This window comes from Aeromonas sp. R1-1 (assembly GCF_040908495.1).
GTDB lineage: Bacteria > Pseudomonadota > Gammaproteobacteria > Enterobacterales > Aeromonadaceae > Aeromonas > Aeromonas veronii.
The window spans coordinates 1-50428 of the sequence record NZ_JBFODV010000065.1; the positions used below are offsets into that span (position 1 = coordinate 1).

The 50428-nt window shown below is 58.4% G+C and carries 48 protein-coding genes and 1 riboswitch; of the genes, 15 read left to right on the plus strand and 33 right to left on the minus strand.

Annotation, left to right across the window (positions count from 1 at the left end; all coding sequences use genetic code 11):
* Positions 1-325 (plus strand): AIR synthase-related protein (locus AB5Y92_RS03685; protein WP_368225597.1); only part of this gene is annotated, 325 nt, incomplete at its 5' end.
* Complete coding sequence (gene purN, locus AB5Y92_RS03690) at positions 322-960, plus strand: phosphoribosylglycinamide formyltransferase (protein WP_199415875.1); 639 nt, start codon at positions 322-324, stop codon at positions 958-960. The genes AB5Y92_RS03685 and purN, both read left to right, overlap by 4 nt.
* Before the next feature lie 117 nt (positions 961-1077).
* Here purN and AB5Y92_RS03695 read toward each other — a convergent pair whose 3' ends face one another.
* The 5 genes from AB5Y92_RS03695 to AB5Y92_RS03715 form a co-directional block, all read right to left on the minus strand.
* Complete coding sequence (locus AB5Y92_RS03695; protein WP_368225600.1) at positions 1078-1839, minus strand: Nif3-like dinuclear metal center hexameric protein; 762 nt, start codon at positions 1837-1839, stop codon at positions 1078-1080.
* 141 nt (positions 1840-1980) lie between these two features.
* The gene (locus AB5Y92_RS03700) at positions 1981-3324 is read right to left on the minus strand and encodes a sigma-54-dependent transcriptional regulator (protein WP_368225602.1); all 1344 of its coding nucleotides are present in this window, start codon (positions 3322-3324) and stop codon (positions 1981-1983) included.
* A complete protein-coding gene (locus AB5Y92_RS03705; RefSeq protein WP_005334126.1) occupies positions 3321-4355 on the minus strand; it encodes a PAS domain-containing sensor histidine kinase in 1035 nt (344 codons plus the stop codon). The genes AB5Y92_RS03700 and AB5Y92_RS03705 overlap by 4 nt, the downstream gene beginning before the upstream one ends.
* A 106-nt stretch (positions 4356-4461) precedes the next feature.
* Entirely contained in the window at positions 4462-5883 is a 1422-nt protein-coding gene (locus AB5Y92_RS03710) for a sigma-54 dependent transcriptional regulator (RefSeq protein ID WP_005350678.1), read from the minus strand.
* Between the two features lie 268 nt (positions 5884-6151).
* A complete protein-coding gene (locus AB5Y92_RS03715; protein WP_164537142.1) occupies positions 6152-7030 on the minus strand; it encodes a DUF2726 domain-containing protein in 879 nt (292 codons plus the stop codon).
* 196 nt (positions 7031-7226) lie between these two features.
* Here AB5Y92_RS03715 and AB5Y92_RS03720 point away from each other — a divergent pair, with 196 nt between their 5' ends.
* The 3 genes from AB5Y92_RS03720 to ppx all read left to right on the plus strand — a co-directional run bounded on the left by AB5Y92_RS03720 (position 7227) and on the right by ppx (position 11366).
* On the plus strand, positions 7227-7742 hold the full coding sequence (locus tag AB5Y92_RS03720; RefSeq protein WP_115521054.1) for a glycine cleavage system protein R: 516 nt from the start codon (positions 7227-7229) through the stop codon (positions 7740-7742).
* A 74-nt stretch (positions 7743-7816) separates the two neighbouring features.
* Entirely contained in the window at positions 7817-9886 is a 2070-nt protein-coding gene (gene ppk1 / locus AB5Y92_RS03725) for a polyphosphate kinase 1 (protein WP_164537143.1), read from the plus strand.
* Positions 9876-11366 carry an exopolyphosphatase gene (ppx, locus tag AB5Y92_RS03730; protein ID WP_368225605.1) on the plus strand — a complete coding sequence of 497 codons (1491 nt, stop codon included), beginning with the start codon at positions 9876-9878 and terminating at the stop codon, positions 11364-11366. Before ppk1 ends, ppx begins: the two co-directional genes overlap by 11 nt.
* Positions 11367-11426: 60 nt before the next feature.
* Here ppx and mgtE read toward each other — a convergent pair whose 3' ends face one another.
* The 14 genes from mgtE to AB5Y92_RS03800 form a co-directional block, all read right to left on the minus strand.
* Entirely contained in the window at positions 11427-12770 is a 1344-nt protein-coding gene (gene mgtE, locus AB5Y92_RS03735; RefSeq protein WP_058056049.1) for a magnesium transporter, read from the minus strand.
* A 122-nt stretch (positions 12771-12892) separates the two neighbouring features.
* Positions 12893-13062, minus strand: a riboswitch (M-box (ykoK) riboswitch).
* Positions 13063-13245: 183 nt separating this feature from the next.
* Entirely contained in the window at positions 13246-14451 is a 1206-nt protein-coding gene (flgL, locus tag AB5Y92_RS03740; protein WP_164537145.1) for a flagellar hook-associated protein FlgL, read from the minus strand.
* A 4-nt stretch (positions 14452-14455) separates the two neighbouring features.
* Positions 14456-16459 (minus strand): flagellar hook-associated protein FlgK, encoded by a 2004-nt coding sequence (gene flgK, locus AB5Y92_RS03745; protein WP_164537146.1) that lies wholly within the window; start codon positions 16457-16459, stop codon positions 14456-14458.
* 3 nt (positions 16460-16462) lie between these two features.
* Positions 16463-17536, minus strand: coding sequence for a flagellar assembly peptidoglycan hydrolase FlgJ (gene flgJ, locus AB5Y92_RS03750; protein ID WP_201986457.1), 1074 nt, complete (start codon positions 17534-17536; stop codon positions 16463-16465).
* 43 nt (positions 17537-17579) lie between these two features.
* Entirely contained in the window at positions 17580-18677 is a 1098-nt protein-coding gene (locus AB5Y92_RS03755) for a flagellar basal body P-ring protein FlgI (RefSeq protein ID WP_005350664.1), read from the minus strand.
* An 8-nt stretch (positions 18678-18685) separates the two neighbouring features.
* Entirely contained in the window at positions 18686-19357 is a 672-nt protein-coding gene (flgH, locus tag AB5Y92_RS03760) for a flagellar basal body L-ring protein FlgH (protein WP_005334152.1), read from the minus strand.
* 14 nt (positions 19358-19371) lie between these two features.
* A complete protein-coding gene (flgG, locus tag AB5Y92_RS03765) occupies positions 19372-20160 on the minus strand; it encodes a flagellar basal-body rod protein FlgG (RefSeq protein ID WP_005334158.1) in 789 nt (262 codons plus the stop codon).
* A 15-nt stretch (positions 20161-20175) separates the two neighbouring features.
* Positions 20176-20922: a flagellar basal-body rod protein FlgF gene (gene flgF, locus AB5Y92_RS03770; RefSeq protein ID WP_005334159.1), complete on the minus strand. Its 747-nt coding sequence runs from the start codon at positions 20920-20922 to the stop codon at positions 20176-20178.
* 143 nt (positions 20923-21065) lie between these two features.
* Positions 21066-22451 carry a flagellar hook protein FlgE gene (flgE, locus tag AB5Y92_RS03775; protein WP_164537148.1) on the minus strand — a complete coding sequence of 462 codons (1386 nt, stop codon included), beginning with the start codon at positions 22449-22451 and terminating at the stop codon, positions 21066-21068.
* Between the two features lie 10 nt (positions 22452-22461).
* Complete coding sequence (locus AB5Y92_RS03780; protein WP_164537149.1) at positions 22462-23202, minus strand: flagellar hook assembly protein FlgD; 741 nt, start codon at positions 23200-23202, stop codon at positions 22462-22464.
* Between the two features lie 15 nt (positions 23203-23217).
* Entirely contained in the window at positions 23218-23637 is a 420-nt protein-coding gene (gene flgC / locus AB5Y92_RS03785) for a flagellar basal body rod protein FlgC (RefSeq protein WP_005350658.1), read from the minus strand.
* Entirely contained in the window at positions 23637-24035 is a 399-nt protein-coding gene (gene flgB / locus AB5Y92_RS03790) for a flagellar basal body rod protein FlgB (protein WP_108614397.1), read from the minus strand. The genes flgC and flgB overlap by 1 nt, the downstream gene beginning before the upstream one ends.
* 295 nt (positions 24036-24330) lie before the next feature.
* Positions 24331-25155 carry a protein-glutamate O-methyltransferase CheR gene (locus tag AB5Y92_RS03795; protein ID WP_005350656.1) on the minus strand — a complete coding sequence of 275 codons (825 nt, stop codon included), beginning with the start codon at positions 25153-25155 and terminating at the stop codon, positions 24331-24333.
* A 17-nt stretch (positions 25156-25172) separates the two neighbouring features.
* A complete protein-coding gene (locus AB5Y92_RS03800) occupies positions 25173-26084 on the minus strand; it encodes a chemotaxis protein CheV (protein ID WP_005334174.1) in 912 nt (303 codons plus the stop codon).
* Between the two features lie 144 nt (positions 26085-26228).
* On the opposite strand from AB5Y92_RS03800, the gene flgA reads away from it, so the two are divergent.
* The 3 genes from flgA (at position 26229) to AB5Y92_RS03815 (ending at position 27737) form a co-directional block, all read left to right on the plus strand.
* On the plus strand, positions 26229-26912 hold the full coding sequence (gene flgA / locus AB5Y92_RS03805; RefSeq protein WP_005334175.1) for a flagellar basal body P-ring formation chaperone FlgA: 684 nt from the start codon (positions 26229-26231) through the stop codon (positions 26910-26912).
* A gap of 91 nt (positions 26913-27003) precedes the next feature.
* The gene (flgM, locus tag AB5Y92_RS03810) at positions 27004-27324 is read left to right on the plus strand and encodes a flagellar biosynthesis anti-sigma factor FlgM (RefSeq protein WP_005334177.1); all 321 of its coding nucleotides are present in this window, start codon (positions 27004-27006) and stop codon (positions 27322-27324) included.
* Positions 27321-27737 (plus strand): flagella synthesis protein FlgN, encoded by a 417-nt coding sequence (locus AB5Y92_RS03815; RefSeq protein WP_040066163.1) that lies wholly within the window; start codon positions 27321-27323, stop codon positions 27735-27737. Before flgM ends, AB5Y92_RS03815 begins: the two co-directional genes overlap by 4 nt.
* Before the next feature lie 36 nt (positions 27738-27773).
* Here the strand turns inward: AB5Y92_RS03815 and yfcE are convergent, their stop codons facing one another.
* Together yfcE and AB5Y92_RS03825 are read right to left on the minus strand one after the other, a co-directional pair.
* Positions 27774-28316: a phosphodiesterase gene (yfcE, locus tag AB5Y92_RS03820; RefSeq protein WP_368225609.1), complete on the minus strand. Its 543-nt coding sequence runs from the start codon at positions 28314-28316 to the stop codon at positions 27774-27776.
* 10 nt (positions 28317-28326) lie between these two features.
* On the minus strand, positions 28327-29964 hold the full coding sequence (locus AB5Y92_RS03825; RefSeq protein WP_368225611.1) for a peptide ABC transporter substrate-binding protein: 1638 nt from the start codon (positions 29962-29964) through the stop codon (positions 28327-28329).
* A 156-nt stretch (positions 29965-30120) separates the two neighbouring features.
* Here AB5Y92_RS03825 and AB5Y92_RS03830 point away from each other — a divergent pair, with 156 nt between their 5' ends.
* Entirely contained in the window at positions 30121-31020 is a 900-nt protein-coding gene (locus tag AB5Y92_RS03830) for a DMT family transporter (RefSeq protein ID WP_368225613.1), read from the plus strand.
* Between the two features lie 19 nt (positions 31021-31039).
* Here the strand turns inward: AB5Y92_RS03830 and rsuA are convergent, their stop codons facing one another.
* Complete coding sequence (rsuA, locus tag AB5Y92_RS03835) at positions 31040-31732, minus strand: 16S rRNA pseudouridine(516) synthase RsuA (protein ID WP_021231067.1); 693 nt, start codon at positions 31730-31732, stop codon at positions 31040-31042.
* 168 nt (positions 31733-31900) lie between these two features.
* Between rsuA and AB5Y92_RS03840 the strand changes: the two genes are divergently transcribed.
* Positions 31901-33100, plus strand: a complete 1200-nt coding sequence (locus AB5Y92_RS03840; RefSeq protein ID WP_368225616.1) for an HD-GYP domain-containing protein — start codon at positions 31901-31903, stop codon at positions 33098-33100.
* Positions 33101-33118: 18 nt separating this feature from the next.
* Here AB5Y92_RS03840 and AB5Y92_RS03845 read toward each other — a convergent pair whose 3' ends face one another.
* Together AB5Y92_RS03845 and fsa are read right to left on the minus strand one after the other, a co-directional pair.
* Positions 33119-33298, minus strand: a complete 180-nt coding sequence (locus tag AB5Y92_RS03845; protein WP_005359499.1) for a hypothetical protein — start codon at positions 33296-33298, stop codon at positions 33119-33121.
* A 131-nt stretch (positions 33299-33429) separates the two neighbouring features.
* Complete coding sequence (fsa, locus tag AB5Y92_RS03850; RefSeq protein ID WP_368225618.1) at positions 33430-34083, minus strand: fructose-6-phosphate aldolase; 654 nt, start codon at positions 34081-34083, stop codon at positions 33430-33432.
* A 128-nt stretch (positions 34084-34211) separates the two neighbouring features.
* Here fsa and AB5Y92_RS03855 point away from each other — a divergent pair, with 128 nt between their 5' ends.
* The 4 genes from AB5Y92_RS03855 (at position 34212) to AB5Y92_RS03870 (ending at position 40376) form a co-directional block, all read left to right on the plus strand.
* A complete protein-coding gene (locus AB5Y92_RS03855; RefSeq protein ID WP_368225620.1) occupies positions 34212-35108 on the plus strand; it encodes a glycyl-radical enzyme activating protein in 897 nt (298 codons plus the stop codon).
* A 4-nt stretch (positions 35109-35112) separates the two neighbouring features.
* Positions 35113-37557 carry a formate C-acetyltransferase/glycerol dehydratase family glycyl radical enzyme gene (locus AB5Y92_RS03860; protein WP_368225622.1) on the plus strand — a complete coding sequence of 815 codons (2445 nt, stop codon included), beginning with the start codon at positions 35113-35115 and terminating at the stop codon, positions 37555-37557.
* Positions 37558-37651: 94 nt separating this feature from the next.
* On the plus strand, positions 37652-38398 hold the full coding sequence (locus tag AB5Y92_RS03865; RefSeq protein ID WP_005350628.1) for a DNA-binding transcriptional regulator YciT: 747 nt from the start codon (positions 37652-37654) through the stop codon (positions 38396-38398).
* A 127-nt stretch (positions 38399-38525) separates the two neighbouring features.
* Entirely contained in the window at positions 38526-40376 is a 1851-nt protein-coding gene (locus AB5Y92_RS03870) for an extracellular solute-binding protein (protein WP_368225624.1), read from the plus strand.
* A 94-nt stretch (positions 40377-40470) separates the two neighbouring features.
* On the opposite strand, the gene AB5Y92_RS03875 is transcribed toward AB5Y92_RS03870, so the two are convergent.
* Together AB5Y92_RS03875 and AB5Y92_RS03880 are read right to left on the minus strand one after the other, a co-directional pair.
* Complete coding sequence (locus tag AB5Y92_RS03875) at positions 40471-40863, minus strand: DUF2750 domain-containing protein (RefSeq protein ID WP_005334204.1); 393 nt, start codon at positions 40861-40863, stop codon at positions 40471-40473.
* Positions 40864-41022: 159 nt separating this feature from the next.
* The gene (locus AB5Y92_RS03880; protein ID WP_368225626.1) at positions 41023-41571 is read right to left on the minus strand and encodes a hypothetical protein; all 549 of its coding nucleotides are present in this window, start codon (positions 41569-41571) and stop codon (positions 41023-41025) included.
* Between the two features lie 245 nt (positions 41572-41816).
* On the opposite strand from AB5Y92_RS03880, the gene AB5Y92_RS03885 reads away from it, so the two are divergent.
* Positions 41817-42065: a TIGR02647 family protein gene (locus AB5Y92_RS03885; RefSeq protein WP_005334209.1), complete on the plus strand. Its 249-nt coding sequence runs from the start codon at positions 41817-41819 to the stop codon at positions 42063-42065.
* On the opposite strand, the gene AB5Y92_RS03890 is transcribed toward AB5Y92_RS03885, so the two are convergent.
* The 7 genes from AB5Y92_RS03890 to AB5Y92_RS03920 all read right to left on the minus strand — a co-directional run.
* A complete protein-coding gene (locus tag AB5Y92_RS03890) occupies positions 42052-42357 on the minus strand; it encodes a hypothetical protein (RefSeq protein WP_368225628.1) in 306 nt (101 codons plus the stop codon). The two genes, AB5Y92_RS03885 and AB5Y92_RS03890, sit on opposite strands and share 14 nt — an antisense overlap.
* Positions 42358-42435: 78 nt before the next feature.
* A complete protein-coding gene (locus tag AB5Y92_RS03895; protein ID WP_005302803.1) occupies positions 42436-42645 on the minus strand; it encodes a cold-shock protein in 210 nt (69 codons plus the stop codon).
* Positions 42646-42852: 207 nt separating this feature from the next.
* A complete protein-coding gene (locus AB5Y92_RS03900) occupies positions 42853-43953 on the minus strand; it encodes a dihydrolipoamide acetyltransferase family protein (RefSeq protein ID WP_368225630.1) in 1101 nt (366 codons plus the stop codon).
* Positions 43950-44936, minus strand: a complete 987-nt coding sequence (locus AB5Y92_RS03905; protein ID WP_368225632.1) for an alpha-ketoacid dehydrogenase subunit beta — start codon at positions 44934-44936, stop codon at positions 43950-43952. The genes AB5Y92_RS03900 and AB5Y92_RS03905 overlap by 4 nt, the downstream gene beginning before the upstream one ends.
* Positions 44929-46017 (minus strand): pyruvate dehydrogenase (acetyl-transferring) E1 component subunit alpha, encoded by a 1089-nt coding sequence (gene pdhA / locus AB5Y92_RS03910; RefSeq protein WP_194496735.1) that lies wholly within the window; start codon positions 46015-46017, stop codon positions 44929-44931. The genes AB5Y92_RS03905 and pdhA overlap by 8 nt, the downstream gene beginning before the upstream one ends.
* A gap of 268 nt (positions 46018-46285) precedes the next feature.
* Positions 46286-47155 (minus strand): hypothetical protein, encoded by an 870-nt coding sequence (locus tag AB5Y92_RS03915; protein WP_368225634.1) that lies wholly within the window; start codon positions 47153-47155, stop codon positions 46286-46288.
* A partial coding sequence (locus AB5Y92_RS03920; RefSeq protein WP_368225636.1) for an amino acid adenylation domain-containing protein occupies positions 47152-50428 on the minus strand: 3277 nt, incomplete at its 5' end. The genes AB5Y92_RS03920 and AB5Y92_RS03915, both read right to left, overlap by 4 nt.

Here is a 50428-nt window from a genome sequence, read left to right on the forward strand (position 1 = left end):
GTGCGAGATCCACGCCCTCTCCCACATCACCGGCGGTGGCTTCTGGGAGAACATCCCCCGTGTCCTGCCCGCCAACACCCAAGCGGTGATCGATGAGCAGAGCTGGCAGTGGCCGGCGGTGTTCAGCTGGCTGCAGCAGGCTGGCAACGTCACCCGTCACGAGATGTATCGCACCTTCAACTGCGGCGTCGGCATGATCATCGCCCTGCCCGCCAACCAACTGGAGAAGGCGCTGACCCTGCTCAAGGCAGAAGGCGAGAACGCATGGCACATCGGTCATATCGCCAAGGCAGCAGACGGTGAGGAGCAGGTCGTCATTAAATGATGCGGATCCTCGTCCTAATCTCCGGCAGCGGCAGCAACCTGCAGGCGATCCTCGACCACTGCGCCAGCGGCAAGATTGCCGGTGAAGTGGTCGGCGTCATCAGCAACAAGGCCGATGCCTATGGTCTGGTTCGCGCCAAAGAAGCGGGGGTGGCGACCTCCATTCTGGCCCAGCAGCAGTTTGCCAGCCGGGAGGAGTATGACGCCGCCCTGCTGGCGCTGATGGCAGACTATCAGCCGGATCTGGTGGTGCTGGCCGGGTTTATGCGGATATTGAGCGGCGATCTGGTGCGCCATTTCGCCAGCAGGATGATCAATATCCACCCCTCCCTGCTGCCCAAGTATCAGGGCCTGCACACCCACCAGCGCGCCATAGATGCCGGTGACAGTGAACACGGCGCCAGCGTCCACTTCGTGACCGAAGAGCTGGACGGGGGCCCGGTGATCCTGCAGGCCCGCGTACCCATCTTTGAAGGGGACACTGCGGACGAGGTAGCAGCACGGGTGCAGGCGCAGGAGCACAGCATCTACCCGCTGGTGGTTCGCTGGTTCTGCGAAGGCAGGCTGCAGATGGTAGATGGCGCCGTGCACCTGGATGGCGCCCTGCTGGGCCCCGCTGGTTACGCCTGCGAGTAACCGCCAACAACTGCATGTCGGATACAACAAGGGAGGCTTAGGCCTCCCTTGTCATTTCTACCGACCACACGATGGCTTAGGTCAGGTCCGATGACGCCGCTACGCGGCCAAGCGACCCTAGACCGGATTGTCGATATCGATAAAGGTGACATCCAACCCATGCACGGTCGCCAGCCACTCCCCCAGCGCCTTGACGCCGTAACGCTCGGTGGCGTGATGGCCTGCGGCGTAGAAGTGCATCCCCATCTCGCGGGCGGTGTGAATGGTCTGCTCGGAGGCTTCGCCGGAGATAAAGGCATCGATGCCCTGCTCCGCCGCCAGATTGATGTAGCTCTGACCGCCGCCGGTGCACCAGGCCACGGAACGGATAAGCTCGGGGCCGGTATCGCCACAATAGAGTGGTTCGCGGCCAAGGCGCTCGGCAATCAGTTTGGCAAAGTCGGCGCCGCTCATCGGCTCTTCCAGCTTGCCCACCATGGCGACGCTCTTGCTGTTCCACGGCTCCAGACCGCGGCGTACCTTGATGTCGAGCAGCTTGGCGAGCTGGGCGTTGTTACCCACCTCGGGATGGACATCCAGCGGCAAATGGTAGGCAAACAGGTTGATATCGTGGGTCAGCAGGGTCTTGAGACGACGCTGCTTCATGCCGGTGATCTGGGCCGGTTCACCGCTCCAGAAGTAGCCGTGATGGACCAGAATGGCATCGGCCTCGGCAGCCACCGCCGCGTCGATGAGCGTCTGACTGGCGGTGACACCGGTCACCACCTTGCGAATGCGCTCGCGCCCCTCCACTTGCAAGCCGTTGGGGCAGTAATCCTTGATGGCGTGCGGTTCGAGCAGATGGTTCAGTACTGTTTCGAGTTTTCGATGAGAGATCATAGGGGTCCCTTATTAAGGCTCGGTCCTCTGCTTTACCAATAAAAACAGGGCCTAGGCTCAAAGCGCCAAGGGCCCCATGATAATCGAGCCGGGCCATCAAGACCATGACAGCCCCCACACAGTGCGGTTTCCCTCCCGGCCTCAGGCTGGCAGATCGATCCCCGCCTCCCGCATCTGGGCCAGCTTGTAGCGCAGGGTGCGCGGGCTGATGCCGAGTCGGTCGGCCACCGCCTTGCGGCTGCCGTTACAATCTTGCAGGGTGTCGAGGATGATCTGGTGCTCCTGCTGCTTGAGTTCGCTGCCGAGGCGATCGCCGCCATAGCTGCGCTCCACGCTGACAAACTCCATCTCCTGCTCGTCCAGCTCTTCCAGAATAAGGTGGTCACAATTAATGACCCCGTCGGGGCTGAGGATCAGGGCACGCTGTACCACGTTGTCCAGCTCCCGCACATTGCCGGGCCAGGGGTGGGCCAGCAGTCGATCCCGCGAGGCGTCCGTCAACTGTGGTGTCGGCAACCCCTGCTGACTGGCATGAAGCGCCAGCAGATGTTCCGCCAGCGGCAGAATATCCCCGGGCCGCTCGCAGAGGGCAGACCAGCGCAGCGGAAAAACGTTGAGGCGATAGTAGAGATCTTCGCGGAACTGACCATCCTGCACCGCTTTTTTCAAATCCCGGTTGCTGGTGGCGATGACCCGCACATCCAGCGGGATCATCTTGCGACTGCCGAGCCGCTCCACCTCTTTCTCCTGCAGTACCCGCAGCAATTTGGCTTGCAGCCCCTGATCCATCTCGGTGATCTCGTCGAGCAGCAGGGTGCCTCCCTGCGCTTGTTCGAACTTGCCCGGGCACCCCTGTACCGCACCGGTGAAGGCGCCCTTCTCGTAGCCAAACAGGGTAGCCTCCAGCATGTTTTCCGGAATGGCGGCGCAGTTGATGGCGACGAAGGGCTGCTCGGCGCGGCTGGAGTTGTCATGAATGTAACGGGCCAGCACCTCTTTCCCCGTCCCGCTCGGGCCGGTCACCATCACGGTCGCTTCGCTTCTGGCCACCCGGGTCGCCAGCTGGAACAGCTCGGCAGTTTTAGGATCCCCGTAGACCACGGCGCGCTTCTCTACCTTCTGGGCGGGCACATAGCGGCTGACCTGATTAAGCAGCACCTCCGGCGAGAACGGCTTGGCCAGATAGTCGATGGCCCCTTCCCGCATGGCGCGCACCGCACCATCGATGTTGGCGTAGGCGGTCATCAGCAGCACAGGTATCTGCGGATATTGCTGGCGGATGGTAGCCAACAGGGTGAGACCGTCCATTCCCCCCATCTGGATATCGGAGATCACCATGTCAAACGGCTGACGGGAGAGGGCCAGCAAAGCCCGCTCGCCGCTGTCCGCTTCACGGCACTCATAACCGCCGAGCAAAAGGGTATCCACCAGCGCTTCGCGCAGGCCATTGTCATCTTCAACTACCAGGATCCTGGCCTGTGTCATGCTACACCTCCAAGCTGCACCGGTTGCTGGTGCAGGGGGAACGACAGAGTAAAGCAGGTGCCTTCACCGGGAACCGAGGCCACACCGACCTCCCCCTGATGGGCACGCACTACAGATTGCACCACCGCCAGTCCGAGACCAGTGCCTTGGGAGCGAGTGGTAAAGAAGGGTTCGAATACCTGACCGAGCTGATGGGAAGGGATCCCCTTGCCATTATCGATGACCCGCATCTCCACCCGGGCACCGCTGCGCACCGCGCTGACCAAGAGTGACGTGGCCCCCGCCTGCTGGGCATTGGCAATCAGATTGTTGATGGCTCCCGCCAACGCGCTGCTGTTGGCCAGCAGACAGAGATCGGGCTCCGGCGCCTCCATGTGCAGCTCGCAGCCCTGTTGCTGGCAGAAGGCCTCGGCACCGGCCTGCACTTCGGCCAGCAGCCCTTGTACCGAGATGGGGGTGACCACCTGATTGTCACCGTTGCGGGCAAACAGCAGGATGTCGTTGATCTGCTTCTCCAGATCCTGCAAACGGGCCATCAGCTTTTGCTGAAACTGAGTGCGAGATTCCGGCTTGAGGGTGCGGTTGGCCAGATTGGCGGCATAGAGCATGGCAGCGGAGAGCGGCGTGCGGATCTGGTGGGCGAGCGAGGCCGCCATATTGCCCAGCGCCGACAGCCGCTTCATGTGGTTGATGCGGTCTTGCAGTTTACGGGTTTCGGTCAGGTCATTGATAAAGACCAGCTGGCCGGGCTGATCCGGCAGCGGTTGGGTCGAGAGCTGCACCCGGCGCCCGTCGCGCAAGGAGATCTCGTGGCCATCATCCTCGCGCGGTTCGAAGCAGCGGGCAATGATGTGACGCCAGAGCTCCCCTTCCAGCGGCTCCCCCAGCAGGGAGATGGCCGCCGGATTCGCGCGGGTGACCACCCCTGCCCCGTCAAGCAGCAACACCCCGGTGGGGAGCGCCTTGAAGATGGCATAGAGCTGGCTCACTTCGTGGGACTGGAGTGGCATGTCCTGCTGCTGGATTGTCATAAACCTGACCTCAAACTGGCTATTGGGTCAGGTTATTCAATTTCCATGCCACTAAAATATATGAATTAAAACAATGAATTGCGCATTAGCGTCAAGGCTTTGACCCTCAGACGTCCTTGCTCATCCCGTACTTTTTCATCTTCTCAACCAGAGTGGTACGGCGCATGCCGAGCAGATCGGCAGCGCGGGCCACCACCCCGTCCTGAGACTCCAGCGCCTGACGGATCAGCTCCACTTCAAGGTCGGCCAGCATCTCTTTGAGGTTGACTCCCTCTTCCGGCAACTGCATGGTGCGGGCCGAGGCGAGGGAGTGATCCAGCTCGGGCGGATCCTGAAACACCGCCGCCAGCGCATCCCGTTCATCCATCTCGGTCAGCCGCTCATCCCGCGGCTCGCTCGGCAGCAGGCGATAACGGCTCGGCAGATCGGCCACATCGACGATCTGGTGCGGGTAGAGGATCAGCAGTCGCTCCAGCAGGTTAGAGAGCTCGCGCACGTTGCCGGGCCAGGGGTACTGCATCAACGACTCCAGCGCCCGCTGAGTCAGCCGAATAAAACCGTGGTGCTGCTCGGCATGGCGGTTGAGCAGCTCCTGCAGCAGCAGCGGGATGTCATCGATGCGATCCCGCAGCGGCGGCGTCTCTATGGGGAAAACGTTGAGGCGGTAGTAGAGATCTTCACGAAAACCCTGAGTGCGGATCATCGCCTCCAGATCCCGGTGGGTCGCCGCTATGATGCGCACATCGGCCTGAATGGGCTTTCCGCCACCGACCCGGTCGAACAACCGCTCCTGCAATACCCGCAGCAGTTTGACCTGCATCGGCATCGGCATGTCGCCGATCTCGTCGAGGAACAGGGTGCCCCCCTGCGCCAGCTCGAAGCGACCGCGACGGGCTGCGATGGCGCCGGTAAACGCCCCCTTCTCATGGCCAAACAGTTCGCTCTCCAGCAATTCGGCCGGAATAGCGCCGCAGTTGATGGGCACGAAGGGGCCACTGCTGCGGGAAGAGAGTTCGTGGATGGCGCGAGCCACCACCTCTTTACCGGTCCCCGACTCGCCGAGGATCAGCACGTTGGCATCGGTCTCGGCCACCTGGCTGATGAGGCGGCGTACCTCCTGGATCCCCTTCCCTTTACCCACCAGCAAGCGCAGCAGGGCCTGACCCTTGTCATGGGTCTGCTGACGAGGATGCAAGGAGACGAACGCCTGACAGAAGTGCAGATGACGGGTGAGGGATTCATAGGTAAAGGGCGAGAGCGCGACCCCGATAAAGTTGCTGTTGGGCAGATCGGCCTCAACCAGCGAGAGGAAGGGAGTACGGGGGAAGGCGGCCAACAGCTCTGACAAGGGACGGTCGGTCAGCTCACCCACCAGCACCCCTTGCAGCGGACCGGAGGATTCGATGGCAACATCCAGATCGCTTTGTGCCACCTCCTGCCACGGGATCCCCATAAACGAGAGCACGGTTCCCAACTGTTGGCGCCGCTGCGCATCGGCATCAACAATCAACACGCCCATCTCCACCATATCCATTCCTCGCGATGTCCTGAACTAACTTATTGTTTTATTTAATGATAAAACAGCTACCAACTGTCTTTTTGCAGGCACACAAAGTGCCAAAATTCCGACACATTGTCAAAAGTTGTCGTATTCAGGCTAAGTGTATCGACAGAAACGGGAGATTAGATAAATTTTGCCGAGGAATTTTCTGCATTGGCGCCGTTAACAAACGCAGCCAAAAGCGGAAAGAAAACTGCCCTCGTCAGAGGGCAGCATGGGACACAGTGAAGCGCTCTCAGTGGCGATTATGGTGGTGCGGCGCCGCGTAACGACACTCGGGAAAACGGCTGCAAGCCAGAAAGAGCCGACCGGCGTGGGGGCCTTTTTTCGCCTCCCGCTCCACCAGCGGCGCATCGCAACGGGGGCAGTGGTGTACCTCGTGCTCTTCATCATCTTCCACATCGGCGAACAGGCTATCGACCAACTCCCCCTCACTCTGTGGCGCCTCCACCATCCCCTTGGCCTGGATGGCGGGTTCGTGGAGCGACGCAGGCGAAATGGCCTCGGCATGGGGAGTGCGGCCACGCATCCCGGCACCGACATCCACGCCGTCCAGCAACAGAGGGTTGAAAGTCGGCTCGCGGCGCGCCCCGTGCGGCAAATCGTCGATCAATGGTTCGCTGGTTTTGACCAGCAGCGGCAGGATCTGTTCGCGCAGCTCTTCCACCAGATAGCTGGCACTTGCCGGGATCTGCAGCAACGGCAGACCGGCGCTGTCGCAGGCGGTTTTCAGAAAGAGATCCCGCGCCTTGCGCTTCTGGTGACGATGGGAGCTGTCATCGAGTTCGATGGCGCAGATAAAGGAGAGATCCTCGGGGTGGCAAAGCAGATAGTCGAAATGCTTGGCGCTGATCTTGTTGAAGTACTGCTGCCATTTGCTTTTGCCGATCCCGGCCTGCGGCGTCAGCACATCGGCCACCCGCACCTTGGCAAAGACCCGGGCCTTGTCACCCACCGCCAGATCCAGCACCCCGAGGAAGGAGCGCTCGGCGGGACTGAACAGGGTCTCCTGCACATCATAGGGCAGGCGCTTTTGCTGTCTGCCTCTGCTCCAGAAGATCGCCAGCACAAGCAGCGCCAGCAACAACAATCCCGATAGGACAAGGGTATTCATGAGAGCACGATCCAGTTCACAACACGAAAGGGGGATCACTTTACCACAGCCGCCATGGGGCAAGGCAGCAGACCCGTGTATAGAAAGTGAAAAGTCCCGTCTTTTTATCTATTTGTCAGCAGGCGGGGGTTCATATGACCAGCCCCAGCAGGCACAATAGGGATAGAGCAAGAAATCCCATTTCAAGGAGAGCAGGATGCAAAAGCAATTGGTGGTCACCGTGATCGGTGCAGACAAACCCGGGATCGTCGAAAATCTGGCAGCTGTCATCAGCCGCGAGCAGGGCAACTGGCTGGGCAGCGCCATGAGCGAACTGGCGGGCCAGTTTGCCGGTATCCTCCATGTTTCTGTCCCCGATGAGCACTATCGCAGCCTGTGCGAAGCACTGGCCCTGCTACCGGGTCTGACCATCAGCTTTGCCGAAGGGACACCTACCGCCGAGCCAGCCCATCAAGTCATGATGACAGTGACCGGCAACGACCGCCCCGGTATCGTCCATGAAGTAGCCAGCATCCTGCGCCAGCTCGAGATCAACGTGGCCGATCTCACCACCGGCTGTGAACCGGCTCCCCACTCCGGCGCCCCGCTCTTCTATGCCCATGCGCTGGTTGCCCTGCCCGACGGGCTCGCGATGGATACGCTTATCACCGCGCTGGAATCCCTCTCCGACGATCTGGTGGTCGACATCGACGAAGCGTTCAGCGAGCAGTAACAATACTGTCATTTATTTGTCATATATTAACGCCATAACTGCCGCGCAGACGCGACCTGAAACAGAGGCACAAGATGAGCACCGACAAGCAGTATGAAGAGAAAGAGCTGAGCTGGCTCTCATTCAATGAACGGGTGTTGCAAGAGGCAATGGACAAGACGGTGCCCCTCATCGAGCGGGTTCGTTTTCTGGGGATCTTCTCCTCCAACCAGGATGAGTTCTTCAAGGTACGGGTATCGGACGTCAAGCGTCGCATCCTCATCAATGAAGTACATGGTGGCGACGATGAAGCGAAAGTGCTGCTGCGCGCCATCCAGCAAAAAGTGATGGCGCTCGGTGAAGCGTTCGACAACACCTACAAGGAGCTGCTGATTGCGCTGGCCCGCCACAACATCTTCCTGGTCAACGAGAACCAGCTCTCCGATGCCATTCAGAAGTGGCTGCGGGTCTTCTTCAAGGAGAAGGTGCTGCGTCACATCATCCCGATCCTGCTCAACAAGGAGGTCAATCCGGTCAAATTCCTCAAGGATGAGTACACCTATCTGGCCATCGAGATGAAGAAGAACGGTCAGGTGATCCAGTACGCCCTGGTGGAAGTGCCGACCGACGACCTGCCCCGCTTCTTCCAGCTGCCGCCGGAAGGGACCCGCCGCAAGAAGCAGATCATCATTCTGGATAACGTCATCCGCTTCTGCCTCGACGAGATCTTCAAGGGCTTCTTCGACTACGACGAGATTGCCGCCTATGCGGTGAAGCTGACCCGGGATGCCGAATACGATCTCTCCGACCAGCTGGACTTGAGCCTGGTGGACAAGATGAGTGACGGCTTGAAGCAGCGCCTCACCGCCATGCCGGTGCGCTTCGTCTACGAGCGGGAGATGCCCGCTGCCATGATAAGCTTCCTCAAGCTCAAGCTGCAGATCAGCTCCTACGATGCCATCATGCCGGGCGGACGCTATCACAACTTCAAGGATTTCATCGGCTTTCCCAACGTGGGCCGTGACTATCTGGAAAACCCCAAGCTGCCGGCCCTGGATTGCCGCGATTTTGACGGCTTCGTCAACGCCTTCGATGCGATTACCAAGCAGGATATCCTGCTCTACTACCCGTATCACAAGTTCCACCACTTCACCGAGTTGGTACGCCAGGCGGCGTTCGATCCGGCGGTGAGCGCCATTCGCATCAATATCTACCGGGTCGCCAAGAAGTCGCGGATCATCCACTCCCTCATCGATGCCGCCAACAACGGCAAAAAGGTGACCGTGGTGGTCGAGTTGCGCGCCCGTTTCGACGAAGCGGCCAACATCGACTGGGCCAATATTCTCACCGATGCCGGGGTCAAGGTGGTGTTCGGGGTGCCGAGCCTCAAGATCCACTCCAAGCTCTGCCTCATCACCCGCCACGAAAATGGCGAGGCGGTGCGCTACGCCCATATCGGTACCGGCAACTTCAACGAGAAGACCGCCAAGATCTACACCGACTTCTCGCTGCTCACCCGCAATCCGGATATCACCGCCGAAGTGGAAGGGGTATTTGAATACATCGAGTACCCCTATAAGCGTTACAAATTCAACCACCTGCTGGTCTCCCCCATCAACAGCCGCCGTCAGCTCTATCGCCTCATCGACAACGAGCTCTCCATCGCCAAGGCGGGCCAGCCGAGCGGTATCATCCTCAAGATCAACAATCTGGTGGACAAGGATCTCATCAACCGGCTCTATGCCGCCGGGCAGGCCGGGGTGCCGATCAAGATGATCATCCGTGGCATGTGCGCCCTGCGCCCGGGCGTACCGGGCCTCAGTGACAACATCAAGGTGATCAGCATCATCGACCGCTTCCTCGAGCACCCGCGGGTGATGGTGTTCCACAACAAGGGCAACCCCCAGCTCTATATCTCAAGCGCCGACTGGATGAGCCGCAATATCGACGGCCGTATTGAGGTGGGCACCCCCATTTATGATGAGCGCCTCAAGCAGCGCATCATGGACATTCTCGAACTACAACTGAGTGATACCTGCAAGGCGCGGGTCATTGATGCCGACCAGCAGAACGAATATGTGAAGCGGGGCAACCGCCGCAAGATCCGCTCTCAGGTGGCGATTTACGACTATCTCAAACGTATCGAGTCAAACAATGGACAATAGTCTCTATGCCGCCGTAGATCTCGGCTCCAACAGTTTTCATATGGTGATCGCCCATCTGAGCGAAGGGCGTTTTCGCATCGTCGATCGCATCAAGGAGCGGGTGCGGCTGGCGGAAGGGATGGATGAGCAGAAGCGGATGAGCCCGGAGGCGATGGAACGCGGCCTCGCCTGTCTGTCGCTGTTTGCCGAGCGCCTCACCAATATCAAACCGGATCAGATCCGCATCGCCGGCACCTATACCCTGCGCCGTGCCAGCAACGCGCGCGAGTTCGTCAGCGAAGCGGCCAAGGTGCTCAACCACCCCATCGAAATCATCAGCGGGCAGGAAGAAGCACGGCTCATCTATCAGGGGGTCGCCCATACCCAGCATATCGAAGGTCAGGTACTGGTGATCGATATCGGCGGCGGCAGCACCGAGCTCATCATTGGTGAAGGGTTTGAACACAAGGCCCTCACCAGCCGCAAGATGGGCTGTGTCAGCTTTACCCAGAGCTTCTTTGCCAGCGGCAAGCTGAGCGACAAGCACTTCACCAATGCAGTGCTGGAGGCGCAGCACCAGCTCGCTCCCATCGTCAACCAGTACCGCAAGCTGGGCTGGCAGAGCTGTCTTGGCAGCTCAGGGTCAATCCGCACGGTTCGGGATGTGTTGCAGGGCGAAGGGCTGACCGATGGCAGTATTACGCTGGAGGGGCTGGAGCGGCTCAAGGCGCTGATGATCGAACACAAGCGGGTCGAGAACCTCAAGCTGGTCGGGCTTACCGAGGAGCGTCAGGAGGTGTTTGCCGCTGCGGTCGCCATCCTGCTTGGCCTGTTTACCTCATTGCCCATCGAGCGGCTCGACTACTCCGATGGTGCTCTGCGCGAAGGATTGCTGTATGAGTTCGAAGAGCGCTTGCAGCACCACGATATTCGCGAGCGTACCGCACAGGCGCTCGGTACCCACTACCGGATGGACAAAAAACAGGCAGCCCGGGTGGAGCAGAGCGTGCTGACGCTGTTTGATGCCCTGCAAGAGCCCTGGCAGATGGAGATAGAGCCCTATCGCGCCATCCTAGGCTGGGCGGCGCGGCTGCACGAGATTGGCCTTGCCATCAACTACAGCGGCATTCACCGCCACTCCGCCTATATCCTGCAACACACCGACCTGCCCGGCTTCAACCAGGACGATCAGGCCCTGCTGGCGGCGCTGGTACGCTTTCAGCGCAAGGGGCTCAAGCTCTCCGAGCTGCCGCCCCTGCCCAACCACGACATGCAGACGGTGCTGCGCTGCATCCGCATCCTGCGCCTCGCGGTCGCCGCTCATCACAAGCGCCAGGACGACCTGCTGCCTGAGTGGAAAGTCGCGGTACAAGGGGATCAGCTGGTCGTGACCCTGCCGATCGACTGGTGCGAAGAGAACCGTCTCCTGATGCAGAATCTGGAGAAGGAGCACCGCTACTGTCAGGAGCAGGGCTGGCCACTGCTGTTCCAGCTCGGCTAAACCGGAAAGATAAATAAAAAAGGCAGCCCACAGGCTGCCTTTTGCATATCAATCTACCCGTTACTGCAACTCGGGCAACAACCACTTGGCCATCTCGAAGTAGATGATAAGGCCGGTGCCATCCACCAGTGTCGCGATGAATGGCGCAGAGACCACCGCCGGATCGATGCGGAAACGGCGCAGCACCATGGGAATAATGGACGCGACAGTGGCACTCCAGAGCACGATAGCGATGATGGTAAAGGTCACCACCATGCCAATCTGGGGACCGACGCCAAGACTCCATGCCCGCACCCAGGCCGCCATGGCAATGGCCCCCGAGATGAGCAGACCGGTGGAGAGCTCCTTTTTCAGCACTGTGCCGAGATTGCGCAAGCTCACCTCCCCGACCGCCATGGCACGTACTATGGTGGTGGTGATCTGGGTGCCGCTGTTACCGCCAGTACCGATCAGGAGCGGAATAAAGAAGGCCAGCGCAATCGCCGCTTCCAGCTGCTCCTCGAATGCCCGCAACACGGTGCCGGTGTAAGCTTCCGCCACAAACAGGATAAGCAGCCAGCCCACCCGTTTGCGCCACAGCTGCCAGGGGGTCGCCTGCAGATAGGGAGTATCGAGTGGCGAGGAGCCACCCTGCATCTCGGCATCCTCGGTGGATTCGAGCTCCAGAATATCCGCCGCATCATCGACGTGGAAAATACCGACCAGTCGCCCCTGATCCTCGACCGGCAATACCGACAGGTCGCGGTCGATGAGTAGGCGCGCTGCCAGCTCCTGATCCGCACGGGCATTGATCCGCACCGTCTCCCGATCCATCAGGGTCGCGACACTGGCCAGCGGGTCGGCGATCAGCAAGGTCTTGAGGGAGAGGCTTCCTTGCAGACGACCATCCCCGTTGACCACATAGATATGGCGAAACAGCTGGGCATTATCCCAGGCATCGTGGATCAGCTGTTTAGCGTGACCGACCGTGTCCTCCTCCCGCACCGCCAGATATTCGTGGCGCATGTTGGCCCCCACCGACTCGGTGGGCCAATCCAGCAGGGAGTAATACATGGCCTGCGCCTGGGTCGGGAAGCGAGCCAGCAACATGGTGCGATCCTGACGACTCAGTTTGCGCAGGATGGCGACCATCTCGCGGCGGGGAATGGCCTCCTGCAACACGCTGACGATGCTGCCATGGAGCCGCTGCAACAGGCGCCCGGCACTCTCGGCCGAGAGTGAGCCGAGCAGTTCGGCACCTTGTGGAATTGGCAGGGTATCAAAGATGCAGTTGAGCTCTTCCGGACGCAGGGTCAGCAGTTGATCGGCGCGCTGAACCGGATCCAGATTATGTTCCAGCCAACCCTGCAGGGCGGCCAGATCGAGCAGTTGGTGACGGTTAAGAATGGTATGTGTTTTCTTCATCACAGATATCCTCATGTGATTTCAGGCGAGCCTGAATGCCTCCGGAAATAGCCGGATGCAACGACAAGAAAACAGCAATTTGATTGACGAGTAATAGGCAGGAAATGACGCCGTTCGGCGTGTCATCATCCCCACGTACCAGCTTTAGCACTGTATAACGTATCCGGCATGCCGGAAGCCACTTGGGTTTACACCTTAATCCGATGAAAACTGTCCTGATCTTGGGCGTCTCTGGACGTCGTGAGATCAGTGGCCTGTGTTTATACAGGAGCCTCGCCTAACGAGATGCTGCAAATAATTCGCACAACCCTCTGTTGTGCGGGCGGCATGATTATCCAATCCCGCAGGGAGGTCAACCCCGCAGCTCCCATTAAATGGGCAACGGCAACAGCTTGTTACAATTGGCAGGAGATGACACGGAACCAATTTTCATAGTCTGGACAAAAGAAAAGGCCCAAAAGGGGCCCTTCTCTAATTAGCGAATATAGTCAAATAGCGTCAGACGGCTTATTTTGCTGAAAGAGAGTTGCGAAGCACTCAATGCCGCATCCTCTTTTGACAGAGCGGAAATCACTTCATAGAGATCCGCTTCCGACACCTTGGCTCTCGCCTCGGCGTTGAGGGTACTCAATCCCTCATTGGAGCCCATAGCCTGTTCCAGACTGTTCATCCGGCCGCCCAACTCACCCAACCCATGGTCAATATTCAGGCGGGCATTTTTCATATGAACGGTGGCATCGGCTATTTTCTGCTCGAAGGTCTCGGCAGAAATAGCCGGATCTCGCAGAGCCGTAATAAAATCCGACATACCATTCAATATGTTGTCATTCTTAGGTGGATTAAGATCAAACTGCTCTGTATTGCCCACTGGCGAGCTGACAGTCAATTCCAACCCATTGAAAGGGATCTTGGTGCCAGCAGTGTAGTTACCCGTTTGCAGGGTAGTACCACCGGCATCCTTGATATCATAGGTATCAGGCGGACCTATGGTGGTTGAGACGGTATAAGTGTTGCTGGGCAGTGCCGAGTTATAATTGGACTTATAGAAATTATCAAAGTTACCCTGATCGCCTATCCCGACCTTGATATTTGCGGTGGTTGCACTGGCGGTTCTTCTGGTCGCCACGATTTCAAAAAGATCCTGCCCGGAATCATTGGCAGCGATTTGTACTGTGGGTGAGACCTGAATATTTCGCTGACCTGGATCACCCTGATAAATATATTTTCCGTTGACGTCTTTTATATATGGCTGGGTCTTGCTCTGATTGCCACCAAATATAAATTCACCCGATGAGTTTTTGCTATTCATCAGGTCGAACATCTGCTGCTGCAACCCTTCAAGCTCGCTGGCGATGGCCTTGCGATCATCGTCACTGATAGAGCCGTTATTTGACTTCTGGATCAGGGTCTGGGCACTGAGCATCGCCGTATTAAGAGAATCCAATACCGTCTCTTCATGCCCCAGGCTGTTTTCCAGCAAGCTGCCATTGACACTGTACTGCTTGAACAGGTCAATCTCCTTGGTCAGTGCCATCTTCTGACTCATCCCTGCAGGATCTTCTCCAGCTGTCTGAAATTTATTGCCGGTTTGCAGTTGTTGATAGGCAGTATTCAACCGCTCGTTGGCGCTGTTGAGGGAATAGATATTCCGGTCGTAGATCATGTTGGTGGTGATGCGCATGACGTTACCTCACGGAAGAGAGCAGTGTATCGAAAATGGTTTTGGCCGTGCTGACGATTTGCGCCGATGCCGCATAGGATTGCTGGAAGCGGATCAGATTGGCCGCCTCCTCCTCCAGATTGACCCCTGACACGCTTTCAAAGATGCCGGTACTCTGGATAAGCTTGGACTCATTGGCTTTGAGCAGCGTTTTTGCCTGACTGGTATTGTTACCCACTTCCATCACCAACCCGGAATAGGCCTGATTGAAGGTCATCTTGTCGTTGGTCGTCCCACCATTGGTGCTCTTGCGCACCAGATCCTTGTTTTGCAGTTCGGCCAGAACCAGGCCATTGCTGTTATCGGCAAAGCCATTGCTATTGTAACTGAGCTTGAAACTGTCTTTGGGATCCACCGTTCCGGTGATGCTGAACTCGTAGCCGGGGGCCTGTTTCGGGTTGGCATAGACTGCAGCTCCGGCGGGGAAAGGGTTAACGATAGCCGACATCAGGTTTTGCCCCTTGCTGCTCGCGGGGGCCGTGCCAATCAAGGTAGTGCCATCGGCTTGAAACACCTGATAGTTACCACTGCCATCGATTTTGACCACCTGAGGCGCTGTCGGGCTCAGACTATTGGTACCAAAACCTGACCCCGCACCTGTATTGAATACGCCACCCAGTTTGATATCCGCCCCGCCGCCATTATTGGTGGTCTTTTCCGCTTTAAGCGGAGAGGCCAGGGCCAAATCTTCCGGTCGAGTGATCAGCTGACCCAGACCGGCGGCCGCACTTTTGGTGGGTTGCAGCAACAGTTTGTCACCCGCAGCAGGCGTGCCGGTGAGATCGATCGAGATCCCGTGCCCAGTCAGCTCAAAGGTTGTTGGTGGGGTAGCCCCCGCTGTGATCAAGGTACGATTGCCAGACTTGTCGAGCGAGAACACCTCATAACCGGTAGCACTGCTAAATTGCACTTCGTAATCAAACGGAGTCACTGATGTCCCCTTGCCCGGCACGAAGCTGACATTAGCCTCAACAGTTCCTGTATTGTCGTCGTAGGGTAATCCCTTGCTGGTTGGCAGGGTGAAGATATCACCGCCAATTTCATTATCCAGATCCATCCCGAGGCGGTTCTGCTGGTTCATTGCATCGGCCATCGCCACGGCCAGCTGCCCCAGTTCGCGCTTGGTAGGTTCAAGGTCGTTACGTGCTTTGAAGAGGCCTCCCACGGCGCCACCAAAGGTCTCGTTGTCAATAAGCGCTTCATTATCACCCAAAGTTAATTGCAGCTCTAAATCTCTCGAATCAGGATCACTGGGCATCACTTTAAACTGAGCTACGCCGCCGTTTAGTACCAACGAATGGCCAGTGCTCATATTGACCAGCATGCTGCCGTTGGGTTGAGCTACGGTGCGAATATCCATCTTCTCCGACAGCTGGCGAATCGCCTCATCCCGTTGATCAAACAGCATCAGGTTCTCTTCGGGTGACCCCTGGGTGCGTATGATGGCCTGATTAAGATCATTGATGCTGGTGAGCAGGCTGTTGACCTGCTTGGTTTCATCTTCAATGCGGGTGTTGAGGGTATCGCTCTGCTTGTCGAGCTGCGCAGAGAGGGTATGAAAACGGTTGACCATGCCACTCAACTCCGTCATCACCACCTTGCGCCCACCGATCTCGGCAGGCGATTCATTGGCAGAGTGAAATGACTTGAAGTAGGAGGTGATGGCCGCCCCCACGCTGTTGCTGGTATCCCCAAGCAAGCTGTCAACGCCAGCCAGCTGTTCATAATGGGTCAGGGAGGCATGATAGGCAGAGGTATCACGGCGCACCTCCCCCTGCATATAGTCGTTGATTACCCGCTGGGTCTTGATGTCACCGGTCCCCAGACCGATGGTATTGGTATACACCAGCGTACGCTCACGCACATAGCCCTGGCTATTGACGTTCACTATGTTGTTACTGGTGGTCTGCAGCAGGCGTTGCTGTGCCAGCACGCCCGATGAACCAATCCCAAGCAGGTCGCTTGCCATACGTTACAGCTCCATCTCGTTGTATTGGGCAATGGCGTCACTGCGCAATACCTGTTTCAATTTTCTGGCGTAGTGCGGGTCGGTGGCATAGCCCGCCTGTTGCAGCGCCTCGAAGTAGCGATCAGGACTATCCACCTTCGCCAGGGCTCCCTTGTAGCGAGAGCCGGAAGTGAGGAAGTCCACATAGTCGTTGAAGCTCTCTTCAAACGACTCATAGGAGCGAAATGCCGCTTTCTGGCGGGAGGCTACGCCTTGCTCATACTCGAGCGTGCTGACCACCGCCTTTGGCCCTTCCCAGCGCGGATCGGCCTTGATGCCAAACAGGTTATGGGTCACCTGCCCCTCGCCATCCTTGATCACCCGCTTGCCCCAACCGCTCTCCAGTGCCGCCTGAGCGACCAGTACCGCCGGGCTTAACCCCAGCTTGTCGGCCGCTTTCTTGGCCAGCGGCATCAGGCGATTAACGAACTCTTCGGGCGTATCGAACTCTTTGCCCCCACTACCGGTGGCACTGCCCTCTTCGCTGGCCATGCGTCCCATGGGCGGAATGCTGCGGTGCGGTCGACGGGGCATAGTGAGTGTGTGACTCTCCTTTGCCCCTTCGGCCATCTCTTTTTCAGCAAAATCTTTGCCAACTTTTGATGCCGCGATCAAATCATCGGCAGCCGCCGTGGGTGGCTGATAGGGTTTGTAGGTCCGTTCGGTGCGCTGCGGCATCTTGAGCACTCGCCCATCCTGATGGGTAAAGGTCTCGGGAGAGAGCTGTTTGGCCACCATGTCAGCCAATCCCAGCCCCCCCTTGCTGGACATGTCGGCAACCCGCTGCTCATCCAGCATCCCTTCATAGAACTGGGTATAGCTGCTATTCATCGGGTTGTCCTGAGTCAACACTCCGTTGGCCTGACGCATGCTCTGAAACAGCATCTGGGTAAAGATTGACTCGAACTGGCGTGACGCACTCTTGAGCGCTTCGGCCTGCCCCTCTTTGCTTTGGCTCATCTGGCGCAGACGATCCAGGTTCTTGATGTCCTGTACCATCCCGAGATTCATGCCGCTGTTGCTGTCAAACTCCGCCATTTTGCTTACCTCATTGCCACCCGTGGCAACCACTTGCCGCTTGTTACAATATGACCAGTTGCCCCTCGATGGCGCCTGCCTGCTGCAGCGCCTCAAGGATGGCCATCAAATCACCGGGGGCGACCCCGACCTGATTGACCGCCCGGACCAGATCGTCCAGGGTCGCACCGGTATCAAACTTGAACATCCGCCCCGGCTCCTGCTGGACATTGATGGTCGAGTTGTTGGTCACCGTCGTCTCTCCTCCCGCCAACGGGTTGGGCTGGGAGACCTGCTGGTTTTCGGCGATGGTCACTGTCAACCCGCCGTGGCTGATGGCCGCTGGTTTGAGCTTGACCTGACTGCCGATCACTATGGTGCCGGTGCGGGAGTTGACGATGATCTTGGCCGCCTCGTTGGCCGGATCCACCTCCAGATTCTCGATGGTGGCGAGATAGGAGACACGCTGACCCGGATCCCGCGGGGCATAGACCTTGACCGAGGTGGCATCGAGCGCCTGAGCGGTATTGGGCCCTACCAGATCGTTGACCACATCGGCCAGACGGCGCGCCGTAGTAAAGTCGGGGCGGTTAAGGTTGAAGGTGATTGTGTCCCCCTGACTGAAGGAGTTGGGCACCTCCCGCTCCACGGTCGCACCGTTGGCAATCCGCCCGACGGTCGGGGTATTGATCACTACCTTGGAACCATCAGCCCCCTCGGCCCCCAGACCACCGACCACCAGACTGCCCTGGGCGACCGCATAAACCCGCCCATCGAGCCCTTTCAGGAAGCTTTGCAGCAGAGTGCCGCCCCGCAGGCTCTTGGCCTCGCCGATGGCAGAGACCGTCACGTCGATAGTCTGGCCCGGCTTGGAGAAGGGGGGCAGGTCGGCATGGATCGCCACCGGCGCCACATCCTTGATCTTGGGCTTGATGTTATCCGGCACCTTGATGCCAAAGTTGTTGAGCATGGTGCGGAAGGTCTGCTCGGTGAAGGCGTTGTTCTTCTCGCCAGTGCCGGGCAATCCCACCACCAGACCGTAACCAATCAGCTGGTTGTTACGCACCCCTTCAACCGAGCTGATGTCCTTGATCCGGGCCGCATTGGCCACACCCAAGGGCAGCAGACAGCAGAGCAGAGTGACAAGACGGAGTGACTTCATAACATCTCCTAGAGCGGCCACCAGGGACCATTGAAAAAGCTGGTAAGCCACCCTTGCTCCTGGCTATTGGCCAGATCGCCGGTACCACCGTAGTAAATGCGGGCATTGGCCACTTTCTGGGACGAAACGCTGTTATCAGACGTCACGTCCTCCGGGCGAATAAGGCCGGTGATCCGGATATATTCATTGCCATTGTTGAGCATGATCCACTTCTCGCCGCGCACCACCAGATTGCCGTTGGGCAGCACCTTGGCCACGCTGACCGAAATATTGCCCTGCAGGCTGTTGCTCTGGTCCGCTTTGGCCTGCCCCTTGAACGCGCTGTTCTGACCAATGGAAGCCGAAAGATCATATGGACTGGCGGTGACTGGCACGCCACCCAGCTTGACCGGATCCAGATTGAATTTATTGTCCTTGCCACTCTGGGTATTGGCCTTTTTCGAGGCGGAGGTCGACTCCGACAACTCGATGGTAATGATGTCGCCTACCTTGTGTGCCTTGATATCCGAATAGATGCCATTGACCTGATCCGGCTGGAAAATCGCCCCTGTCGGTCGCACCGACACCGGCTCCGACTCCCCGTAGACGGGGGAAAACTCAGGATCATCAGGCTTGGGCGTATTGGGAGTGCTGCTACACCCTCCCAGCACCAACAATCCCAGCATCCATACGGCTTTCATCATGCACCTCCTAATTAGGTACGCTGGATCAGGAAGGACATCATGCCGTCCACGGCGGAGAGCACCTTGGAGTTCATCTCGTAGACCCGCTGAGCCTGAATGAGGTTCACCAGCTCTTCGGTCACGTTGACGTTGGAAGTCTCCAGCATCCCCTGCTTGATCACCCCCAAGCCATCAGCACCGGCAGTCCCCTGCGCAGCAGCGCCGCTGGATTGGGTCTCGACAAACATGTTCTCCCCCATCGGCTGCAAGCCGCTGGCGTTGACGAAGTCGGAGATGTTGATCTGACCGACAACCTGAGAAGCGCCATCCCCCTTGAGCTGCACCGAGACCTGACCATCTTCACCCACCGTAACGCTCTGGGCGTTTTCCGGGATCTGGATTTCCGGTTGCAGCGGGTAACCATTACCCGGGGTCACTATGGTCCCTTCATCGTTGAGGGTGAACTGACCGTTGCGGGTATAGGCTGCACTGCCATCCGGCAGCTGAATTTCAAAGTAGCCACGACCACTGATCATCAAATCGAGCGAGTTGTCAGTGGTTTGTACGTTACCCTGACTGTGGTTTTTCTGGGTCGCCACCACCTTGGCCCCCGCCCCCAGCATCAAGCCGGAGGGGAGCTCGGTATCGGCAGAGGAGCGGCCACCGGGCTGATTGATGTTTTGATACAGCAGATCTTCAAAGATGGCCCGTGACTTTTTGAAGCCCACGGTGCTGGCGTTCGCCAGGTTGTTCGAGGTAACCGAAATATTGGTCTGCTGTGCATCCAACCCGGTCTTGCTGATCCAGAGTGCAGGATTCATAGTGTAACTCCTTGATTAGCTGATTCGCAGCAGTTGGGTTTGAGCTTCATCATTCTCTTCGGCCGTCTTCATAATTTTGACCTGGGTTTCGAACTGGCGTTGCAGCCGGATCAGGTTGGTCATCTCATCCACCACATTGACGTTGCTCCCCTCAAGGGAGCCGGCAATCAGGCCGACATTGGCAGAGGCGGGTTCATTCTGACCATCCTTGCGGCGAAACAGACCATCTTGCCCCTTCTCCACCGCATCGGCGGCCGGGTTGACCAGCTTGATCCGCTGAAAATCTTCCGGCAAGTTGGCGGCAGCCCCCTCAGGACGACCGCTGATGGTGCCATCCCGATTGATCTCGAGTTTCTCCATCGGCATCGGCAGCACGATGGGCTGACCGCCATCATCCACCACATTCAAGCCCGTCGAGGTCTGCAAGTTGCCGGTCGCATTGACCTGCAAATTCCCCATGCGGGTATAGGCCTCCCCCCCCTTAGGATCCTGCACGGCAATCCAGCCCGGACCATCCACCGCCACATCCAGATCCCGTCCGGTGGTCATCAGCATGCCATGCTGCAGGTTCTGACCCGGGCGCTCAGCCATGGCAAACACCCGGCTTGGCAAGCCCTCTCCGAACGCCTGCATGCTTCTGGCCTGCTCGAAATCGGACTTGAAGCCGGTGGTATTGGCATTGGCGAGGTTGTTGCCCCGAACAGCCAGGCTGTTCATGGTCTCTTTGGCCCCGGACATGGCGATATAAAGCAGGTGATCCATGGAATTCTCCGTCAAACAGATGACTCTGACAGGAGAAATGCAATTAGAGTGCCAACAGCAGAAATATGGGGGATAAGGAGGATGGGAATGCGACAGAAACAGAGAGGGGGCCAAGCCCCCTCTCATTATCATGTATTGCGCGATTAACGGATCTGCAGGATGGTCTGCTGCAGCGAACTGTTGACCTCCAGAGAACGGGAGTTGGCCTGGAAGTTACGCTGGGCCGTGATCAGGTCAACAAGCTCGGAGGTCAAATCCACGTTGGACTGCTCCAGCGCCGATGATTTGATGGTCCCGAAAGTGCCCGAGTTTGCCATACCCGGTAACGCGTCTCCGGAAAGCAACGATTGTCTCCAGGAAGTATCTCCGACCTGAGTTAGTCCTTGCGCATTAGCAAACTTGGCCATTGCCACCATGGCAACTTTGACAGTAGTCGCATTGCTATAAGTTGCAGACACAACACCGTCAGGGGTAATTTCAACTTTGGTCAAACGACCGACTGTCGATCCGTCTTGCGTCAACTTATAGGCCTCGAAAGGAGAAGCGTAAGAGGTAAGATTACCTAAAGAAATTTCAATGACTTGGGTAGGGTCTGCACCATTATTGATTATCCCTGCGCCAGCTCCTAATGCTTCGGTCTTGATAACCGCCGGTGCAGTCGGTGAAATCATTTTTCCATCAGCATCAAATGTGATTCTCGCACCAGCAGGAGCCTGATCCAAACCAGGTGCCATCGTCGGAGTAACCGCACCAACACCATCGATATCAATAGGCTTATCTCCCTGGTAAAGATACATGCGCCATGCTGTAGGATTTGCTGGGTTAGCAAGATTGGCAGGATCTGCTTCTTTAACAAAATATTGGGTAATGGTATGTGGCTCACCAAGCGAATCGTAAACCGTAATTGACGTGGACGCAGAATAGGTATTTGAGTCTTTTCGATTAAATGTAGATGCATCAGGCGGGTTAGGAACAGGAACCGTTGGTGCCGTAGCACCGGCCGGAAGCGGCTTTGTATTAGCTGGCAAGTTGTAACTTGCCTCGATCTTGGTCGTTTTCACAGGCTCACCCGCCTTATCAGGGATCTGGATCGGCTTGGTAGAGTTAATACTGACCGCCTTCGGGGTGCCATCGGCGTTAATTTCATAACCTTGCAGATAATGACCCTGATTATTAACCATATAGCTGTTTTCATTGAGCTTGAAGGCACCCGCACGGGTATAGGTGCGATCCAGGTTGGTCAGGCCATCGGAGGTCACAAAGAATCCATTCCCCTGAATCGCCAGATCCAGTGCGTTATTGGTGAATTGCAGCGCCCCCTGATGGAACTGTTGGGCAACCGCACCGGTTGCCACACCGTTACCGACCTGGGTCTTGGCATTGACAAAGATGGAGTTGGCGTAGACATCCGCAAACTCGGCACGGGACTCTTTAAAGCCCATGGTGTTAACGTTGGCAATGTTGTTGGCGGTGACGTTCAAGTCTTTTTGTGCCGCGTTGACACCGCTCAAGGCATTGTTAAATGACATATCCAGCTCCTTAGATCGATGCTGTCGACGTGGTTTTTGACGGTGTAACCGTCGGATTTGAATTGGTTCCTGAAATTTGCAGAATATTGTTCAAATATTCGCTACCCAGCCCTCTCAAATTGAGGCGAGTCGGGTTGGTGGCATTGCCCAAGGCAACACTATCCACTTTGGCATAAGCAAATGTGGCAATACTTTCCGACTTGCCATCGAGAGTGCCGCTGGCTTTGATGACATACTTGCCTGCGGCAACTCGGTTACCGGCCTTGTCTTTACCATCCCAAGCAATTTCCACATTACCTTTTTGGTCGCCTTCGAGGGGAAACTCCTTGATAACCTGTCCCTTTTCATCCTCAACGGTAATTTTGACGCCCGAATATTTATTCGTTGTGCCTACAGCAACGACCGCAGATAACGAACCATCCTTGTCTAAAAATCCTGTATTGCCCTGTAGCAATACATTTTGACCCACCAGAGAAGACGCTTGGAGAGCCTGGCTGGATATCATCTGGTCATTAAGCTTGCCCATCTGGGTAGAGAGACTGCTGATCCCCTCCGAAGTTGACATGGACGCCATTTGGGAAAGCATCTGGGCATTGTCGACAGGCTTGAAGGGGTCTTGATACGACAATTGCATTGTTAGCAGCTTCATAAATGAAGCCTGATCCAGCTCTTTCTTCGGCGTTGTAGTGGTGCCTGTCGTCTGGGTCGTGGTACGGCTGATGCCGTTCACATTATTGGTTGTATCGACCATGCTGCATCCCTCCTATCAGGACTTGCCAAGCTGGAGCGTCTGCTGCAGCATCTTCTTGGCCGAATCAGCAACCTGAACGTTGGTCTGGTAGCTGCGCGAGGCGTTGATCATGTCGGCCATCTCTTCAACCATGTTGACGTTTGGCTTGAAGATAAAACCGTCTTTATCCGCCATCGGGTGGTTGGGGTTGTACTCCTTAAGCAGTGGCGCCTTGCTCTCGACAATCCCCTTCACCTCAACCCCGACCGAGCCCTGCTTGTCAGACATCGCCTGATCGAGCTGGGCGGCAAAGACTGGCCGCCTGGCGTGGTAAGTATTTTCCACACTGGAGCTGACGCTGTCCGCGTTGGCCATGTTGCTGGCAACCGTGTTGAGGCGCACTGACTGTGCACTCATAGCCGAGCCTGCTATGTCAAAGACCTTGAACAAACTCATCACTGCTCTCCTTTCAGAGCCTTGAGCAGGCCACTGATCTTGCTATTCATAAATTCAAGGGAGGTTTGATACTCGAGGCTATTGCGCAGAAATTCGCTGCGCTCCTGCTGCACATCGACCGTATTGCCGTCACCGGTATCCGGTTGCAGCGGGTTGCGATATTGCACGGTACCCGAAGCGTCCATATTCAAGGCAAAGTGCTTTTCGCTGGTCGTAGCCAAACCAAAACCCTGATGCGACTGGGCCTCCTGCAATGCCTGAGCAAAATTGATATCCCTGGCTTTGAAGCCTGGGGTATCTGCGTTGGCAATATTGCTGGAAAGCACCTCAGCACGCTTGGCGCGAACGCTTATGGTGTGTTGATGCACACCGAATGCCTTGTCAAATGAAAGAGCCATAGCACACCTCCTGCTTGGTTTATTTTGTTTGCAAGAGGTGTGCCACAAGCAAATCACTCAGTTCGATGGTTTGGGTATGAGCACATTTCAGACCGAAAACGGCAGGAGCATCTCGCGCATTGAGTCAGACGGCATCATTTGGCCACCTTAAGGCTTCAACCACTTTTGCAGTGGCGAGATATGGTAGGTAAATAGAAAGACTGAGCTGTAGATAAAGAAAGAGGGAAGCTCGTAGCTTCCCTCTTTACATGAGGTGGCAATATTCGGCAGACCCCGAATATCAAGGCGGTCAGGCCTATTTGACCTTGTAGACAATCCCCGGGTTGCAGCGGATCATCTCGAACCGATCGGTCAACCCGGCCAGTGACTCCGACGCTCCCAACATCAGATATCCACCGGGATTAAGACTGGCAGCAAACTGGTTGAGGATCTTCGACTTCACTTCCGGCGCAAAATAGATGAGCACGTTACGGCAAAAGATAATGTCAAACTTGCCGAGCAAACTATAACTCTCCAGCAAGTTGAGTGGCCGGAAGGTGGTCAATTTTCTGACTCGCTCAGCGACCCGCATCTTGTTGTCACCGTAGGGCTCAAAAAACATCTTCTTGCGCTCCGGTGACAAACCGCGCGCCAGAGCAAGGCTATCGTAAACGCCTTCCTTACACTGATTGAGCATGGTCGTCGAAATATCCGTCCCGACAATCTGCACGCCACCAGGCAAGGTACCCGGCTTTTTCATCTGCTGCTCCAGTGCCGTCATGGCAATGGAATAGGGCTCCTGACCTGACGAGGATGCGGCAGACCAGATCTTGATGGGGCGGCCACTTTTCCCCAACTCGGGGAAAATCTTGTCGGTAAGAAGCTGAAACGGATAGGTATCACGAAACCAGAGGGTCTCGTTGGTCGTCATAGCATCCACCACGGCCATTTTCAGGTCACGCTCTCGCACACTCATTGCACGGGTAACCAGATCAGACAGACTCTCGATGCCAAACTGAGCCATCAAAGGTGAAAGACGGCTCTTCACCAGATACTGTTTGTTATCCCCCAGCACAATTCCGCTCTGTACCGCCAGAAAGTTGCTGAACTGTTTGTATAAGTCGTCCGAAAGTGTCTTCATGCAGCTGTTCTTCTTTATTAGAGTGCGTTTTGTACGGCCTTGGCCAATTCATCAGGCTGGAACTTGGCGATAAAATTGTTCGCACCAACTTTCTGCACCATTGCCTGGTTGAATACTCCACTGAGCGAGGTATGCAGAATAACATGCAAATCCTTGAGATTGGGATTATTCCGGATCTCGGCAGTGAAGGTATAGCCATCCATTTCCGGCATTTCGATATCCGAAATAACCAGCGCAACCTGATCCTTGATAGGACCATTTTTGGTCATTTCCAGCAGCATGTTCAATGCTTCGCGGCCATCTTTTGCCAACACGCACTCGACACCGATAGCCTCAAGCGCACGTTGTACCTGTTTGCGTGCCACTGAGGAGTCATCCGCAACAAGAACAGGACGCCCCAGAGTCGGGTGGTCGACGCTGGCCTGAACCAACTCCTCACTCACATCCGTTGCAACCGGCGAAATTTCGTTCAATATCCGCTCAACATCAAGAATTTCGACCAACTCGCCGTCGACTTCAGTCACGGCAGTCATGTAGTTGATGCGACCTGCACCTTTGGGCGGAGGCAGGATGGATTCCCAGTTCATATTGATGATGCGCTCGACCGAATGCACCAGAAAACCCTGAATAGAGCGGTTGTACTCGGAGATGATAATGAAGCATTTGCTCAGATCATCAATCGGGCGTTTGCCAACCGCCATGCTGAGGTCGATAACCGAGATCGTCTGGCCACGAATATGAGCCACTCCGCGAATGCAGGAGTTCAATTTTGGCATCACGGTCAAGGGGGGGCACTGCAACACTTCACGCACTTTGAATACGTTGATGCCAAATCTTTGACGTCCATTGAGACGAAACAACAACAACTCCAGCCGGTTTTGCCCCACTAGCTGGGTACGTTGGTTGACCGAGTCCAGGATACTGGCCATAAACACTCCCTAAAAACGCTTGGCATTAATCATGCATGCGTGATGGATTGCGTCAGACTATCGATGTGACAACGAACAGATTCTGAAGCAATCATAGTTAAATATGGTGATATGCGTGAACAACTTATCGACCAACGAGCGAAAATGATTAACCGACTTTTACTCATCAGCCTCTTTTTTGGCAGCATATCTTCCAGCTACGCCTCGGACGTCACTACTTATCTGCAAGAAAAGGCACAAGAGTTCGTTTACAGCCAGCTGGATATTCCGTTGGATGCCAGAGCCGAGGTCACCTCTGCCACGCTGGATGAACGGCTCCCACTGACCCGCTGCGAAGATCTGCTCACTATCAGCTTACCAGCAAAAATGGAAATTCGCCGTAATACAACAGTTTACCTTAAATGTGAGGAAGAGAGGCCCTGGGACGTCTATCTCCCAGTGCGGGTCAGCATTCAAAAGCCCTATGTCACTGTGACCAACCCCATCGCCAAAGGGGACCTGCTGAGTGAAAGCCAGCTGGTGTTGGCCTATCAGGATCAGACCCTTATACGCGGCGACTACCTGACTGACACAGCTCCTCTTGTCGGAGTACGCAGCAAGCGGGAGCTAAAACCTGGGCAACCAATCCGTTTGAGCCAGGTTTGTGTCGTGTGCAAAGGGGATCAGGTCACCCTGACGGCAGAAAATAGCAACTTCCAGATCAAAACCATGGCCCGAGCCTTGCAAGATGGCAGCTTCGGAGAGATCATCAAACTCGTCAATATTCGCTCCGGCAAAACCGTTGAGGGTAAAGTCAGTGCAGTAGGTGCCGTATCGGTCACTTTTTAAGTCCGGATCCTTGACAACTTTTTTCTAAAGTTTTGATCTGCCGCACCGATAAACAGGTAAGCAAACCTTAAAGCAGACGAAGGTAACTAAAATGGCCATCAACAATATCAACAACTTGGCGAATAATCGGTTGCAAAATACCGCTAATAGCCAGGGGACAGGCAGCAAGTCAGTCACCTCATCGCCCGAAAACAAAGCGGCTACTGTCAAGCTGGACTCCGTCTCCTTGACCAGTGAGGCGCAACAATTGCAAAAGATGCAACAAAACCTCAATACCGCCTCGACCGGCAATGAGAGCAAGGTCGAACGGCTGAAAAAAGCCGTCGCGAGTGGCGAATATCAGGTTAACAGCGACGCTGTGGCCAAGAAGATGTTCAGTTTCGAGGCCAATCTGGACAAAGTTCTGGGATGATGGATTTACCTTCGTTACTGCACACCCAAGATGATTACCTCAGCCAGATGCAAGGCATTCTGGAAGAGGAGTTCAGCTTGCTCGAACAGCATCAGGCACTGGCCCTGCCCGCACTGACCGAGCGCAAACAGCAGTTGCTTGCTGCGATAGAAACTCTGGACAAGACACTGGCAGAGATGCCGGAACTGGCACTGCAGCTGGCAGCCTATCCCGACGAGATGGCGCAGCTTCGTGCAAAACTGGATGCTTGCCAGGCACAAAATGATATCAACGGTCGCTTGCTTGAATTGAGCATCGTCTCAAACCGTCGTCTGGCAACCTTTCTGAGTCAGCTGCGCGATCGCAACAGCCTCACCTATGACGCCAAGGGTAACACTCGCTCTGGCACCCGCTCCTACGGTATCAAGGCCTGACATCTCTTATCAGGCCTTGCATTTTTGCTCTCCGTTTTAAAGCACCAGTCGCAACAACTCTCGCCCGTCCTCACACGCATTGACGCGCAGTACTCCGTCCTCATAGCTCCCGTAACTGGCAGGCAACTCGCCGCGCGGGAAACAGATCGACCCCGGGTTCATCAAGATCCGTTCCCCCTGCCACTCCAGCACCGGCACATGGGTGTGGCCGCTCAGGAACAGACTACCCGGCGGTAGCTGTACCTCGTCCGGGCGATAAAGATGGCCATGGCTTGCAAACCAGCGCCGCTCATCGACCAGCAACTGGTTGTAGGGGGCTGTGATGGGAAAGCGCAACAGCATCTGATCCACTTCGGAATCACAATTGCCCCGCACCGCGATGATCTGCGGTACCAACTCGTTGAGCCGGTCGGCCACAGCGGCCGGGTTATACCCTTCCGGCAGAGGATTGCGCGGGCCATGGTTGAGCAGATCGCCGAGCAGCAGATAGTGATCCGGCTGCCAGGGCTCAAGTTGGGTCAGCACCCGCTCCAGCGCAATGATGCTGCCGTGGATGTCGGAAATGATGGCAAGTTTCATGAAATGCTCCTCACTGCGGGCTGAAATAGAGATCCTTGGTGGCAATCGTCCCTTTCAAATTCTGGCTGGGCAGCCCTCGCAGCGCGGGATCGACCAGTCTCATCTGATTGTAATGATACACGGGGAGGATCGGCGCCTCCTCAAGCAGCAACTGTTCGGCATGCCGGTAGAGTTCAACCCGGCTCGCGCTGTCCAGCGTATTGGCCGCCTGCTCCAGCAGCAGATCAAAGTCGGGATTGCAGTAGCCGCTCTCGTTGCGCAGATCCTGACAACGGAAGCTGCCCAGCATGGCAGACGGCTCCACGTAATCGCCAAACAGGAAGCTTCTGGCCACCTGGAAATCACCGCTATCCTTGGCCACCTGATAGGCACCCCACTCCAGACTGTTGAGGGTGACCTGTACCCCCAGCTTCTGCCACATGGCGGCAATAGCCATCGCCATCTGCTTGTGGGTTTCTGCGCTGTTGTAGGTAATGCTCAGCTTGAGTGGATTGGCACTGTTATACCCGGCCGCAGACAGCAACGCTGCCGCTTTGGCCTGGCGGGTCGGCATACCTTCAAGCGCCACAGGCAATATCACCCGGGGGTAACCCGGCATCTCCGGCAACAGCGACCATGCCGCCTGTTCATCCTGCCCGCTCACCGCTCCAATGAGCTGCTGTCGATCAACCGCCATGGAGAGCGCCTGACGCACCCGCACATCCTGCAGTTCGGGGCGCTTCAGATTGAACGCATAGAGATAGGTGCCAAACAGCGGCAAGCCCCACAGCCGCTCCGGAGATTCGCGCTTCATCTTCTGGTAATAACCGAGGGAGACCTTGTTGGTGAGCTGGATTTCACCAGCCTCATAGCGCAGCCGTTCGGCATGTTGCGAGGTGATCGGCAGATAAGTGACCCGTCCGATACGGGTGTGAAGGTCATCCCAGTAGTGGATATTGCGCTCGGCTTCTATCCGCTCGTTTGGCGTCCAGCTTGCCAACCGATAAGCACCATTGCTCACCAGCTTGCCGGACTCGGTCCACTGCTTGCCAAATTTGGCTATCGCCTTCTGGTTGACTGGCACAAAGGGGCGCTGACTGATGAGTTGCAGGAAATAGGGAGCCGGCCGCTCCAGAGTGATTTTCAGGATCTGATCGCTTTGCGCTTCAATGCCCAGATTGCCGAGCTCCAGTGCGCCGGCATAGATGGATTGCGCATTGTTGATCCCCGTGGCCAGCAGCAATCCGGCAGAAGGAGAGTTGATGGCCGGATCGAGCAGACGGCGCCAGGCATAGACAAAATCAGCGGCCACCAGCGGCTCGCCATTAGACCACTTCAGTTGGGGGCGTAGGAAAAATCGCCACTCCAGCCCATCTTCACTCACCTCCCAGCGCTGGGCCTGAGCGGGGACGATATGCCCCTGCCCATCATCGCTGACCAGCCCTTCAAACAGATCGACCAGTACCGCCTCCCCCGGGAAACCTGAGCGCACCAGTGCCGGATCCAGCGACTCCGGCTCGGCACCGTTGCCCTTGACCAGAGTTTGCCGATCGGCAAGCAGAGGCTGCTGCTCAACGGTGGTGGCATGGGCCAGGGGCCCAGCCAGCACGGCAAGCAATAGCGGGGAGAGCCAGCGTTGCGCCAGCTTGGGGAAGAAACCATACCTCATGACAAAACCTCGAATAAAACCACTGCAGGAGGGGAAGGCCGACGGCGCGCCTGATGAATGCCTGATGCCGCTCTTGTTATCCCCGAAAACGCCCCGTATTGTATCGGGCTTGCCCGGGAGATGGAGTCTTTCGGGTTAATTTTTTCAGGAGTTTTTATGGGTTATGAGTGGCTGGCCCTCGCGTCGGCCAGTTTATGGGCAATTGCAGCGCTAATTTCGGTCAAACCGGCCCGTCATCTCGGCGCATTTGCCTACAGCCGCTGGCGCATGTTTCTGGTCAGCCTGATGCTCGGCACCATGAGTCTGCTCACCGGCGGCTGGCAAACCCTCACCGCAAGCGCCCTGCCCCTGCTCGCCATCTCGGGGCTGGTCGGCATCTTCGTGGGCGATACCGCGCTGTTTGCCTGCATGAACCGGCTGGGGCCAAGACGCAGTGCCCTGCTCTTCTCCTGCCATGCGCTGTTTTCCGCCCTGCTTGGGCTCTGGCTCTTTAATGAACAGCTGACGGGCTGGCGACTGCTGGGGGCCATGCTGGTCTTTGCCGGCGTGATGCTGGCGATCCTGTTTGGCAGACGCAGTAGCAGCAACGAGTTGGAGCAGATCCGTGGCAATCTGGCGGTGGGAATTGGCCTTGGCCTGACGGCGGCACTGTGTCAGAGCGTGGGAGCCATCATCGCCAAGCCGGTGATGATGAGTGGTGAGGTGGATGCGGTGAGTGCATCGGGTATCCGGATGGGCAGTGCCCTGCTGGCCCACTGCGTCCTTCGGCTGGGGCGCTTGCCGCTGGCCATGCCACTCAAACCGGTCAATCGACATATCCTCGCCATGATTGCCACCAACGGTTTTCTGGCGATGGGGCTGGGGATGACGCTGATCCTGATGGCGCTGCGGCAGGGCGAGGTGGGCATGGTGGCCATTCTCTCCTCCACCACGCCGGTACTGCTGCTGCCGCTATTGTGGTGGCACTCGGGGGAGCGGCCATCCATTGCCGCCTGGGCGGGGGCACTGATTGCCACCCTGGGCACGGCGCTGGTGCTGGGTTTCAGCACTCACTGACACCCGGCACCATCCCAGATCAGAACAGGGCAATCTCCTCAGCGGTCAGCTCACGATATTCACCGGGTGCCAGCTCTTCATCCAGCGTCAGGCCGCCCACCCGCTCGCGATGCAAGCCAACGACCTTGTTGCCGATGGAGGCAAACATCCGCTTGACCTGATGGTACTTGCCTTCGTGGATGGTCAGGCGGGCCTCGCACTCGCCGAGAATTTCCAGCTGGGCAGGACGGGTTTTATCGGTCTCGTTACGCAGGTAGACCCCTTCGGCGAACAGCGCGATCGCATCCGGGCTCACCGGATCGGCCAGCCAGACGTGATAGGTCTTGGCACACTCGTGGCGCGGCGAGGTGATGCGGTGGGACCATTGACCGTCGTCGGTCACCAGCACCAGACCCGTGGTATCGAGGTCGAGGCGCCCCACTACATGCAGCTTGCCCATCGCCGGTTCATCCATCAGGAAGAAGACGGTCGGGTGATCCGGATCCTCGTTGGAGCAGACGTAACCTTCCGGCTTGTGCAGCATGAAATAGCGGTTGCGCTGCTCCAGCGTCAGCAGCACGCCGTCAAACTCGATCTGGCTCTGCTCATTGATATGAAAGGCGGGCTGCTTGACCACAATGCCATCCACCATGACCTCGCCCTGACGGATCAGTTTGCCTGCCAGCGAGCGGGTCAAATCGGAACAATCGCACAGAAATTTATCAAGCCGCATTCACAACCTCGGAGTCCAACAAGTAAAGGGGCGTCATTATATCGGGCGGGGGCGACAACGCCACTGTTAAGGGGGTACCAATTATGACGAACTGGTCATCCGATGTTACACTTCTCCGGTGTGACCCATCCGAACGATACTCATAATAATAAGAGTCAGGAAGCCCTCATGAAGTCTCAAGCATCCTATCCCGTCATTCCCGTCAACCAGCTGAAACCCGGCATGTATGTGATTGCTATCGCCAGCCAGACAGGTGGGATGGAGATCGCCCAGATGGGCTTGGTGACCAGCGTGGCGCAAATTGCCAATCTGGTGCGTCAGGGGGTGCTCACGGTACGCATCGATCTGGCCCGCAGCAAGCTGGGCAGTGCCGAGAGTGACGCCGTTACCTCCCCCGACCTCAATGCCAACAGCGCCCAGGTAGGGCGCCGTGCCAGTGCCTACGGCGAAGGACGAGAGCTCAAAATCCGCCGCCTTTATCAGGAAGCGCGCGAGCTGCAAGGCAAGTTCATTCGCCATCTCAAAGCGGGTGAACCCATCGACATCACCCCGCTGGCCGAAGTCGCCGAAGAGATGGTGGACACCATGTTCACCCACGGCGATGCCATGCTCTGTCTGGCCCGTATTCGCGCCAAGGATGCCTACCTGATGGAACACTCCATGAACGTGGCCATTCTGCTGGCCAACTTCGGCCGCTATCTGGGGCTTGAGCGCAGCGTGCTCAAGGAGCTGACCCTGGGTGGCCTGCTGCACGACGTGGGCAAGATCATGACCCCGGACGAGGTGCTCCACAAACCGGGCAAGCTGACCGATGAGGAGTTCGCCATCATGCGTCAGCATGTGGTGCACAGTTACGAGATCCTCAGCAATACCCCTGGCATTACCCCCACCATGCTGGAGGTGGCCGCCAACCACCACGAGCGGCTCGATGGCTCCGGCTACCCGCAGCGACTGAAGGGGGAGCAGCTCTCCCTCTATACCCGGATGAGCGGCATCGTCGATGTCTATGATGCCATCACCGCGGATCGGGTCTACAAAGCAGGTATGCAGCCGACCCAGGCCTTCCGCATTCTGCTCAAGGGGATCAATCAGCACTTTGATGCCGAACTGGTTACCAAGTTCATCAAGTGCATGGGGGTCTATCCGGTGGGAACCCTGGTACAGCTCTCAAACCAGCGCCTGGCTATCGTGATGCAGCGCAACGAGCAGCAGCCACTCAAGCCGGTGGTCAAGGTGATCTATCACGCCACCCAGCGTCACTACCTCGACGTACAGTGGCTGGATCTGGCCAAGTCAGGGGTGCAGGAGAGCATCGAAAACACGGTCGACCCCAAAGAGTTCGGCATCAACCTCGCCAACTTCTTCTAAATCTCTCACCTCGGATCTTCATGATTGGCGCTGGCTGTCGAGCCAGTGCCGGATCAGAAACTCCTCATCCAGCGGTGAGAGATCAAAACGCAGACTGGCCTCTTCAATGGCAGAGATATCGTGCTGGTGATGCTCGCTGAGCCAAAGCACCGCACGACGCAAATCTTCACCATGGGGGAGTAGCAGATGGTCGCTCATGGGATACCTCCGGTAGACTGCAGGGCGGCCAGCGAATGTAGCCACCTGTTTCAAGTCTAGTCGGTCAATCCCCATCACCCGCGCTTCTTCACCCTCCCCCCTCAATCACTGCAATCAGCTTGTCACCGGGATCAGCGACCGAAAGCGCGCTGCCAATCCTGATCGAACTTCACCAGCGCCGCATCCACCGCCGGCACGTTCAGCAGCTGCTCCGCCACATCGAGCGGCAAGGTAATCGATTGGCAACCCGCCAGCAGGCAGTCGAGCGCTTGGCGCGGGGTACGGAATGACGCTGCCAGCACCTTGCTGTTCGGTGCGTGCAGCGCAAGCAGCTGTTGCAACTCCTGCACGGTGGCAATGCCATCGCCCCCCTGGGCATCCAGCCGGTTAACGTAGGGCGCGACATATTCCGCCCCCGCCACCGCCGCCAGCCAACCCTGCAGCGGGGTATAGACAGCGGTACCCAAAGTCGGCACACCGTTGGCGGTCAGGCTCTTGATGGCAGCCAGCCCCTCTGCGCATACCGGGATTTTGATCACCAGATCCGGGTCCAGCTCACGCAGGGCGAACGCCTCACGCACCATCTCGGTTTCGGTTTTGGCCATCAACTGGGCAAACAGGCGCGCCTTGGGGCCCAGCACGTCGCGCAGGGCGGGCAGCAGCTCGCTCAGCGGCAATCCCCCGGCGGCGGTAATGGAAGGATTGGTGGTGACACCGGCCAACGGCAGGATCCGTGACCAGCGACGCACTGCCGCCACATCGGCGGTATCGAGATACAGCTCCATCTCTAACTCCTTAACGGGATGTTCAATATGTCGCCATTCTAGCGATAAAACATCTGCAAATAGCTTGATCGAAATCAAATCAACTTTCGAATGAAAGCAAATAGAATGCAAATACAAAAGGAGGCGGTATGATTTTCGACCTGCAACGATATTCAACTCACGATGGCCCCGGCATTCGCACCCTGGTGTTTCTCAAGGGGTGCTCGCTAGCTTGCCTGTGGTGTCAAAACCCGGAAAGCCGCTCTCCCAAGCCGGACATACTACTCGACCGGCGCCAGTGCATCGAGGGATGCCAGTTCTGCAGCCAGGCTTGTCCGGCAATCTTGCGTGACAGCGAGGGCATCCAGCTCAGCCGCTCTGCCCTCAAGGCCGACGATATGGAACGGCTGCGCGGCCTCTGCCCCAGCGAAGCGCTGCAGGTGTGCGGCCGCGATGAAACCCTGGACACCCTGATGGACACCATCTTGCGGGATCGTCCCTTCTTCGAGCGCAGCGGCGGTGGCGTCACCCTCTCCGGCGGCGAGCCGTTTATGCAGCCCGAATTTGCTGCCAACCTGCTGGCCCGCTGCAAGGCCGAAGGGCTGCACACCGCGGTCGAGAGCTGCCTCCATGTACCCTGGCACCAGATTGAGCCAAGCCTCCCCTCACTGGATCTGCTGCTGGCGGATCTCAAACACGTGGATAAAGAACGATTCTTCCACTGGACCCGCGGCAAGGTGGAGTTGCCCATCGCGAACCTCAAACGCCTCGCCGAGCACGGCGTGCCGATGCAGATCCGGGTGCCGCTCATTCCCGGCTTCAATGCCGACCGCGCATCGATCGAAGCCATCACTGACACCGCAGCCAGCCTCGGCACCGTGCAGGAGATCCACTTCCTCCCCTACCACACCCTGGGGATGGGCAAATATGCCCTGCTGGATCTGCCCTATCAGGCGCCTGAGACACCGCTCGACGACCCCGATTTACTCCGCTTTGCCCACGCATATGCCCAACGTCAGGGGCTGACCCCTGTGACCAGAGGATAAGATCATGACCCAGCTCGACCTCAATACCCTCAGCCCGCGGATCCGCGCCCACAAAGAGAGCCTGATCCACATCGTTCAGCCGCCGGTCTGCACCGAGCGAGCCCGCCACTACACCGAGACCTATCAGGCTCATCTCGCCCGGCCGCTGCCGGTGCGCCGAGCTCTGGCGTTGGACCATCACCTCAAGGAGCGCACCATCTGGATCAAGCACGACGAGCTGATCGTCGGCAATCAGGCCAGTCAGGTGCGGGCGGCGCCACTGTTTCCTGAGTACACCGTGAGCTGGATTGAGAAGGAGATCGACGAGCTGGCAGACCGCCCCGGCGCCGGTTTTGCAGTCAGCGAAACCGACAAGGAGATCATCCACGCCCTCACCCCCTTCTGGCGCGGCCAGACGGTGCAGGATCGCTGCTTCGGTCTCTTTACCGACGAGCAGAAAGCGCTGCTGGAGAGCGGCATCATCAAGGCCGAGGGCAACATGACCTCGGGGGATGCTCACCTCGCGGTCAACTATGAGGAGTTGCTCACGCTGGGGCTCGATGGCTTCAAGGCCAAGGTGGCCGAGCGGCGCAGTCGGCTGGATCTGGCGGATTGGGCCGATCTGCAACGTGAGCAGTTCCTGCACGCCGTCGCCATCACTCTGGAGGCGGTCAGCGATCACATCACGCGTTACGCCACTCTTGCTCACGAGATGGCCAGCGACATGGCCGCGCAAGAGCCGAGCGCCGAGCGCCGAAACGAGCTTGAGACCATCGCGCTCAACTGTGCCCACATCGCCCATCTGCCACCCGAAACCTTCTGGCAGGCGCTGCAGCTCTGCTACTTTATCCAGCTCATTCTGCAGATCGAATCCAACGGCCACTCGGTGTCATTTGGCCGGATGGATCAATATCTCTACCCCTGGTATCACCGCGAAGTGGAGCTGTCAGAATCCCTGTCACGCCCCCGCGCCATCGAACTGCTGCAAGGGTGCTGGCTGAAATTGCTGGAGGTGAACAAGATCCGCTCCGGCACCCACTCCAAGGCCTCTGCTGGCAGCCCGCTCTACCAGAACGTCACCATCGGCGGCCAGAACTGGCGGGATGGCGCTGCCCATGACGCGGTCAATGGCCTCTCCTACGCGATTCTGGAGTCCTGCGGCCAGCTGCGCTCCACCCAGCCCAACCTCTCGGTGCGCTACCACGCCGGGATGAGCGAGGATTTCCTCGACGCCTGCATTCAAGTGATCCGCTGCGGCTTTGGCATGCCCGCCTTCAACAACGACGAGGTGGTGATCCCCGAGTTCATCAAGCTCGGGGTGAGCGTGGAGGATGCCCACCACTACGCCGCCATCGGCTGCATCGAGACCGCCGTGCCCGGCAAGTGGGGCTACCGTTGCACCGGCATGAGCTTTATCAACTTCGCCCGCATCCTGCTGGCCTCCCTCGATGGCGGCCGCGATGCCACCACCGGCAAGGTCTTCCTGCCCCAAACCCAATCGCTGCGAGACGGTAACTTTGGCAACTTTGACGAGGTGATGGCCCGCTGGGATGAGCAGGTGCGCTACTTCACCCGCAAATCCATCGAGATCGACTGCGTGGTCGACAGCGTGCTGGAAGCCCAAGCCCATGACATCCTCTGCAGCACCCTGGTAGATGACTGCATCGAGCGCGGCAAGACCATCAAGGAGGGGGGCGCCGTCTATGACTGGGTCTCAGGTCTACAGGTGGGAATTGCCAACCTCGGCAACAGCCTGGCAGCCCTGAAGAAACTGGTGTTCGAGCAGGGGATTGTGGATCAGCAAGAGCTGGCCGAAGCACTCGAACAAGATTTTGCCGGGCTGGCAGGGGAGCAGTTGCGCCAGCGCCTTACCAACGCCGCCCCCAAATATGGCAACGATCTGGACAAGGTAGATATGCTGCTGGTACAGGCCTACCAGAGCTACATCGACGAGCTCAAGGGGCTGCACAATACCCGCTTCGGCCGTGGCCCCATCGGCGGCACCTACTATGCCGGCACCTCCTCCATCTCCGCCAACGTGCCCTTCGGTGCCGCCACCATGGCTACCCCGGATGGCCGCCACGCCCGCACGCCGCTGGCGGAAGGGGCCAGCCCCTCCTCGGGTTCGGATCGTCTCGGCCCGACGGCGGTATTCAACTCCATCGGCAAGCTGCCCACGGCGGCCATTCTCGGCGGGGTGCTGCTCAACCAGAAGCTGAGTCCGGCGAGCCTTGAGAACGAGCGGGACAAGGCCAAGCTGATGAGCCTGCTGCGCACCTTCTTCGAGGTGCACAAGGGGTGGCACGTGCAGTACAACATCGTCTCGCGGGAGACCCTGCTGGCAGCCAAGGCCCATCCCGATCAGTACCGGGATCTGGTGGTACGGGTGGCGGGCTATTCGGCCTTCTTCACCGCCTTATCCCCGGATGCGCAAGATGATATCATCGCCCGCACCGAGCACAGTCTCTGACGGGGCGCACCCCATGGCGCCTGTGACGTCATATGATTGGCAAGCCACCCTCGGGTGGCTTGCCGCTATCCACCACCTTGCATGCGAGCGCACCATGAATCCACGCCACCAACTGATCCTCACTCTGGTCCATCAGGCTCGCAAGATGAGCGTGAGTGAACTCTCCAGACACACAGGCGTGTCTGAGGTGACGGTGCGCAACGACCTCACCGCGCTGGAGAAACAGGGACTGCTCAGACGGGTACACGGCTCGGCCATGGCGCTGGAGACCGATGACCCGGATGCCCGGATGAACATCAATTACCTGCTCAAGGAGCGCCTCGCCGAGCGGGCCGCCCAGCTGGTGGAAGATGGCGAGACGGTCTTTATCGAGGGGGGCAGCGCCAACGCCATGCTGGCGCGCCATCTGGCCCTGCACAAACGGGTCACCATCATCACCATCAGCAGCTATATCGCCCATCTGCTCAAAGACACCCCGGCTCAGGTGGTGCTGCTTGGCGGGCTGTTCCAGCATCAGAGCGAGAGCGTGGTGGGGCCGCTGACGCGCCTCTGTATCGAGCAGGTGCACTTCTCCAAGGCCTTTATCGGGGTCGACGGTTTTCATCCCGAGATGGGTTTCACCGGCCGCGATATGATGCGGGCCGACGTGGTCAACAGCGTGCTGGCCAAGGGGATGACCAATGTGGTGATCACCGACAGCAGCAAATTTGGCGCCATCCACCCGAGCCAGCTTGGCGCGCCGGGCCAGATCAACGTACTGGTTACCGACGATGCCCTGCCCGCCCCCATGCGGGCTGCCATTGCGGCCAAGGGGATCACCCTGCACTGCGTTGCGGCCTAGGCCACCCGCTAATTCACGCTATTTCATTGACCTGACAGAATAAAATTTTCATGATGAGCCAGTCCCCATCGGGACTGACATCACCAGTGCGTGATCTGCAGGAAGCAGACTTCAGGAGAGCAAGGACATGCCATCGACCATCACCGCCGGGGAGCGCCGACTCTCCCCTATCATTCGCGCCACCGCCATCACCCTGACCCTGTGCTGGAGCCCGTTTGGCTGGAGTGCCACGCTGCCCGCCGACTTGAAGTGGGAGAGCAACAACCAGGATCCTCTCTATGCCAATCCGACAGCCAAACGCGGCGGCACCTTTCGCACCTTTATGACCAGCTTCCCCCTGACTTTGCGCAAATATGGCCCCGACTCCAACGGCGGCTTTGCCGGTTACGTGCGGGAAACCAACCTGCCACTGCTGAGCACTCATCCCGTCACCGGCAACCCCATGCCGATGCTGGCAAACGAGTGGGCCTTCGGCGCCGACAACAAGACCCTTTATTTTCGCATCAATCCCAAAGCGCGCTGGTCAGACGGCCAACCGGTCACCGCCAATGACTGGCTCTTTACCCTCAAGATGATGCGCAGCAAGGAGATCAACGACCCCTGGTACAACAACTACTACAGCACCCAGATAGCAGACATTACCAAGTTTGATGATCACACCCTGGCCATCACCAGCGGCACCGAAAAGAGCCGTCAGGATCTGCTCGAATCACTGCCCATCAGCCCGGAGCCGAGCCACGCCATCAAGCTCACCGCCAACTGGGTCAAGGAGTACAACTGGAAGGTGTTGCCGGTCACCGGCCCCTATCAGATCGATCAGGTGAAAAAGGGCAAATCGGTCACCTTCAAAAGGATTGAAAACTGGTGGGGGGATGACGAGCGCTACTTCCAGCATCGCTTCAATCCTGCACGGATCGAGATCAAGGTGCTCAGGGATCTGAACATCGCCTGGCAGCACTTCCTGCGCGGCGATCTCGACACCTTCCCGCTGGTGATGCCCAACTGGTGGCACGACAAGACCAAAACCGCGGAGTTCGAGAAGGGTTATATAGCGCGCACCTGGTTCTACAACCAGACCCCGCAATCGCCAATGGGGCTCTATCTCAACACCGCCGATCCGCTGCTGAATAATCTCGATGTGCGACTCGGGATCCAGCATGCCCTCAACCTCGACAAGATGCTCACCACCCTGCTGCGGGGGGATTACCAGCGACTCAACAGTTATGGCTCAGGTCAGGGGGAGTTTACCAACAGCGAGATCAAGGCCCGTCCGTTCGCTCCCAAACTGGCACGGGAATACTTTGCCAAAGCCGGTTTCAACAAAGTGGGGCCGCAGGGAATTTTGCAAAACGACAAGGGGCAGTCACTTACCCTCGCTATCACCTACACCACGGCGGAGCACGCCCAGCGGCTCACGCTGCTGCGGGAAGAGGCCAAGAAGGCGGGGCTTAATCTGGAGCTCAACCTGATAGATGCCTCGGCCGGTTTCAAATCGATGCTGGAGAAAAAGCACCAGAGCGCCTGGATGGCCTGGGCTGGCAGCCGCTATCCCGCCTATTGGGAGTTCTTCCACAAGGTCAACGCCAACAAGCCCCAGACCAACAACATCATGAACATCGATGACGATGCCATCACGGCTCTGGTGGAGCAGTATGACAAGGAGTTCGACTTTGCCAAAAAGGCGGCCCTGTCACGGCAGATCCAGCAGCGGCTCTATGAGCTGGCAAGCTTCGTCCCCGCCTATCAGGTGCCCTACACCCGGGAAGGCGCCTGGCGCTGGATCAAACTGCCAAAAGTACCTGCAACACCCAAGAGCGAGCAGCTTTACTGGCCCCTCGGTGGCGACAACAGCGGTTATAGCTATGGCGGTCTGCTGTGGATTGATGAAGAGCTAAAAACCGAGACCAGGGCAGCTATCAAGAGCGGCAAAACCTTCCCGGCCGAGCCCATCATCGACACCACCTATCGCCAGCCCTGATAACCACAACTCGTTTGGCAAACAGACCTAAAACAAAGACCCCGCCAGATAGCGAGGTCTTTGTTGGCAACCAGTGTTGCGAATAGCTCGGTGATCAGCCGCGTTTGGCCTGCTTCTCGGCAATGGCGTCAGCCACGTCAGCCGGCTCCAGTACAATGCCTTCCTGATCCGGGGTCGGGAACACGGCAACACACAGCTCGTCCTGCTCCATACCGTCAACCCAGCGCTCCAGCCATACCTTCAGGGTGATGGACTGTGGCTTGCAATCGGCCCACTCGCCTTCGGCCCACGCCTTGGCGTACTCCGGGTGCGGCCATACCGGGATGCAATCTTCATCGTCGGTGGTCAGCATCATGACGCCATGCTCGTCAGTCAGGACGAACAGCTCTTCATGCTCGACCAGCTTGCTGATGAAGTGATCGTAACGGTAATCAGCGTTCAGTTGCAGCGCGGCATTGCGCTCGGTGTCGCTCAGTTCATAGCTCATTGGCCAAGTCTCTCTCTCGATAAAGGGCGCCATGTTCACATCTTGTCGTCAGCTTGTCCAGCTTGCAGCCCCTTGGCACCGGATGGGGAGGGCAATGACGCCAATAAGGATAGAGCAGCCTCCTCGATAACGAGACCGCCAGCCATCATATTGCCCCTTTTACAGCGCAGGGGTGATCAGCTCCACATCAGGCTGCTCGCTCAGCTTTTGCCGCAGCCAGTAGGCGGACTCCACCTCGACAAAGCAGAGCAGATCCTGGCCATTGGCCGCCATCGCCATCAGCTGCTCAAAACGCAACTGTTGTTGCTGCTCCCAGGCGGCAGCGAGTTTGGTGCCGTGGGCCTCATCCACCACTTCGCGGCGCAACTCGAACAGGTTATCGGTAATCGGGCTGTTGATCTTGGCGGCGGTGTGCCAGTACATCAGCAGGTTATCCATCATCTCGCTGTCGTAGTTGGCCAGCGCATCCAGCTCGGGTGTCTCACCGCTGTCGCTGGCGGCAAAATCACACCAGCCCGCATCGAGTGACGCCAGCTCATGAGCCCCCTTGGCATGCTTGCGCAACAGTGCAATGTCGGCCCCCTTGCGTGCAGGCAACCAGACCTCGCCCTGATGGGCATCCAGCAGGGACGTCAACGAAGCAGTGGGGTAAACCGGAAAGCGGGTACAAAGTGAATGCAGCAGGGATACCAGAGTGATCTTGACCATGAGCGATACCTTGAACAGGGCGAACAGCCACCAATAGACCGTCCGATATAAAGAAGTGCCCTATCCTACCACGTTTGGTCCGGCTCGGCCCTTGACGAAGCTGTCAGCCAACCATCTGATTACGCCGAAAAAAACAGCATTTGAAACGCAGTATCCAGCCAAAGATCAATAATTTGAGCCAGCGCCCACTAAAGTGGATCCGGGGATGCTAGTTTGCATACATCTTTAGCGTAAGGAGTAAATCCATGATTGGGATCGACCAGGTTTCTAACGAATTCGTGAACGATTTGAAAATACTGGCATGCTTTGATCCGGCCAACATGAGCCTGGGGATTAAATTACGCAGCGATATGTCTGAAGAGTTGTGCCAGGCGGCAGCCCGTCTGCATCAACAGGGCCTCATCAGCGCAGAAGATGGCGGCTATCTCACCCCGTTTGGCATGACCATGGTTGAACACCTGCAACATCTACTGGTCGCACTCAAACCGCTTTGACAGGCTGTGGTGCCCAGAGGGAAAAGTTGAGTAGCTCCCAGCGCTTTCCTTGGTGAAGATGGCAGGCAAACAGCAAAGGACCTTCGGGTCCTTTTACTTTGCCATCCACCAGCCACTCCCCCTCCCTTTCAGGCACCAGTCGCGCATTCACCTCATCGGGTTGCTGTGCAGTGCCCATCCGGACCTGGACAAATTGCTGGCAGATCACCTGCGCCTCCATCGCGGATTGAACCGGTACCGGCACATCAGAAGTCGCAGTCAGGGTGGCAGCAAGCATGAGCGATAGCAGCATGATTTAGCACATCTTAAGCCAGACAAACAAAAAGCCGTGGCACCAGAGGTACCACGGCTTTCTTAAATTCTGTAAGGATTACAGAGCAGTTACATTCTCAGCCTGCGGGCCTTTCTGACCTTGGGTCACAGAGAACTGTACGCGCTGACCTTCAGCCAGGGTACGGAAACCGTTACCTTGAATGGCGCTGAAGTGAACGAAAACGTCCGGGCCGTTTTCTTGCTGGATGAAGCCAAAACCTTTGGTTTCGTTGAAAAACTTAACGGTACCGGTGATCATGTTAGACATATCTTTAAACCTGTATTCAAAATAATTACTTATGCTTTTCAGCGGATAAAGCTCAAAAAACGGGATTAACTTATGAACAACAGGACAAGATGTAAAACATCGTATTCATTGACATAACTATCGCCCTTTCAAGCTGATTTGGATTATACGTGGCTTTATAGATTACGCAAACAAATTTATGCCCCGCCAATGACAGGGCACAAACCGCTATAAGGTGGCAGCTTCCAACGCTTCCACCAGCGCTCTGAGAAAACGAGCCGCCTCCCCGCCAGTACAGGCTCTGTGGTCAAATGTCATCGACAGCGGCAATGCCCTGACGGGACGCGCTTCACCATGGATGAACACCACTTTCTCGAACAACTTGCCCGCCCCTATGATGGCCACCTGCGGCGGCGTCACGATAGGGCTGGCATAACGGCCTGCGATGGCGCCGAAGTTGGTGAGCGTAATAGTCGCCCCCTGCAACATCTCGCGCGGCACAGCACGCGCCTTCACATCGGCGATCATCCGATCCAGCCCCTGCCGGATATCTGCCCCCTCCCGCTCGGCCACGTTCTCCATCACCGGCACATAGAGGCCATGCTTTGAATCCACCGCGATGGCCACATTGACCTCTTTAAACAGGCGCCGTGACAGGGTTTCGCCATCGAACCAGGCGTTCATCGAGGGCTCGGCGCGGCACGCCACGCCAATGGCCTTGATAAGGCGCACCGTCACATCCTCATCAGGCCGCCAGTGACGCAAATCCACCTCGTCGGTGATGCTGACCGGCACCACAGTCTGATGAGAGAGCTCCATCGCCTTGGCCATGGCCCGCCGCGACCCTTTGAGGAATTCGTTGCCACTGCTCTGCTGGGCCTCGAATGCCTGCTGCACATCCAGCTCGGCCACCATGCCGCCGCTGCCACTCCCCTTGATCCGCTCGATATCCAGACCCAGTTTTTGTGCCAGCAGGCGCACGGCAGGCATGGCTTGCACCAGCGATCCCCCCGGGGCAATGGCCCCCACCACAAAGTGATCCTCGATATGCTGCTGATGGGCGCTGACTTTGCCCACCACGGTACCATCATCTTCGCCCCCCTCGAACTCCACCAGCGGCGCACCGATATGGAGTATATCTCCCTCGGCGCCGCAGAGACGGGCGATCACCCCGGCCACCGGAGAGGGCACATCCACCAGCGCTTTGGCCGTTTCCACCGACAAGAGCACCTGATCGACCGCGACGGTATCACCGGCACTCACCTTCCATTCGACGATCTCGGCTTCGGCCAACCCTTCACCCAGATCCGGTAATTTGAAAAATTTCATAGCCACTGGTTCTCCATCAGCTGGTGAGCCACATCGGCGATATCCTGCTCGGTGATGAGGTAATACGCTTCGTTGCGATAGTAGGGGACGGCGGTATCCACCCCGGTCAACCGTTTGGGTGGCGCCTTGAGGCTGGGAAGTGCCTGCTCGGTCACCCGCGCCACGATTTCGGCTCCGACCCCGAAGCTGCCACACGCCTCGTGTACCACCAGCAAGCGACCGGTCTTGCGCACCGAGGTGAGGATGGTCTCCATATCCAGCGGCTTGATGGTGGCCAGATCCAGCACCTCGCACTGGATATCCTGCTCGGCCAGCAGATTCGCCGCCCGCATCACCTCCTGAATGCAGGCCCCCCAGGCCACTACCGTGATATCCCGGCCCGGGCGCAGAGTGAAGCAGACATCCAGCGGCAGGCCGACACCGTCATCCACCACCTCGGATTTCATCGAGCGATAGATGCGGTCCGGTTCGAAAAACATCACGGGATCCGGATCGCGGATGGCCGAGAGCAGCAGGCCATAGGCGCGTCTCGGGCTGGAGGGGATAACCACCCGCAGCCCCGGAATATGGGCAAACAGCGCCTCGACACTCTCGCTGTGATGTTCAGGCGAGTGAATGCCAGCACCATACGGGGAGCGATAGACAAGGGGACAGGAGAGGCGGCCACGGGTACGGTTTCGCATCCGCGCCGCCTGACAGATGATCTGCTCCATCCCGGGGAAGATGAAACCCTGAAACTGGAACTCAGCCACCGGCTTGAGCCCCTGGGTCGCCATGCCAACCGCCACCCCGGCGATCAGCCCCTCGGCCAGCGGCGTGTCGATCACCCGCTTGAAACCGAACTTGTCGCGAAGGCCCACGGTGGCGCGAAACACCCCGCCGTTGACCCCCACATCCTCGCCCAGTACCACCACATCCGAGTCGTGCTCCATCTCGTAGTGAAGGGCCATGTTGACCGCTTCCAGCAAACTGATCTCACTCATGGCCAACCTCCTGCTTCATCCCCTTGGCAATCACTCGCTCGCGCTGGGGCACGAGTTCGGCGGGCAGGCTGGCGTAGTGATAATCGAGCATCGCCTCCGGCGGCTGGGGCGCCATCGCCTCATAACGGGCGACCGCCTGTTCGACCTCTCGGGTAGCTTCCGCCAGCAGGCTCTGCTCCTGCTCTTCATCCCACCACCCCTGGCTGTGCATAAACTGGCGCAGCCGCTTGACCGGCTCTTTCGCCCAGGCGGCCTCGACCTCGGCCCCATCGCGATAGCGAGTGGCATCGTCGGCCGTGGTGTGATCGCCGAGGCGATAACTAACCGCCTCGATCAGAGTCGGCCCCTTGCCGCTGCGGGCCCGTTCGACGGCACTGCGCGCGGCATCGTAGACCGCCACCACATCGTTGCCATCCACCTGCAGGCTGCGCACCCCTGCACCAATCCCCTTTTGGGCCAGCGTAGGAGCGCTCGATTGCAGCTTGCGCGGCACCGAGATGGCCCACTGGTTGTTGTTGACAATGATGACCATCGGCAGGTGCCAGACACCGGCGCAGTTGAGCCCCTCCAGAAAATCCCCCTTGGAGGTGCCGCCATCGCCGATAGTGACTACAGCGACACGCGGTTGATTACGCAGTTTGAAGGCAGAGGCAATACCGCAAGCGTGGGTGATCTGGGTGGCGATGGGAACGCAGATAGGGAGATCTTCAGAGGGAGTCCCATCGGGTTTGAGAAAATAACTGCCCCGCTCGTCACCGCCCCAATATTGCAGGTTCTTCTCCATCGGCACGCCCCGCACATAGAGGGTGGGCATGTCCCGATAGTAGGGGACGTAGACATCCTGCGGCTGCATGGCGAGACCGATGCCAATCCCCACGGCTTCTGCGCCGAGATGGGAGGGAAAAGTACCGAGTTTGCCGGTTCGTTGCAGCGCAATCGCTTTTTTGTCATAGCTGCGCACCATCACCATATTGCGGTAGAAGGTGTGCAGTATCGCCTTGTCCAGCCAGGTCGGTAAGGTGGCGACCGGGCACCCTTCCGCATCGAGGTAACGAAGGAAAGGGATGTCGACATGGGTCATAACTGGCTCCTTGCCGTTGTGAGCGTCACCGATGCTGGTGACACCTAGATGTAAATACCTTGTTAAATAAAAAGCAAAGAGATTTACTCAGGTAAGACCAGTAGAAACTTCTTTAAAGTAGCGAAGGAGCTGAATTTTCGGCGATGAGTGGCAAGGTATGCCGTAAATGGTGCAACTTTGCAGCGCTGAAGACAGGATGCCAAATATTGAAAAGGGGAGCCTTGCTCCCCCTTCTGTTACTCAAGTCAGCGGTTACGCCAACCAACAGTTACGCCAGCCACTGTTGCAGCTGGCGGGCCATGCCAACTGGCAGCAGGTGAGCGCGGTTCAGCAAGTGGCTGCGCCAGGGCTCGGCCAGCAAGGTGGGGCAAATTCGCATCTCCCGTCCCCGGTCAGCCACCCGCACCAACCGATCGATGAGGGTCTCCAGCGGCGGATACGCCGGCCAGTGGGGATAGAGATCGGCGGTCGTTATACCGGCCAGATCGCACACCCGCTCCTCTTCCCCATCTCTCTTCCCATCAACCATTGGCCAGGGGTGAAGCACCTGCAACCAACCCGGCCGTGCGGCCTCCAGCAACTGGCCCAGCGTCGGCTGCGCAAAATGGGGATCCCCTGCGGCTTTGAGCAGATGGCGCGCCCCCGCCAGCACCACCACGCCGCGGGCGGGAAGTGCAAGAAGATGGTCGGCCAGCGCCTGATCCCGCCCCCTGTTGTGCTGCTGCCACCGCTCCGGGCTCATCTCCTGCCACTCGAATAAGGGCTCGCAGAGATGCACCCGCAGCCGCATATGTTCAGGGCGCGCCAGATTGCTCTGGCGCAGAGCGGTGAAGAGAGCAGGAAACTCGGGAGCCATCCAGGCGGGAAAGGCACAGGAGTCGAGCCAGACCGGATAGAGTCGTGCCAGCGTCAGCGGCTCCCCTTGCCAGCTCTCCTCCCCCGTCAGCCAGGCATCGAGCAAGCCCTGATGGCGGCGGTTGCCGCACTCCAGCACCAGATCGGTCATGATTCCCCAGAGCGCAGGATCGCAGAGCCAGGCGTGTTGGCACCGTATAAAATCCGGGTGCCAGTGCGGCTCCCCCAGCCCTACCAGCTTGCCCGCCAGTAAGGCTTCCCGGATGGCGGCAACCGGGGTCATGCGTCCCCCTCCTGCCGGATGTCCGGTTGTTGCTCAACCACATCGACCCGCTCACAAATAAGGGTGCCGACCTTCGCCAGCCAGTCGGGATGCACCATCTCCTGATGCAGGCAGGGGAAGCGCTCATAGCGGATTTCCCCTTTTGTCAGCGGCTCCCAACCACGTCCATCCAGCCAGAGCTGGCGGGAGGCTGATGCCTCGATAAAGATCACCTCCCCGTGGTAGCAGTAGTCGACCGGCTGGCGGATCAGCCGGTTGTTGTGGCCAACCAGCTCAATCATGGCGCTCACCACCTGCTCGTCGAGCATGGCCAGCGCACTCCCCTCTGCACCCAGTCGGGCCACCACGTCGCCCCGAGTAAGGGAGTCGAGCGCATCGTCCGCAACCGCAATGCCTCCCATCCGCAGCAACGCATCGAGCATCCGCTGCTCGTCGGGCAACGGCTGGGTCTGCCACTGCTGACAGGGGTAGGCATCGAGCAGCAGCACCATGGCCACCTCCTGTCCCTGCTCTTGCAGCATGGCGGCCATCCGGTGCACCAGCATGCCCCCGAGCGACCAGCCGAGCAACCAGTAGGGCCCCTCGCTCTGCTGACGACGCAGCTCAGTCACATAGTCGAGGGCCAGCTCGTCAAAGCTGGCGGGCAGCGGCGCATCCGGTTGGCAGATCGCCCGCGCCTGCAGGGCATAGACCGCCATGTCGGTCGGCAGATGGGGCACCAGCGGCGCATAACACCAGCCGAGCCCCCCTGCGGGATGGACACAAAAGAGGGTGGGGCACGATGTGCCAGACTGCGCACCGGACGCTCGCAGGGGCAACAGCATGGGCATCGCCTCCCGCTCGCCGCCAAGACTGCGCGCCAGCTGGGCGGGGCTCGGCGCTTCGAACAGACTGGCCAAGGTGAGATCCTGTCCGATTGATTCCTCAATGCGCACCACCAGCTGCGCCGCCAGCAGGGAGTGGCCGCCGAGGGCAAAGAAGTTATCGCCGGCGCCGACTCGCGCCAGCCCCAGCACCTCGGCGAAAAGGCGGCAGAGCCGCTCCTCCAGCAGGGTTTTCGGCAACGCCTGACCCACCGCCGACGCCATATCGGGCAGCGGCAGCCCCTTGCGATCCAGCTTGCCATTGGGGGTAAGCGGCAGCTCTGCCAGGTTTACCAGGAGCCCCGGCACCATGTAGTCGGGCAAGGCAGCGCCAAGGGCAGGTGTCAGCTCGGCCAGCGTCAGCTCTCTGCTATCTGCAGCCACCACATAGGCCACCAGACGGCGATCGCCGGGGGCAAATTCGGGGACCAGCACCACCGCCTGCGCCACCCGGGGATGGCGCAGCAGCACCTGCTCGATCTCCTCCAGTTCGATGCGCTGGCCGCGGATCTTCACCTGAAAATCGAGGCGCCCCAGATACTCGATGGCGCCATCCTCGCGCCAGGCGGCCAGATCGCCGCTGCGATAGAGCCGTCCCGCTCCGAAGGGGTTGGCAATAAAGCGCTCGGCGGTGAGCTCGGGCTGGCCAAAGTAGCCCTCCGCCACCTGCACGCCGCCGATCCAGAGCTCGCCTGCCACCCCGAGGGGCACCGGCTGCAACCAGGGGTCGAGAATGTGGATGCTGGTATTCCAGACCGGATAGCCGATGGGCACGCTTGTCACCGCCTCGTCTGCCCGGCAGGGATACCAGGTGACGTCCACCGCCGCCTCGGTCGGGCCATAGAGGTTGTGCAGAGGGGCGGAGAATGTCCCATACCAGCGCTGCACCAGATCCGCGGACAGCGCCTCACCGGAGCAGAAGACCTGCCGCAGGGCACAGCAACGGGCTGGCTCGGCTTGTGCGACGAAGATCTGCAGCATGGAGGGGACAAAGTGCAAGGTGGTGATCCCGGCCTGCTCAATCAGCTCGGCAAGGTAGGCGGGATCCTTGTGGCCGCCCGGTTTGGCGAGCACCAGCCGCGCCCCGGTCATAAAGGGCCAGAAAAATTCCCAGATGGAGACATCGAAACCGGCCGGGGTCTTTTGCAGCACCCGATCCGCCGGTCCGATGGGATACATGTGCTGCATCCAGAGCAGCCGGTTGACGATGGCGCCATGGCTCACCACCACCCCTTTGGGGCGACCGGTCGAGCCGGAGGTGTAGATGATGTAGGCCGCATCTTCCGGTTTGGGGGCTGGCAGATCACAAGGTGCTACCGCCGCCAGCTGCTCTGCCACACCGGGGGCATCGAGGCAGACAAGTGGCGCGGCCACGTCGAGCGGCATCTGCAAGGTGCGACTGGTCAGCACCAGCGCAGGATCGCTGCTGGCGAGAATGTAGCCGATCCGCTCCGCCGGATAGTCCGGATCAACGGGCACGTAGACCGCTCCCACCGCCATGATGGCCTGCTGGGCGAGAATAAGCTCGGGAGAGCGCGGGATCACTACCGCCACCCGACAACCGGGGCCCACGCCCCTTCCCGCCAGATAGCTGGCCAACTGGCGGGTTCGCTGGCGCAGCTCGGCCACACTCCAGTGCTCGGCGCCACACTCCAGCGCGATGGCGCTCTGATCTGCCGCCGCTAGCCCCTCGGCCAGCAGTGCACTCAGGGTGGTAGTCGGCAACGGATGGTAGGTTTGGTTCCAGCGCGCCAGCTCAGCCTGCTCGCAAGGCAGCAACAGCGGCAAGCGCACCGCCAGGGCTTCGTCATCCGCCTCACTCCAGGCCGCCAGATAGGCGACCAGCCGGGCCAGATGACGCTCGCTCTCCTGTTGGCTGAAGCGCCCCTGATGTGCTTCGAGGGTCAGGGTCATAGCGCCCGCCTCCTCGGCAAAGTAGAAAGCGCACTCCTCCACCGGCCCCGCCGCCAGCACCTGCACCTCGCCACGAACCTGGTTGTGCCCTTCACCAAAGCTGAGGGTACGGGCAAAGGGCATCAGATTGACCTGAGGACCAAACAGCGGCTGGCCCGGCTGACGCTGTTGTAACCACTCCTGACGGCAGCCCTGATGACGACGCAGAGCGGCAAATTGCCGCTCGACCTGTGCCAGCAACTCCCCTACCCGGCTGGTGCCGCTCAGCTCGATGCGCAGGGGCACCACATTGACCTTCATGCAGGGGGTATCGGCCGCCTCTGAGCCCAGCCGCCCCATCAGCGGAATACCCAGCACCACCTCGCCAGCGCCGCTCATCCGCTGCACATAGCTGGCCACCGCCGCCAGCAGCAGACTGTAGGGGTGACAGGCCGAACGACTCGCCCGTGCCACCAATGCCTGCCACTGGCGGCCAGCCAGCCGCTGCTCAAGACGA

What these genes read in the sequence shown, in the direction of transcription:
- purN (WP_199415875.1), top strand. Translation starts at nt 322, where the DNA reads ATGATGCGGATCCTCGTCCTAATCTCCGGCAGCGGCAGCAACCTGCAG.
- AB5Y92_RS03695 (WP_368225600.1), bottom strand. Translation starts at nt 1,839, where the DNA reads ATGATCTCTCATCGAAAACTCGAAACAGTACTGAACCATCTGCTCGAA.
- AB5Y92_RS03700 (WP_368225602.1), bottom strand. Translation starts at nt 3,324, where the DNA reads ATGACACAGGCCAGGATCCTGGTAGTTGAAGATGACAATGGCCTGCGC.
- AB5Y92_RS03705 (WP_005334126.1), bottom strand. Translation starts at nt 4,355, where the DNA reads ATGACAATCCAGCAGCAGGACATGCCACTCCAGTCCCACGAAGTGAGC.
- AB5Y92_RS03710 (WP_005350678.1), bottom strand. Translation starts at nt 5,883, where the DNA reads ATGGTGGAGATGGGCGTGTTGATTGTTGATGCCGATGCGCAGCGGCGC.
- AB5Y92_RS03715 (WP_164537142.1), bottom strand. Translation starts at nt 7,030, where the DNA reads ATGAATACCCTTGTCCTATCGGGATTGTTGTTGCTGGCGCTGCTTGTG.
- AB5Y92_RS03720 (WP_115521054.1), top strand. Translation starts at nt 7,227, where the DNA reads ATGCAAAAGCAATTGGTGGTCACCGTGATCGGTGCAGACAAACCCGGG.
- ppk1 (WP_164537143.1), top strand. Translation starts at nt 7,817, where the DNA reads ATGAGCACCGACAAGCAGTATGAAGAGAAAGAGCTGAGCTGGCTCTCA.
- ppx (WP_368225605.1), top strand. Translation starts at nt 9,876, where the DNA reads ATGGACAATAGTCTCTATGCCGCCGTAGATCTCGGCTCCAACAGTTTT.
- mgtE (WP_058056049.1), bottom strand. Translation starts at nt 12,770, where the DNA reads ATGAAGAAAACACATACCATTCTTAACCGTCACCAACTGCTCGATCTG.
- flgL (WP_164537145.1), bottom strand. Translation starts at nt 14,451, where the DNA reads ATGCGCATCACCACCAACATGATCTACGACCGGAATATCTATTCCCTC.
- flgK (WP_164537146.1), bottom strand. Translation starts at nt 16,459, where the DNA reads ATGGCAAGCGACCTGCTTGGGATTGGTTCATCGGGCGTGCTGGCACAG.
- flgJ (WP_201986457.1), bottom strand. Translation starts at nt 17,536, where the DNA reads ATGGCGGAGTTTGACAGCAACAGCGGCATGAATCTCGGGATGGTACAG.
- AB5Y92_RS03755 (WP_005350664.1), bottom strand. Translation starts at nt 18,677, where the DNA reads ATGAAGTCACTCCGTCTTGTCACTCTGCTCTGCTGTCTGCTGCCCTTG.
- flgH (WP_005334152.1), bottom strand. Translation starts at nt 19,357, where the DNA reads ATGAAAGCCGTATGGATGCTGGGATTGTTGGTGCTGGGAGGGTGTAGC.
- flgG (WP_005334158.1), bottom strand. Translation starts at nt 20,160, where the DNA reads ATGAATCCTGCACTCTGGATCAGCAAGACCGGGTTGGATGCACAGCAG.
- flgF (WP_005334159.1), bottom strand. Translation starts at nt 20,922, where the DNA reads ATGGATCACCTGCTTTATATCGCCATGTCCGGGGCCAAAGAGACCATG.
- flgE (WP_164537148.1), bottom strand. Translation starts at nt 22,451, where the DNA reads ATGTCATTTAACAATGCCTTGAGCGGTGTCAACGCGGCACAAAAAGAC.
- AB5Y92_RS03780 (WP_164537149.1), bottom strand. Translation starts at nt 23,202, where the DNA reads ATGGTCGATACAACCAATAATGTGAACGGCATCAGCCGTACCACGACC.
- flgC (WP_005350658.1), bottom strand. Translation starts at nt 23,637, where the DNA reads ATGAGTTTGTTCAAGGTCTTTGACATAGCAGGCTCGGCTATGAGTGCA.
- flgB (WP_108614397.1), bottom strand. Translation starts at nt 24,035, where the DNA reads ATGGCTCTTTCATTTGACAAGGCATTCGGTGTGCATCAACACACCATA.
- AB5Y92_RS03795 (WP_005350656.1), bottom strand. Translation starts at nt 25,155, where the DNA reads ATGAAGACACTTTCGGACGACTTATACAAACAGTTCAGCAACTTTCTG.
- AB5Y92_RS03800 (WP_005334174.1), bottom strand. Translation starts at nt 26,084, where the DNA reads ATGGCCAGTATCCTGGACTCGGTCAACCAACGTACCCAGCTAGTGGGG.
- flgA (WP_005334175.1), top strand. Translation starts at nt 26,229, where the DNA reads ATGATTAACCGACTTTTACTCATCAGCCTCTTTTTTGGCAGCATATCT.
- flgM (WP_005334177.1), top strand. Translation starts at nt 27,004, where the DNA reads ATGGCCATCAACAATATCAACAACTTGGCGAATAATCGGTTGCAAAAT.
- AB5Y92_RS03815 (WP_040066163.1), top strand. Translation starts at nt 27,321, where the DNA reads ATGATGGATTTACCTTCGTTACTGCACACCCAAGATGATTACCTCAGC.
- yfcE (WP_368225609.1), bottom strand. Translation starts at nt 28,316, where the DNA reads ATGAAACTTGCCATCATTTCCGACATCCACGGCAGCATCATTGCGCTG.
- AB5Y92_RS03825 (WP_368225611.1), bottom strand. Translation starts at nt 29,964, where the DNA reads ATGAGGTATGGTTTCTTCCCCAAGCTGGCGCAACGCTGGCTCTCCCCG.
- AB5Y92_RS03830 (WP_368225613.1), top strand. Translation starts at nt 30,121, where the DNA reads ATGGGTTATGAGTGGCTGGCCCTCGCGTCGGCCAGTTTATGGGCAATT.
- rsuA (WP_021231067.1), bottom strand. Translation starts at nt 31,732, where the DNA reads ATGCGGCTTGATAAATTTCTGTGCGATTGTTCCGATTTGACCCGCTCG.
- AB5Y92_RS03840 (WP_368225616.1), top strand. Translation starts at nt 31,901, where the DNA reads ATGAAGTCTCAAGCATCCTATCCCGTCATTCCCGTCAACCAGCTGAAA.
- AB5Y92_RS03845 (WP_005359499.1), bottom strand. Translation starts at nt 33,298, where the DNA reads ATGAGCGACCATCTGCTACTCCCCCATGGTGAAGATTTGCGTCGTGCG.
- fsa (WP_368225618.1), bottom strand. Translation starts at nt 34,083, where the DNA reads ATGGAGCTGTATCTCGATACCGCCGATGTGGCGGCAGTGCGTCGCTGG.
- AB5Y92_RS03855 (WP_368225620.1), top strand. Translation starts at nt 34,212, where the DNA reads ATGATTTTCGACCTGCAACGATATTCAACTCACGATGGCCCCGGCATT.
- AB5Y92_RS03860 (WP_368225622.1), top strand. Translation starts at nt 35,113, where the DNA reads ATGACCCAGCTCGACCTCAATACCCTCAGCCCGCGGATCCGCGCCCAC.
- AB5Y92_RS03865 (WP_005350628.1), top strand. Translation starts at nt 37,652, where the DNA reads ATGAATCCACGCCACCAACTGATCCTCACTCTGGTCCATCAGGCTCGC.
- AB5Y92_RS03870 (WP_368225624.1), top strand. Translation starts at nt 38,526, where the DNA reads ATGCCATCGACCATCACCGCCGGGGAGCGCCGACTCTCCCCTATCATT.
- AB5Y92_RS03875 (WP_005334204.1), bottom strand. Translation starts at nt 40,863, where the DNA reads ATGAGCTATGAACTGAGCGACACCGAGCGCAATGCCGCGCTGCAACTG.
- AB5Y92_RS03880 (WP_368225626.1), bottom strand. Translation starts at nt 41,571, where the DNA reads ATGGTCAAGATCACTCTGGTATCCCTGCTGCATTCACTTTGTACCCGC.
- AB5Y92_RS03885 (WP_005334209.1), top strand. Translation starts at nt 41,817, where the DNA reads ATGATTGGGATCGACCAGGTTTCTAACGAATTCGTGAACGATTTGAAA.
- AB5Y92_RS03890 (WP_368225628.1), bottom strand. Translation starts at nt 42,357, where the DNA reads ATGCTGCTATCGCTCATGCTTGCTGCCACCCTGACTGCGACTTCTGAT.
- AB5Y92_RS03895 (WP_005302803.1), bottom strand. Translation starts at nt 42,645, where the DNA reads ATGTCTAACATGATCACCGGTACCGTTAAGTTTTTCAACGAAACCAAA.
- AB5Y92_RS03900 (WP_368225630.1), bottom strand. Translation starts at nt 43,953, where the DNA reads ATGAAATTTTTCAAATTACCGGATCTGGGTGAAGGGTTGGCCGAAGCC.
- AB5Y92_RS03905 (WP_368225632.1), bottom strand. Translation starts at nt 44,936, where the DNA reads ATGAGTGAGATCAGTTTGCTGGAAGCGGTCAACATGGCCCTTCACTAC.
- pdhA (WP_194496735.1), bottom strand. Translation starts at nt 46,017, where the DNA reads ATGACCCATGTCGACATCCCTTTCCTTCGTTACCTCGATGCGGAAGGG.
- AB5Y92_RS03915 (WP_368225634.1), bottom strand. Translation starts at nt 47,155, where the DNA reads ATGACCCCGGTTGCCGCCATCCGGGAAGCCTTACTGGCGGGCAAGCTG.